The following is a 57671-nucleotide window of genomic DNA, read 5'->3' as shown; positions in this document are numbered from 1 at the left end:
CAGGGAATCGGCCGCCAGGACTGGTACCCGGCCGCCAACGCACTGGCCTTCTGGGGTCCCTACGCACGTCCCTACGCCACCTACCTCCCCAAGAACTTCCACACGCAGATCTGGTCGGAGGAGAATCCGAACTCCTATTTCCCCCGTCCGCGCGGCTACACGGCCCTGCAGGGAACCAACCGCGAGCTGACGGCCGTCAACGACCGCTACCTGCAAAACATCGGCTACTGCCGTCTGAAAAACCTCACGGTGGGCTACACGCTGCCCAGGCAATGGACCCGCAAGGCGCTGATCGAGAGCCTGCGCATCTACTTCACGGGCGAAAACCTCTTTACCTGGTCGGGCATCCGCTCGGATTACATCGACCCTGAAATGGCCGCCACGAACGGCAACCTGCGTCTCTACCCCTGGCAGCGGACCTACATGTTCGGCGTGGACGTCACCTTCTAACCGCTTAAATGAGAAAAGTTATGAAAAAGATTCTATCGATACTGACCGTAGGCTGCGCCCTGACGCTTTCGTCGTGCGAGGACTGGCTCGACAAATATCCGCTGGCGCAGATGTCGCCCGAGACCTTCTTCTCGAACGAAAACGAGTTGCAGGCCTTCAGCAACACCTTCTACACGATCTTCCCCGGCGACGGCCTTTACAACGAAGGCTACGACAACATCGTGAAGAACGAAATCGCCGCCGAAATGCGCGACGGCCGCACGATTCCCGCCTCGGGCGGCGGCTGGACGTGGACCGACCTGCGCAAGTTCAACACCCTGCTCGAATACTCGGGCAACTGCAAGGACACCGACATCCGCAACCGCTACGACGCCGTGGCCCGTTTCTTCCGCGCCTACTTCTATTTCGAGAAGGTGAAGCGCTTCGGCGACGTGCCCTGGTATGCCAAGCCCCTCGGTTCGGCCGACCCCGAGCTGAAGCGTCCCCGCGACTCGCGCGAATTCGTCATGCAGCGCATGATCGAGGACATCGACTTCGCCATCCGCTATCTGCCGGCCGAACGCGATCTCTACCGCGTGACGAAATGGACGGCGCTGGCGCTCAAGTCGCGCTTCTGCCTCTTCGAAGGCACGTTCCGCAAGTACCACGGCATCGACGGCTACGAACACGACTGGAAATGGTATCTCGAACAGGCCGCCGACGCAGCCGAGGAATTCATCACCAACAGCGGCTATTCGCTCTACACCGCGACCGGACCGGCCACCAGCTACCGCGACCTGTTCGCCTCGGAGAACGCGCAGAGCGTCGAGGTCATCCTCGCTCGCGACTATAATTCGGCGCTGGGCGTCTTCCACAACGCCAATTTCTACACCATCAGCGCCTCGTACGGCAAACCGGGCATGACGCGCAAGATCGTCGACAGCTACCTGATGGCCGACGGTTCGCGATTCACGGACAAGGCCGGCTGGGAAACCATGGAGTTCAAGCAGCAGTGTTCGAACCGCGACCCGCGCCTGGCCCAGACCATCCGCACGCCGGGATACACGCGTATCGGAGCCACGACCAAGCTAGCGCCGGACCTGGCGAACTCGATCACCGGCTACCACGTCGTGAAGTTCGTCACCGGAACGGCGCAGGACGCCTACAACAAGTCGTTCAACGACCTGCCGATCTTCCGCTCGGCGGAGGTCTACCTCAATTTCGCCGAGGCCAAGGCCGAGCTGGGAACCCTCACGCAGGAGGACATCAACCTCTCGGTCAAACGGCTGCGCGACCGTGTGGGCATGTCCAACCTGATCCTCGACGACGCCAACAAAAACCCCGACCCCTACCTGTCGGATGCGAAGACCGGCTATCCCAACGTCACGGGTGCGAACAAGGGGGTGATCCTCGAAATCCGCCGCGAACGCACCATCGAGCTGGCGATGGAGGGATTCCGCTACTACGACATCATGCGCTGGAAGGAGGGCAAGACCTTCGAACAACCGCTGCTGGGCCTCTACATCCCCGCCAAGGGCGAGTACGACATCGACGGCGACGGAACGCCCGACGTCTATTTCGCCACCAAGGGCGAAACGCCCTCGACCACGGCCAAACTGACACTGGTGATCGACCAGGACATTCTCTTCTCCGACGGCGACCACGGCTACATCTCGCCACACAAGAACAACCCCGGCATCTGGGACGAAACCCGCGACTATTTCTATCCGATTCCGACCGACGACCGCTCGCTGACGGGCGGCGCCCTGACCCAGAACCCCGGATGGAACGACGGACTGAATTTTTAACCGCAAAACAAACCGAAAAATGTTGGAACTCATGAAAAAATACCTGATGACCCTGCTGATGCTCGGCCTGGCCTGCAATGCCGCAGCCTGCATGGAGGACGAACCGTTTTACGACACCGAAATTCCGCCCCACGTCTCGATCGACAACTCCAAGGGCGAGGGTGTGACACGTCTGGTGACCTACAATGTCGGAATCTTCAACAAATACATCAAGGACGACTACCAGCTCATCGCCGACATGATGAAGGAGATCGACGCCGACGCCATCTGCATGAACGAGCTCGACAACAACACCAACCGCACGCGCCACGTCTACCAGCTCAAGCATTTCGCATCCCTGATGGGCAGCTGGGACTTCGAATACGGTGCGGCCATGCCCTACGACGGAGGCGAATACGGCGAGGGCGTGACAACCCGCAAGAAGGCCGTGAATAAGTTTTCGGTGGCCCTGCCCAAGGGCGTGGGCGCCGAGCCGCGCGTACTGGTCGTCATGGAGATGGAGGATTACGTGATCTGCACCTCGCACCTCGACCATGTCTCTTCCGAGGCGCAGCTGGGACAGGTGGAACTGATCACCAAAACGATGAAGGAACGTTACGGCGACTCCGGGAAGCCCGTTTTCCTGGGCGGCGACATGAACGCCACACCCTCGTCGGAGACGGGCAAACTGCTCCAGAAGGACTGGGAGATCCTGACCATCACCGGATTCGGGACCTTCCCGTCGGACAATCCCTCGAAATGCATCGACTACATCATGCAGCTCAAGGGCACGCCGAAGTGCGAAGTCGTAGGCTCGCAGATCCTGCGCTGGTTCAAGTCGGGCGACGTGACGAAAGCCTCGGACCACCTGCCGGTGATGCTCGACATCAAACTCCCGGCCAAAAACAAGTAGAACCCAAAACGAACACGACCATGAAACGATATGCTTCCATCCGTCTCGTTGCGGCCGCCGCGCTGTTGATTGCGTCGGGAGGCTGCAAGGACGACGATCCGGGAACGGGGCTGAACGGGCCCGCGGTGCTGGCGATCCAGAACGCCGGGGCCGAGCCGCTCCAAATCTCGCTGCTCGAACCCAAAACCCAGACGATCGACATCCGGGCCGTCGCCCGGTCGGTCAGTGCGGAGAACCTCACCGTGACCTTCAAGGTCGACCGCACGCTGGTCGACGCCTACAACAAGGCCCACGACACGTCGTACGAACTCGTACCGGCCGAGGCCTACGAATTTTCGAAGAAGGAGGTGATCCTGCCCCGCTACAACGAGGTTTCGTCGACGGCGCAGGTGACGCTGAACAGCGAGAAGATGCCCGACGGCGAGCAGTACCTGCTGCCGATCACCATCGAACAGATCAAGGGCGACGACGCTGCGCAGACCTCCGACGAGGGCAACGTCTACTACATCCTCTTCAACAAGCGCGTGCTGCCGCCCGCCCAGCTGCTCGACCGCGAAGGCTGGAAAGTGGTCCACTGCACCTCGGAATACACCCCGGGCGAAGGCAATCCCAAGACCGGGTGGGCCAAGGACGTGCTCGACGGCAACCCGGCGAGCTATTGGACCTACAATTTCAAGGCATCCGTCGGTCCGGTGGTCTACGTTCCGTTCTATTTCGTCTTCGACATGGGCAAGGAGGTGACCGTGCGCGGCGTCCGCATCACGGCCCGCACCAAAGCCGACGGCGCCCTGAACAATCCTCCGGGCGACATCACGATCGAAACGGCCAAGACCATCACGGGCGACGGCATGGAGAACGACGCGGACTGGACATACAGCGAACGGTTCACCGGGACGAAGCCCGACGAGGGAATCATGTCCCACTCGCTCCATAACTCGGTCTATCTGGGTGAAATACAGCGGGCGCGCTACATCCGCTTCACGCTCCACATGTCGTGGAACAGCGGGTCGAGCGTAAAACCGACGCCGATGACCTACAAAGGCGGCACATTCGCCGAATTCGAAGTCTGGGGCAATCTCGAAGAACTGGACCTCGACTGATCCCTTATCACCCGCCTGCGGGAGCGTTCCCGCAGGCGGCTTTTTCAACCACCACCCTTCCCCAATCCAATGAGAAAGAGCATTTTACTAATCTTCGCCACACTTCTCGCGGCAGCCGGCTCCGCCCGGAGCATCGACATCATCCCGCGCCCCGCGGAAATCACCGAAGCCAGGGGAGAGTTTCGGATCACGGCCCAGACCGCCATCGCCGCCGAAGGAGAACTCCGGCGTCCCGCCGAAATCTTCGCAACGGACATCGAACCCGTCATCGGGCGCGAAATACCCATGGCCGCGAAGGGCGAAATCCGTCTCCGGACATCCCCGTCCCTCGCCGCCGAGGAGTACACTCTTGCCGTGACGCCCCGTACCGTCGAAATTCTCGGAGGCTCCCCGCAAGCCGTGTTCTACGCCTTGCAGACACTCCGCCAACTCGTCGCTACCGACGGAACAGTACCCGCGGTCGTCGTCCGCGACAAACCCTGCTTCGCACACCGCGGCGGAATGCTCGACTCCGGGCGTCATTTCTGGACCGTAGACGAGGTGAAGCGTTTCATCGACATCCTCGCCATGCACAAGCTGAACGTATTTCACTGGCATCTCTCCGAAGATCAGGGATGGCGCATCGAGATCAAACACTATCCCCTGCTGACCGAGATCGGGTCCGTACGCAGGGAGACCGTCATCGGCCGATACGACAAGACCGACGAAAGCCGCAACCGATACGATGGAAAACCCTACGGCGGTTTTTACACCCAGGACGACGTACGCGCCATCGTGGCCTACGCCGCAGAGCGCTACATCGAGGTCATTCCCGAGATCGACATGCCCGGGCATATGCTCGGGGCGCTGGCTTCCTATCCCCAGCTGGGATGCCGGGGCAAGGGCTACGAGGTATGGACCCACTGGGGGATTTCCAAGGACGTGCTCTGCGCCGGAAAGGAGGAGACCTTCGAATTCGTGGAAAACGTGCTCGCAGAGGTGCTCGACCTGTTCCCCTCGAAATTCATACACGTCGGGGGCGACGAATGTCCCAAGGAGCGCTGGAAGGAGTGCCCCGCCTGCCAGAGGCGCATCCGGGAGGAGGGACTGGCAAACGAAAACGAACTTCAGAGTTATTTCATGCACCGCGTCGAAAAGTGGCTCCACGAGCACGGACGCGAGTTGATCGGATGGGACGAGATCATGCAGGGCGGAATATCGAAGTCAGCGGTAATCATGGCCTGGACGGATCAGTTCCGGGGAACGGACGCCGCGAGGAAGGGAAACCGAGTCATCATGACACCCAAGTGGAACTGCTACCTCGACTACTCGCAGACTTCCGATCCCGAGAAGTACGAGCCGATAGGACCCACACGGTACCTCTCCATGAGGCAGGTTTACCGACTCGATCCCTACGACCGCCTGAAACCCGCCGAGTACAGGAATATCCTCGGCATTCAGGGAAACGTATGGACCGAATATATCGCCGATTTCGGCCATGTGCAGCGAATGACGCTCCCCAGGATGGCCGCCATCGCAGAAATCGCCTGGGCATACGACCGGAAGGATTACGACGATTTCGAAAAACGGGCCAAAAGGCTCCTGCCGGAACTTTACGGAAACGCAAAACTAAAATTCTCGGAATTCTTCTTCGAGGACATCGAGTGAACAAAGCCGCGGAAAAGCGGGTCGCCTCCCCACCCTGCGGCCTGCTTTTCCGCAACGGCTTTTCGGGGAATCCCGATTTTTAGTACTTTTACACAGTCTTACGACACGCCATGTCAGATAACGAATACGACGTTCACCTGTGGTTGAGAATCGAACGGGGGGGGGAAATCGCCGCCTTCCGGGAGTTGTTCGACCGTTACTATGCGCCGTTGTGCCGCTTCGCCGAGTTCTGGCTCCGCGACCGCGCTTCGGCCGAAGAGGTCGTACTCGACGTCTACACCCATGTCTGGCAGCACGCCGCCGAGCTGCGGATCACCGTCTCGGTACGCGCCTATCTGTTCCGCGCCGTGCGCAACCGGGCGCTCAACCGCCTGCGCGACGACCGTTTTTCCTACATTCCGTTCGAAGAGTTAGGCGAGGTTTTCGCCAGCCCCGAGTCGTTGCAGATCGAGACCGACGAGATCACGCAGCTCGTGGCCGAGGCCGTCTCGCAGCTGCCCGGCCGCTGCCGCGACATCTTCCTCAAAAGCCGCAACGAGCAGCTCTCGAACGCCGAAATAGCCGCCGAAATGCATATTTCCGTCAAGACCGTCGAAGCGCAGATGAGCAAGGCGCTGCGTCGCCTGCGCGGTCTGCTCCACAAGGAGTGACCCGCCGCGGCTGCAATGAATAAAAACGGGAAAACGTGCTGTTTTTCCGTTTTTTTTCTACCTTTGTCCGATATGGAACGCACTGCAATCTTCCCCGGGTCGTTCGACCCCTTCACGCGCGGCCATGCGGCTCTGGTCGACGAAGCGCTGAACCTGTTCGACCGCGTGATCATCGGCATCGGCAACAACACCTCCAAGCAGGGGCTGCTGACGGTCGAGAACCGCAAGCGGCTCATCGACGACATCTACCGCGGCGATGAGCGCGTCGAGGCGTGCATCTACACCGGGCTGACGGGCGAATTCGCCGAGGCGGCAGGAGCCTGCGCCATCATCCGCGGCGTGAGGAACACCACCGACTTCGAGTACGAACGCACGATGGAGGCCACCAACCACCGCATCTACCCCGACATCACGACCGTCATGCTGTTCACCCCCTCGCCCGTGGCCGACATCTCGTCGTCGACCGTGCGCGAGGTGCTTTCGTTCGGCCGCACCGTGGAAGAGTTCATGCCCATAGGAATAGATATTAACAAATACCTGTAACATATGAAACATATGATGGAATTTACAGCCGAAATGATCGCCGGATTCCTGGGCGGCGACATCGTCGGCAACAAGGACGCCAAGGTACACACCGTTTCGTCGATCGAGGAGGGCAGGGCCGGATCGCTGGCCTACCTCACGAACCCCAAATACGAACCGTTTCTCTACACCACGGGCGCGTCAATCGTGCTGGTCGACCGTGCGTTCGAGCCTTCGCAGCCGGTAGCCGCGACGCTCGTCAAGGTGGACGACGCGGGCGCCTGCGTCCTGAAACTGCTCGAAATGTACAACGCCGCCAAACCCCGCCGCAAGGGGATCAGCGGCCGCGCATCGGTCTCGGAACGGGCGCAGGTCGGTCAGGAGTGCTACATCGGCGATTTCGCGGTCGTCGAGGAGGAGGCCGTCATCGGCGAGGGTTGCCAGATCTACCCCCAGGTCTACGTGGGCCGCGGCGTCCGGATCGGCGACAACACCACGCTCTACCCCGGAGTCAAAATCTACGAAGGCTGCATCGTGGGTGCGAACTGCATCCTCCACGCAGGGGCGGTGATCGGCGCCGACGGATTCGGGTTCATGCCCAACGCCGCGGGCGGATTCGACAAGATTCCCCAGCTGGGCAACGTGGTGATCGAGGACGACGTGGAGATCGGCGCCAACACCTGCATCGACCGCGCCAAGACCGACTCGACCGTCATCCGCCGGGGCGTGAAACTCGACAACCTGATCCAGATCGGCCATAACGTGCAGATCGGCGAGAACACCGTGTCGTCGGCCCAGACCGGCATCGCGGGAACTTCGAAGGTCGGCCGCAACTGCTTCCTCGCGGGTCAGGTGGGCATCGCCGACCACGTCACCATCGGCGACCGCGTGAAGGTCGGCTCGAAGAGCGGACTCGACAAGAACGTTCCCGACGACGAAATCCGCTTCGGATACCCCGCCCTCCCGGGCATGCAGTACCACCGTTCGGCAGCCGTGTTCAAACGCCTGCCCGAACTGGCGCAGCAGGTCCGCGCGCTGGAAAAACAACTTGCAGAACTCACAAAAAAATAATTCGATGAAAAAAATCCTGATCCTCGCAGCGGCGGCAGCCGTGTTGTGCAGCTGCGCCAACAAAAACAAGTACGTCGTCGACGGCAAGGTCGAAGGAGCCAACAGCATGGTTTACCTCTTCGACGAGAAGGACAACATCCTCGATTCGGCGGCCGTGACCAACGGGGTGTTCCGCTTCGAGGGCGTAGCCGAGAAACCGCAGACGGCCATTCTGCGCGACGCACGCGACGACGGGGCGACGTTCGGCGCCATGCTGATCCTCGAACCGGGCACGATCAACGTGACCGACGACGCACAGAACCCCTACCGCAAGAAGGTGACGGGCACGCCGGCCAACGACGCCAGCGACGCCTACGCCACGGCCGGAAGCGCCCTCGTGCAGGAGTTCCGCAATCCGGAAACCACCGCCGAGCGTCGCGAGGCCATCGAACAGGAGTACGAACAGCTGACCCGCACGGTCCTGGACCAGAACCGCGACAACCTCTTCGGCGTGATGCTGCTGTCCCAGCAGCTCGGCTACGAGCTTTCGGGGCAGGAACTGCTCGACGAGATCGCCAAATTCCCGGCCGAGATGCAGCAGACCGACGCACTGGTGCGGCTCAAGGAGAACGCCGAGCAGATGATCAAGACCGACATCGGCCAGCCGTTCATCGACATCGCACAGCCCAATGCCGACGGCGAGCAGGTATCGCTCGAATCGGTGGTCAGGAATCCGGCGAACAAATATGTCCTGCTCGACTTCTGGGCTTCGTGGTGCGGTCCCTGCATGGGCGAAGTTCCCCACCTGAAGAAGACCTACGACGAGTTCCGCAAGAAGGGTTTCGAAATCTACGGCGTATCGTTCGACGAGGACCGCGGCGACTGGCTCGGCGCCGTCGAGCAGAACGGCATGAACTGGCTGCACGTCAGCGAGGTGAAAGGCTTCGACAACCAAGCCGCCAAGGATTACGCCATCCAGGGCATTCCGTCGAACTTCCTGATCGACGGTCAGGGCACGATCGTCGCCAGGAACCTGCGCGGCGAGGCGCTCTACGAAAAGATCTCGGAACTGCTGGCCCAGTAATTCCCCAACGACATTCCGGCCCCTCCGTTCCGTACAGCCGGAAGGAGGGGCTTTTTCCATAAAATGCAGATGAAATCCGTCGAGAAATACAGAATCATGGGCATCGACCCCGGCACGAACTACATGGGTTACGGCGTGCTGGAGATCGAGGGGCGCACGGTGCGCTCGGTGGTGCTGGGCGACATCGACCTGCATAAGCTCCCCGACCCCTACGCCAAACTGCGTTACATTTTCGAGCGCGTGGGAGCGCTGGTCGACGAGTACGCCCCGCGCGAAGTGGCGCTGGAGTCGCCGTTCTTCGGCGAGAACGTGCAGTCGATGCTCAAGCTGGGACGGGCGCAGGGCGTGGCCATGGCCGCAGCGTTGAGCCGCGGCATCGACGTTTTCGAATATGCCCCGATGCGCATCAAACAGTCGATCACGGGCCGCGGATCGGCCGCCAAGGAGCAGGTGGCCTCCATCGTCTGCCGCACGCTCGCCATCGACCGCCCTCCCAAGCGGCTCGACGCCACGGACGGCATGGCCGTCGCCCTGTGCCACTACTTCACCTCGGCCAGTCCGCTCAACGCCGCGCTGGGCGACGAACGCGTCAAGGGGCTCGGAGGCGGCAAAAAAGCCGCCTCCAAGGGCGGCTCGCAGAGCTGGGAGCAATTCCTGAAAAAGAATCCCGACCGGGAGATCAAATAAAACCAACACCAAACTACCCACCGCCATGAAAAACCTTCTGACCACCGCCCTCGCCGCCCTGCTATGCAGTTGCGGAGGCGCAAACTACACCATCACAGGCCGCTACGAACTGCCTCCGGGCGACTCGGTCTATCTGCTGGCTTCCGACAACACGGTGCTCGCCGCCGGTGTCGTGAACGCCGACACGACCGTTTCGCTGCAAGGGACCGTTACGACTCCCGACCTGGTTTTCCTGGCCAACGCGAAGCGAACCAACCACCCCGCCTGGCTTTTCCTCGAACCCGGAAAAATCCGAATCGAGAAATACGATCCCGCATTCGGCTATGTCGTCTGCGGAACACCGCTCAACGACCGGAAAAAAGCATTCGACGAAGCGATGTACGCCTTCGGAGACAAACTCCGCAAAGGCTCCCCGGGGCAGTCGCTCCAAGCGATCCTGGCCGAAATGAATGCACTCTATACCCGAACCGTAGACGCCAACCTCGACAATGTTTTCGGAGCCTGGGTCTTCAACAGCTACGAATTCCAGAACATCAAGGACAATCCCGAAAAAGTCAAAGCCCGGCTGGCGCAATTCACCCCCGGAATACAAGCGCATCCGATGTTGAAAAAGTCGCAGGATGCCTCCCAGGCCACCGCACGGAGCGCTGTCGGCCAACCCTATACCGATTTTTCCTGTAAAAACGCCGCCGGAGAGACCATTGCGCTCTCGTCACTCACAGGTCCCGGCCGCTGGGTGCTGCTCGACTTCTGGGCCACATGGTGTACGCCCTGCATGAACGAAGTGCCCCATTTGAAGAAAGCCTACGAAACCTTTCACGCCAAAGGCTTTGAAATCTACGGCGTATCGCTCGACACGGACCTGACCCGTTGGGAAAACATCATCGGCGAACAAGGCATGAACTGGATCAATGTGGCACAGAAAAAAGGCGGAGGATTCGATCCAACAGCGCTCTATGCCGTCAGTTCCATCCCCGCAAACTTCCTGATCTCACCCGAAGGTAAAATCGTAGCGAAGAACCTGCGCGGCGAACACCTCGAAGAAAAACTCGCAGAAGTACTCAAATAAAGACTTTCCGATGAACAGAATTTGCCCGACAATCCTCGCCGCCGTGGCGCTATCCGGCTGCGGAGGCCCCAATTACACCCTTTCGGGCAGGGCAGACCTCGCTCCGGGCGACACGCTCCGCCTGTGCTCGCCCTACGAGAACGACTCGGTGCTGGCCACGACGGTCATACGCCGCGACAGTTCGTTCCGCATCCGCGGACACGTCTCCGAACCGACGATCGCCAACCTGACGCACAACGACCGCCGTATCGGGGCGCCGATCCTGCTCGAAGCGGCCGACATCCGGCTCGAGCCCACGGGCGACGTACGCGGCTTCCAGTTCACCGGAACGCCGCTCAACGATGCATTCAACGCCATGAATGCCGCGCAGGTATCGCTCGGCAACGTCCTGCAGGCACTGGAAAACGAACCGGACACACCCGAGCGCAGGCGGAAACTCGACTCGCTGGGACGGATTTACCGGCAGATTCCCGGCGACGCGCTGGAAGCCAACCGCGACAACCTGCTGGGCGCATTCCTCTACGCCCGCCGCACCGATGCGGACCCGGCGAAGCCCCGCGAACGGCTCGCGCAGTTCCCCGCCCAATTGCAGAACCACCCCGTGCTGGCGAGCGTACGGCGCGAGATCGAAGCCGTCGAACGCTCGTCCGTCGGCCGACCCTACATGGACCTCACGCTGAAAGACGCCGACGGAGAGACCGTCGCCCTCTCGTCGCTCGCAGGACCCGGCCGCTGGGTGCTGCTCGACTTCTGGGCCACGTGGTGCGGTCCCTGCTGCCGGGAAATCCCCTACCTGAAAGAAGCCTATGCCGCATTCAGCGGACGCGGATTTTCGATCTACGCGGTGTCGATCGACCACGATGCGGCACGCTGGCAGCGGTTTCTCGCCGAAAACGACCTGCCGTGGACGAACGTGCTGTCCTCCGGCTGCGGCAGGCAAAGCCCTGCCGCAGCAATGTACGGCATCCGCTTCATTCCGTCGAATTTCCTGATCTCGCCCGACGGCGTGATCGTCGCCCGCAACCTTCCCGGCAGGCAATTGCAGTCCCGGCTGGAGGAATTGATGAAATAGCGTCATTTTTTAAACGACTGATAATCCGAACGATGGCACAACACCCGTCGTCCGGATCATCTTTTTTACTAAATTTTTTAAGCAATTATTTGCGTGTTTCGGATTTTTGCCCTACATTTGCATTCGCAATTCGGCACCGTAGCTTAATTGAATAGAGCATCTGACTACGGATCAGAAGGTTACAGGTTTGAGTCCTGTCGGTGTCACTCTCAAAATCAACCACTTACAGCAATGTAGGTGGTTTTTTCGTGTCTTGTTTTCAGCCCGTTTTCCGTCGGTTTACGCAGTTTGTGTAAACCAATGTGTAAACCGAATTTTCCCGATGAACACGACAATCGAGGCGGTACTCTACACATCCAAAACATTATCCAACGGTCAGCATCCCATTATGTTACGGCTGACGAAAAACCGAAAACGAAAGTACATCAGTCTGCACATTTCCCTCGCTCCGCAATACTGGGATGCAGAAAAGTGTAAACCGCGCCGTAACTGTCCCGACAAAGAACGCATCGAAGCCCTTATCCAACAGAAAACGCAGGAACTCCAAAGTCAGGTCATGGATTTCAAGACCAGCGATAAGGAATACACGCTGAACACACTCGTTGAAAAGGCATCCCGCAAGGTCGTGCGCCGAACCGTCGGCGACTATCTGAACGACTACATCGACCGCCTGCTGGCCGAGAAACGTGTAGGCAACGCCAAAACCTTTCAGGAACTCCGCACCTCGCTGACGAAATTCTGCCGTTCGCTGGACTTTTATTTTATAGACATCGACGCCGAGTGGCTGAAACGATACGAACAATGGCTGCGGGTGGAACGGCATTATTCCGACAACTCCATCGGCATCCGTTTCCGTTCGTTGCGGGTGCTCTACAACAGCGCAATCACCGACGGGCTAATCAAGAAAACGGACTACCCTTTCGACACGTTCAAAGTGAGCCGATTCAAGGAAGCCACGGCCAAACGGTCGCTGACAAAAGAGGACATAAGGCGGATTATGGATTGCGAGGTGCGGACGCTGACCAAGTACCCCAAACCGTTCCTGCAACTGGCAAAGGACTTGTTCCTGTTCAGCTATCTGTCGTGCGGCATCAATCTGACAGACATTCTGCACATCCGTTATACCGACATCGTGGACGGGAGGCTGGTTTTCAACCGTCAGAAAACGGGTAAACTCCTGTCGTTCCAACTCCAACCCGCCGCCCTCGACATTCTCGACAAGTACCGTCAACCGAACGCACATCCGCAGGATTACATTTTCCCTGTTTTAAGGCGTTCTGTTCACGTTACGGCACAACAGCAGTACGGACGGGTGCAACGGACGAACAAGCGGATAAATCGCTATCTGAAACTAATCGGCGAGCATCTACACCTGCCTATCACGCTCACGACATACGTTGCTCGGCACTCGTTCGCCACCGTGCTCAAAAGGTCGGGAGTTTCGACATCCATCATCAGCGAATCGCTGGGGCACAGTTCGGAAAAGATTACGCAAATCTACCTCGATTCGTTCGAGAACTCGCAGATAGATGCGGCCATGCAGAATTTATTGTGAGGAGGTGACAAGGTTTGAAAAAAGGTCTATCTTATAGCCCCCGCAACCGAGTTTGTCACTACCTTTTAAGGGATTATCCGATTTAATCGGGTAGTCCCTTTTCTTTTTTCTGCGGTCGTCAGTTGCGTCAGAAAGCGGAATTTTGTAAATTCGTTGAAACAATTACCGCTTATGAACGAACTTACAGGCTCGAAAGGCTGTTTGGCTACCGATACCCGCTCCTTACGGGAAATCGCCCCGTTGCTGGAAAACTATTTCGGCATTACGCTGGGTTACTTTGAAAATGAAATCGAATTGAGTACAGGCAAACATGCCGCCAAAGCGATCCAAGAGGATCACGAGATATATTTGCCTATTAACCGTTTCGATTATGACGCTTATATGGAACTGTTCGGAGAAACGCCCCTTTTGACCGATCGATTGCGTGAAGCCCTTTTATTCGTGGCTTACATCATCACCGACCGCAAATTCAACGAGGAGGAGTTATACGAACGCGGATATTGGGAAGATTGGAACACCTATAAGGGCGAGTGGGCGAAACTGATGCTTTTTATGGAAGAAACCGAACAACGGCATCGGAACCTGTACGAACGTGTCGGAGAACAGGAAATGCCCGTGACCCTGCGCACCAACAGCCGCAAGCAGGAACCGCAGACGATTCCCAATACGAATAACTGGCTGTTCCGTCTGATCCGAAAGGAACTCGCCGATTATTTCCCCGACATTCAGACCGCCGAAGATGCACGGCAGGAATTGGAACGACGCAAACCGTCGGCAGGAGCCAAACCGATGAATACGCGCTATCCGATTGTCGCATACGGGATTTATCGGATGCTCCATGAAGAAAACGCAATGTCCGAGAATCCCGACACGCCGAACGAACTTTGCAGGTTGATCTACGATTACACCCGCTTCGTCGGGTGCTATCCCTCCTATAAAGGCTATGACGGTTCTTTCAACCCCAAAAACATACGCGCCGACATCGGCTATATAAAGAAGAACGTACAGAAATACGGCGGGGAAAAGATACCGAAATTCCCGTCTGTCGAGTTCGAGCGAATACACATCGTAACGGACAATATCGTTCATAAGGATTTATTCTGAATAACCGACATATTTCAGGTAGAGAATGGGTGCAGAAATGCACCCTTTTTCTTTACCTGTTCCGCCGAAACCCAAGAGCGTTTTTTGCGTTATCGTAACAGAGTAGAAGAACCCGATATGAAACTGACGAGCAGGTAAATAATAGGCATGAAAACAGCCGACATTGTTTACCTCGAAAGGCTCGGAAAACGCGAAAAAATGGCTGATATTTGCCAGCGTAATCAATAACGACAAGACAATGTACCGAACGAAAAAACGACTGAAAACGGCTCTTTGCAACGGAGTGAAGAACAGAGGTAAAGAACAGGCTGAAAACAAGCCGATATTCTCTACCCCGAGCCGATTAGCGAAAGGGCGTGTTCAAGTGTTTTATATACTGCAAGCGGAGGAAATCGGAGCGTACGGCCGATGAATCCGCAGGGAGAAACCGAAAGCCCGAAAGTGGAGGTTGAACTAAAAAAACGACCGATGAAACGCAAAATGTAACCAATTAAAAGACAGAGGTAAAGAATAGGTCTGAATATAGCCTGCAACCTCTACCTCGAAAGGCTCGGAGAAGCAAAAAAAATCGACCACTTTTGCAGTCGTAAACGAGGTCGGAGCGTACGGCCGACCAAGGTTGCAGGGAGTAGCCGACAGCCCGAAAGAGGCGGCAACAAAACTTAATAAAAAAGATAACGATTATGAAAACGCTTACAAACATCGATGACAACATGAACATTAAATTTAATAACATTAAAGCTATGAACGTAATTTCAGAAAATGCGGCATCACAGCAGGTAGCTGGGAACCGCGCAGAAGAACAGGAGGAGAAAACGAACCTCCGAGTAATTAAAATCAGGCCCGCAGGGAACGCCAAAATGTTCCGCACGCTGACGAAAGCGATTGCGGCAGGGGCTACCACCCTGATCGTGACCACCCGTGTAGACGTGGCTGGATGCGGATATGTTTGGTTCGGAATCCGTAAGGGGTACACCGAACTGGATGGCAAACTCCTGCTGAACGCCCAAATCTGGAACTACCTGCTGGCGTTCCTGATGGGTAAGGAGTTGCCCGAAGTGACGGAGTTCGAACCCGACCGTGAAATCTGCTGTCAGTCCGAGTGGCTGGCAGAGGTGGCCGCCGAGGTGGAGAAACTGACCCCGATCACCTCCGAGGAGTACAACGAGAGCGAGGAGGGCATCGGCTACCTCGCCAAAAAGTACCACTTTCCCAACGGCAAAGTCGTAATGCCTGCCGAGGCAATGGAGGACATCACCGACCTGCTGAACTAAACTGCGGAACGAGGGGAGCGGGTTTCGCCGCTCGCTCCCCAAGTTTTTTTAACTCACTAAAATTAAAAAACATAGATGAACATTGAATATATCACAATAGATGCAGGCCAACGGTTCGACGCCGTGATGCCCGAAATACCGACCAACTCGATCATCAACAAGACCGTCACGGGATGCGGTGCGACCTATGCCGAAATCAATGCGCCCCGACACTCCGTCATCATCGAGCCGAATGTTCCCGTTATCGAGGGCAAGATGAAAAAACACCCGCAGATACTCGGCGTGTTCGAGGGCGTAACGACCGAGGACATCATCGACTTTCTGAACACGAACTACAACGACGGCTACCTGAAAATCATGACCACGCCCGAAAGTTTCCCCAAAGTCCGCTCGGCGATGGTGCAGACGCATACGGATATGCACGGTGAATGGTTCATGCTGTTCGACGAGTGCGAACGCACGATACAGGATGCAGGCTACCGCGGCTCGATTACGCTCCCGATGGATGATTTTTTCCGATGCAAACAAAAGGCGATGGTTTCCGCGACGCCGATCATCCCGTCCGATCCCCGTTTCGAGCAGCAGGGCTTTACGATGAAGATACTCCGCCCGACCTACGACCACAAGCCGAAAATGTTGCTCATACACACGAACAACACCGTCGGCTGGGTGCGTACCCTTATGGGACAGGTAAAAGGCAAAGGGCATCCGCTCTGCATCTTTCTAAACTCGACCGATACGATCCACCGCATGATCTGCACCTATAAGATCGAGAAACGGTGCAAGGTCTTTTGCAGTTACGAGAGTGTGAAGAAACTCCGCAAGCGGGATTTTTCGCGGGCTTACTCCTCGCTCGAAGAACTGGATGAAATCAACTTTTTCACGAGCCGTTTCTTTTCGGCGGTAGACATCGAGCTGCCGACAACAGCCTGCGTGCTGATCGTGACCGACCTTTCGTTTGCGGCGCACACCGTCATCGACCCTACGACCGAAGCCGTGCAGATCGTCGGACGCTTCCGCAACGGCGTGGAGGATGCCGCGCATATTTTCAGCACCAATAAGGAGATGCCCTGCAAATCGCGGGAGGAGATCGCCGCGAGATTGGAGGAGTGCGAAGCGGTCTACAAACAAGTCCTGCAAATCGAAGCGTCGGGGGCGGGTTGCGATACCCGTGCGCAGGCATTGGAGGGGATGGACTACAAACGGTTCATGAACGCCGACGGAACGCGCAACTGGTTCATGTGGGATAACGCCTACGACGACGAGCGGATAAAGCAATACTACACCGATGCCGAACTGGTGCGGGAGGAGTGCGCGAAAGCATTTCACACGGATTGCGCCGAACATATCTATCCGTTGTCGGACTGCGACCGACTGCAACGCATAAATCCCCGACTGAAAATGAAAGAGCTGTTCCGCGAAATCGTGCGGCAGTTGGAGATACTGGAACAAAACCGAACGTGGAATGAATACTACTTTCTGCGCGAAGAGATTCAGAACCAAGTGCCGATGATGGTGGATGCCTACTACGCCCTCGGAGCGGCAGAGATCGAACGGCACAACTACAACATGAATGCAATCGGCAAACAGATACAGGAAAACGAAAGCCAACAACTGCTGACCTCGGAAAAAGTTTGCGGGGAGGTGTACGCCCAGTTGAAAACGGGCGACAAGTTACCAGTGTGCGCCGTCAATCGTTTTATGAACGATCTGATTATGCGGTTCGGCATCCCCTACCGCAAAAAAGTGACAGCAAAGATGATCGGAATATATTTCGAGTACAGGGATGTGCGCACCAACAAACAACGGTTCATCGAATTGGGAAAGCGGATCATATAGCCCGTAACGGGTAAAAACAGGTCGGTGACAAACTTTTGAAAAGGGGCTATAAAAGTACCTTTTTCGGAATTCCTGTCACTCGATCACCCACTCTCCGCGACGTGTAGACCCCACCCGTTTGAGCCTGCCCGACTTGGTGAGTTTCTGCAAATGATATTTCACGCCGTCGGGTGAGATTCCGACAACCTCGGCCAGCTCCGCCCGTGTAATGCTGGGATTGCGGGCGATGGCTTCCAAAATAATTTCTTGGGTAGTCTTTCGGGTAATTTCTTGGGTAGTGAGCGTTTCGGCGATTACCCCCAAAATAAACTCGACGAAAGGCGTGCAACCTGCCTTACCGCCACTTACGGCAATCGCCTTATAATACTCCTTTTGATACTTATATACAATGTTTTCGATCGGCAGGTTTTTGAAGATAGGCCGCCACCTGCTCAAAATCAATGTCTGCCACAATCGCCCCGTGCGACCGTTACCGTCCGCGAACGGATGGATAAACTCGAATTCATAATGAAAGACACAACTTGCGATCAACGGGTGTTCATCCGTGGTGCGCAGCCACTCGAACAGATCGTTTACGAGAAACGGCACACGTTCGGCATCGGGCGCATAATGGATAACCGTTTTCCCCGACACCACACCCGCACCGCCTTTGCGGAAACAACCGATTTCGTCGATCAATCCCGCCTCCATCGTGGCGTGAGCCTTTAACAGATCATCGACTTTACAGGGGTCGAGCGTGTCGAGCAATTCATACGCTTTAAGGGCGTTGCGCACCTCCTGCACCTCGTTAATAGGAGCAACGACGGGTTTCCCCTCCAATACCGCCGTGACCTGCTCCGTCGAAAGCGTGTTGCCCTCGATAGCCAGCGTCCCGTGAATCGTCTTGATCCGATTGACCCGATGCAGGCGAAGATTTTCGTGCGCATAATAACCGCCGATTGCTTCGCTGATTTGTGCAACCAAATTCGTGATCTTCGGCGTAATGGTGTAAGGCGGTTTATAAGACATGGTACACTTGCTTTTCGGCAAAGATAGCGATTCTTTCTTTTATAGGGTAGTTTTGGGTAAATCTATTTATCATCCATTCCCCACATCGTGCGATTTATGCCGAAACTGCCCCGCAACAAAAGGTGACAAACTTTGTGAAAGGGTCTATAAAATATCCTTTTTCGAAAAGGTTGTCACGCGCAAACAAACAAACCGAGATACCCCGACCGAGCGGACAATCCCTATTTTTCACCCCTCCCCATTTTCAGATGGGAAATTGAATTTTTATCCATTACATATAATAGGATTCCACATAAAACAAGCCGCCCCTATCTGCGTCCGAAACCATATAACAGAATAGGATTATTGATATTACATGAAGTTGGATTACTACTGATAAGCGATAAACAAAAACTTAATCGCTATGTACGAAACACAAGAGAGAGCCAAACAGATTACGGACATTCATGTTTTATGGGGACAAAGCACGGTTATCGAGGAGCTAATCCAAGCAGGAAAAATCGACGAGGAATACATCTATCCCTTTAACGGGGACGAGGTGTTGGAATGGTGGCTTGTTACCCCGTGGCTGGCTGAACGACTGAAAGAGCAGGGCGAGGTTATCATCGACGAATTAGGGTGTCGCTGGTGGGGCAGACAATCCAGCGGGCAGGCGATTTACATGGACGGCGTAATACAAGAAATTTGCGGGGAAAATTAACCCAACTTACAACTAACAAAGTTTCGATTCCATAGCGTAACCTATTGGATAGAAACTTTATTTTTCAGAAATTTGATACAGCAACAATCCCGAAAAGCGGGATAAGGTCATTGCGTTTTCAGAATATGTTTTTTACCTTTGTGGATGACATATTGAAATTTACGGAAGCGTAAGTTTATTCTCGGATAGTGAACGTAGGAAATTCATTGAACATGAGAATAGGCAGACCTTATCTCCCGTCATATCCTTTACGGATACGGCGCGGGGTTGTTGCTTATTTGAATGTTCGGGCAATCCTACGGCCTACTATCCTCAAATGAGCTTTCAGCCCTGCGCTTTCTTATTTATTGAATCCACTATTGAGGGGCGGATAGTAAGATTTGAAACACTTGTTCAATTTAAATAAATCTTACTATGAAAAAACTATTGGCCTTTGCCGCATTATTTGCGGTGGTTGCGCTCACATCGTGTAAATACGATGATGATGACCTTTGGAACAGCGTTCACGGATTGGAAAACCGTGTCGCAAAATTAGAGGAACTCTGCAAGCAGATGAACACAAATATTTCATCGTTGCAGACTATCGTAACAGCATTACAAAACAACGTTTATGTTACGGGGACTACACCCCTTATGAAAGACGGTAAAGAAATCGGCTATACAATTACTTTCAGCAAAGGCAATCCTATTACCATCTATCACGGTAAAGACGGACAAGACGGTGAAGACGGGACAACACCCACCATCGGCGTCAAGAAAGATACTGATGGTGTCTATTATTGGACGTTGAACGGTGAATTTATCGTGGTCGATGGTGGAAAAATCCAAGCCGAGGGTAAAGACGGCACAAACGGAACCAACGGCACGACCCCGCAATTCAAAATCGAAAATGATTATTGGTTTGTTTCCTATGATAACGGAGCAAATTGGACGCAGTTAGGTAAAGCAACAGGTGAAGATGGCGTTGGTAGCGATTCTATGTTTTCGGGCGTGGATTATGAAACCAGCACGGACTATGTAATTTTCACCTTATCAAACGGTACGCAAATCAAACTGCCTACATGGTCTGCTTTTGAAGCCTTACAGCGTCTTTGCAACGAAACGAATACCAATCTTTCGGCATTACAGACAATTGTAACAGCACTCCAAAACAACGATTATATTACGAGTGTAGACCCGCTGACCGAGAACGGCAAGGTAGTAGGCTATACGATTAAGTTTGCCAAGAGCAACCCGATTGTGATTTACAACGGCAAGGATGGTGCGGATGGTGTCGATGGCAACACACCCGTTATCGGAGTGAAGAAAGACACGGACGGCATCTATTATTGGACGCTGGACGGTGAGTTTATCGTTGTAGATGGTCAGAAGATAAAAGCACAAGGGACAGACGGTAATAATGGCACGGATGGTTCAGATGGTGTTACGCCTAAACTCGAAATTCGAGAGGGATATTGGTGGATTTCCTATGACAACGGAACGAATTGGACGCAATTAGGCAAAGCTACGGGAGAGGACGGCAAGGATGCAGACAGCATCAAAATCACGCAGGACGAAAACAATGTTTACTTTGAATTGGCAGATGGAACGGTAATAACTATGCCTCAGAATAATGATACGACAACACAAAACATTCAATTTGCTGATCCCATTACGAAATATTTGTGTTCTAGTCAATGGCTTAACAGTAGTAATATAGATAATCTCAATTCGTGGGATAAAAATCTTGATGGTGAACTATCGTATCAGGAGGCAGCAAATGTAAAATATATTGGGTATTACCATTACTTTCATGGTAGTGCGATTTCGTCATTCAATGAATTACGATATTTTATCGGGGTAACCTATATTGGAAAAGAGGCATTTAAAGACTGCTCTAAATTATATACTATCGTTATTCCAGATAATGTAAAAACTATTGAGCAAAATGCATTCTCGGGATGCTCAGATTTACAGTTTGTTACTTGGGGAAATAATATTACAGATATTCAAGATAGAGCATTCTATGGATGTACCTCACTCCGATTTATAATATTAGGGGATTATGTAGAAACTATTGGAGCATATGCATTTTATGGAGCATCTAGTATCAATATCTCAACTTTACGTGTTACGCTACCCGCAAGTGTCAAATCTATTGGAGACTATGCATTTCACAATCGCAATGTAGAATTTGTCTATTGCAAATCTCTTACACCGCCTTTTTTAGGAGGTGCCAACGTTTTTGGAAATGATTGGGGAACTTCATGGAAATGTAAATACTATGTTCCGATGTCAGCTGTTGATGATTATAAAAAAGCTCCATATTGGAAAGATTTAGGCGATAATATTGTTGGATACGATTTTACAGAGTAAGCCCAATGGAGTACAAAAATATTTTTGAAATAGAGTTTATCCAACGGACACAAGAAATTGTTAACGGATACCAAATACCGTTTGAAAATACATTGTTCATCAATGCATGTGTTGGATTATTGATAATTCCACAACAAAGCCTATTCAATCATCTTCCGACAGAGGTTGTTTCAGCGGACAAATGGGGAATTGCCGATACAGACATTAGCTGCATAAAAGAACCCAATAAGAGCGTGAAGAACGTGGCTCGGCATATCCGAAATGCCATTGCACATGATGGAATCCGATTCGGGAGCGATAACGGAAAAGACATTACACATATTAAAATCACAGATTGGAAAGACGAAAGACACAAAACAGAAACATTTAAGGCGGTAATAGAGGTGACGAAATTTAAAACGTTTGTTTGGGCATTCGCTCAATTTGCCTTAACTCAACAATCACTATTCAAAAGCCAAAACTGATTGGCAAAATTCCGAGTGACAGACTTTGTGAAAAGGTTAATCCATAAGACCCTTTTGCAGAGTTTGTCACTTTCTTATTTTGTTTATTCCACTAATAATCTTATCTTTATAAAGATAAAATAACAATTAAATTTTAGCTAAAATGAACAGATACAAACAACCGAAAACAGAATGAATGACCAAAGCATGGGAGGATAAACAAGCTATTTGCAAGTTGGTCGAATGGAGCAAGACAGAGGGAATAGGCTTAATTGTCATAAAGCCTCAAAATGAGATTTATCCCGAAATGTTTTACTATGTTTTCTCGCCCGAAACAGCGGACATAAATAAACCCGTTGAAATCGCACTTGTAAAGAACAAACAATGAATAATCGGGTGAAAAAGCGACCTCAAAGAGATAGACGATACAATAGGAATAATAATCGCTAACGAGGTGAAGATGGAAGGCATGAGCGAAACGGTAAATTTATTCGACTGCCTTGTCAAAGCGAACGCTATATTATTTCATTACACCACACCCGACGGACAGGAGGAAACAAAGAAATTCCCGTTAGCGGGATTCTGCGAAAACTATTTACAATTATTTATTTCAATGTAAGTTGTCTTCAAATATATTTGCTAATTTTGGAGAAAAAAATATGGCACAAGATGAAATCGAAAAAGCTCTCCAAGAAGCCGAAGAAACTTTGAAAAGAATAGAAGCGAAAACTGAAAAAATGAGATATGATTCTCAACGCGATGTCCTAAAGCATTTTGATAGAATACACGATCATCTTTTTTTGCTAAACACTGTCTTCATCACAGGTTATATAGCATTGTTACAGATTGGAACACATTTCAGTAGATTTATACTTATTCTTCCATTTATCTGTTTAGCTATTCTAATTTATGTAGAACACTACATGAAAGAAAGTGCCCGAAAATATAAGGACATAAATAATATCAATTTGACAATATTTTTTGCAGAATGTAATCGCCGTGATAGTAGAGCTACAATTATTTCATTTTTTGTCATTATACTGACATCTTTTGAATTGTTATATACAATATACATTTGCATATTCAAACTACAACCAATTTGGAGTTGAATTGCATCGTATCTATAAAGGTTAAGGAGAGAGGGCCGAAAAAATGCGGTGTTTTCCTTTGACAACGACAAGTGACAGACTAAAAACAAGGGGCTATATAATTACCCTTTCGACATAGTTTGTCACTTTTTCTATTTATCAAACAATCAATTAATTCACCTATTGTTTAACCAGCATTGAGTTTGCCCTATTGTGTAAACCAACGTGTAAACCGCGCCGAATAACAGCATGAAAAAGAGAAATTCATCGACAAAATTCACGACCGTAACTATCTGTTAATCAACGTTGCCCTACATTTGCAATCGCAATTCGGCACCGTAGCTTAATTGAATAGAGCATCTGACTACGGATCAGAAGGTTACAGGTTTGAGTCCTGTCGGTGTCACAAAGAGGGAAAGGCAAATGCTTTTCCCTCTGTTGTTTACAGCCGCTTGCAACTTGCAGGCGGTTTTTTCGCATCTTGTTTCCTGTGGTTTTCACGGCGAAATCGGGAATTTGTTTAAACCAATGCGTAAACCGAAAAATCCCGATGAACACGGCCTTCGAGACGATCGAAAAATGCAGAGACGCGTAAAGCCGGCATTATTTCACCTCCGAATTTTTCCGTTTCACCCGTCCGAAACCGGACAATCGGACAAAGTTTTCTAATTCTATATTTCAGCAACCGGCTCGTTTCGCTGTCAAAAGCCGACGGTCAACACGCTTTTTAGGCATTTTCGGCATCGTTACGACACTTTTATTCGTCGGAAAGGGCACCAGAACCGGACGCCCATTCGGTTTTGCATCCATCCGCCTTTTTCGTATCTTTGCATACAATACCCTACGCAAAACCGGACTCTCGCAATGAATAAGAAAAAGAAATGGATCATCACAGCCATCGTTCTCGTGGTATTCTGCCTGATCCTGAGCCTCTACAATCTATTGAACGACAAAGCTCCGGCATCGGATGACGCCGCCAAAGCGCCGATCGCGCCCCGCAGACAGAGCACCCTCAACGTCAACGGACGCATCGTCCGTCCGCAGCGGCTCACCGACGGCATCACCACGGTGGGCAACCTGCTGCCGGACGAGGAGGTGGACCTCTCGTTCGAAACCTCGGGCAAAATCGTGGCGATCAACTTCCAGGAGGGCACCGTCGTCCGCAAGGGCGAGCTGCTGGCCAAGGTCAACGACCTGCCGCTCGTGGCCCAGCTCTCGCGTTACGAGGCGCAGCTCAAACTGGCCGAAGACCGCGTTTACCGCCAGAGCGCCCTACTCAAAAAAGACGCCGTGAGCCAGGAGGCCTACGAACAGGCCCGCACAGAACTGGCGATGCTCAACGCCGACATCGACATCGTGAAGTCGAACATCGCGCTCACGGAGCTGCGGGCGCCGTTCGACGGCGTGATCGGCCTGCGCAACGTCAGCGAAGGCGCCTACGCCTCGCCCAGCGTCGTGGTGGCCAAGCTCACGAAGATTTCGCCCCTGAAGATCGACTTTTTCGTCCCCGAACGCTATGCCAACCAGATCAAGCCCGGCACGCGCCTCTCGTTCACCATCGAGGGACGGCAGGAGCGTTTCGAAGCCGCGGTTTACGCCACCGAATCGAAGGTCGACATCGCCACCCGCACGCTGGCCGTCCGGGCGAAGTATCCCAATACGCGGGGCAAACTGCTGCCGGGACGCTTTGCGACGGTGCAGATCCGCATGCACGAAATTCCCGACGCCATCGCCATCCCGACCGAGGCCCTCGTGCCGGAGATGGGCGTCGACAAGGTATTCCTCTACAAGGGAGGCAAGGCGCACGCCGCGGAGGTGAAAACCGGACTGCGGACCGATTCGAGCATCCAGATCATCGACGGGCTTAACGTCGGCGACACGCTCATCACCTCCGGCACGTTGCAGCTGCGCGAGGGGCTTCCCGTGAAACTCGACACCGTCGAATAAACCCTCCGCCGCATGAACATTTCCGAACTGAGCATCCGGAGGCCCGTCCTGGCGTCGGTGCTGACGATCATCATCCTGCTATTCGGTCTGATCGGATACAGTTACCTCGGCGTGCGCGAATTCCCGAGCGTCGACAACCCGATCATCTCGGTCTCGTGCTCCTACCCGGGCGCCAACGCCGACGTGATCGAAAACCAGATCACCGAGCCGCTCGAACAGAACATCAACGGCATCCCGGGCATCCGCTCGCTGTCGAGCGTCAGCAGCCAGGGCCAGAGCCGCATCACCGTCGAGTTCGAACTCTCGGTGGACCTTGAAACCGCCGCCAACGACGTTCGCGACAAGGTTTCGCGCGCCCAGCGCTACCTGCCGCGCGACTGCGACCCCCCGACCGTGACCAAGGCCGACGCCGACGCCTCGCCGATTCTGATGGTCACGATCCAGAGCGACAAGCGGTCGCTGCTCGAATTGAGCGAGATCGCCGACCTGACGGTCAAGGAGCAGTTGCAGACCATCAGCGACGTGAGCGGCGTGCAGATCTGGGGCGAAAAACGCTACTCGATGCGCCTGTGGCTCGACCCCGCGAAGATGGCCGGCTACGGCATCACCCCGACCGACATCAAGACGGCCCTCGACCGCGAGAACGTCGAACTGCCTTCGGGCAGCATCGAGGGCAACACCACGGAGCTGACGATCCGCACGATGGGACTGATGCACACCACGCGGGAGTTCAACGACCTGGTGGTGCGCGAAGACGCCGACCGCATCATCCGCATGAGCGACGTGGGACGCGCCGAACTGGGTCCGCAGGACACGCGCAGCTACATGAAAATGAACGGCATTCCGATGGTGGGCGTCGTCGTGATCCCCCAGCCGGGCGCCAACCACATCGAGATCGCCGATGCCGTGTACGCACGCATGGAGAGCATGAAGAAGGACCTCCCGGACGACGTGGTCACCTCCTACGGATTCGACAACACGCGCTTCATCCGCGCCTCGATCGACGAGGTGAGGACCACCGTCTACGAGGCTTTCATCCTGGTCATCATCATCATCTTCCTCTTCCTGCGCAACTGGCGCGTGACGCTGATCCCCTGCATCGTGATCCCCGTGTCGCTGATCGGCACGTTCTTCGTGATGTATGCCGCGGGATTCTCGATCAACGTGCTGTCGATGCTGGCCGTGGTGCTCTCGGTGGGACTGGTCGTCGACGACGCCATCGTGATGACCGAAAACATCTACATCCGCATCGAACGGGGCATGACGCCCTTCGACGCCGGCATCGAAGGGGCCAAGGAGATCTTCTTCGCCGTAATTTCGACCTCGATCACGCTGATCGCCGTCTTCTTCCCGATCGTCTTCATGGAGGGCATGACGGGCCGCCTGTTCCGCGAATTCAGCATGGTGATCTCGGGCGCGGTGGTCATCTCGACCTTCGCCGCGCTGACGATCACCCCGATGCTCGCGACCAAGCTGCTCGTGCGGCAGGAGAAGAAGAGCTGGTTTTACAGCAAGACCGAACCGTTCTTTGTCTGGCTCAACGACTTTTACAGCCGCACGCTGGCCTCGTTCCTGCGCCGCCGGTGGCTGGCCCTGCCGCTGGTCCTGCTGACGATGGGACTCATCGGCTGGCTGTGGAGCGCCATCCCGGCCGAGATGGCCCCGCTGGAGGACCGTTCGCAGATTTCGATCAACACGCGCGGCTCGGAGGGCGCCACCTACGAATACATCCGCGACTACACCGAGGACATCAACCGCCTGGTCGACTCGCTCGTGCCGGAAGCCTCGTCGGTGACAGCCCGCGTGTCGAGCGGCTCGGGCAACGTCCGCATCGCCCTGACGGACATCGCTACCCGCAAACGCTCGCAGATGGAGATCGCCGAGCAGATCTCGGCCGCCGTGCGCTCGAAGACCAAGGCCCGCGCCTTCGTGCAGCAGCAGAGCACCTTCGGCGGACGCCGCGGGCGCATGCCCGTGCAGTACGTGCTCCAGGCCACCAGCCTCGAACGGTTGCAGGAGGTGCTGCCCGAATTCATGCGCAAGGTTTACGAAAGCCCCGTGTTCCAGATGGCCGACGTGGACCTGAAGTTCAGCAAGCCCGAGGTGCGCATCGAGGTCAACCGCGACAAGGCCAACCTGCTGGGCGTCTCGACGCGCAACATCGCCCAGACGCTCCAGTACGGATTGAGCGGCCAGCGTCTCGGCTACTTCTACATGAACGGCAAGCAATACGAAATCCTGGCCGAAATCAACCGCCAGCAGCGCAACAAGCCCGCCGACCTGCGTTCGATCTACGTGCGCAGCGACAAGGGCGAGATGATCCAGATGGACAACCTCATTTCGCTCGCGGAGAACGTCGCGCCGCCGCAGCTCTACCACTACAACCGCTTCCTGTCGGCCACCGTGTCGGCCGGACTGGCCAAGGGCAAGACCATCGGGCAGGGACTCGACGAAATGGACCGCATCGCCGACGAGACGCTCGGCGACGACTTCCGCACGGCGCTGGCCGGCGACTCGAAGGAGTTCCGCGAAAGCTCGTCGAGCCTGATGTTCGCCTTCATCCTGGCCGTCATGCTGATCTACCTGATCCTCGCCGCGCAGTTCGAGAGCTTCAAGGACCCGCTGGTGATCATGCTCACCGTGCCGCTGGCCATCGCCGGCGCGCTGGTCTTCATGTGGGGCGCGGACCAGACGATGAACATCTTCAGCCAGATCGGCATCATCATGCTGATCGGACTGGTGGCCAAGAACGGCATTCTGATCGTCGAGTTCGCCAACCAGAAACAGGAGGCCGGGCTGGACAAGATGCGAGCCATCGAGGAGGCCTCGCTGCAACGCCTGCGCCCGATCCTGATGACCTCGGCCTCGACCATCCTGGGCCTGCTGCCGCTGACCGTCGCCACGGGGGAAGGCGCCAACGGACGTATCGCCATGGGTATCGCCGTGGTGGGCGGCATGGTGGTCTCGACGCTGCTGACGCTCTACATCGTTCCGGCCATTTACAGCTACGTATCGACGAACCGAATCAAGAAATCGAAACACAACGACGCATGAAAATAGCATTTTTAGCGGCCCTGCTGCTGGGAATCGGCAGCGCCGCCGGAGCGCAGGAGGCGCCGCCGGCTCGGGAGGCGTCCGCTCCGCTGACCCTGCGCAAATGTCTGGAGATCGGGCTTGAACAGAATTACGACGTGCGCATCGTGCGCAACGAGGAGCGCGTCAGCGACAACAACGCCACGGCGGGAAACGCCGGGATGCTCCCCACGGTCGACCTCTCGGCCGGGTACACGGGCACGCTGGACAACGACCGCACCGTCACCCCGCGCAACGGGGACGCCACGACCGAGACCGGCGTCTACGACCAGACGGCCAACGTCGGGCTGGCGGTGAACTGGACGCTGTTCGACGGACTGCGCATCCGCACCAACTACAAACGCCTGAAGGAGATGCAGCAGATGGGCGCGCTGAAGACGCGCATCACCATCGAGGACTTCATGGCCAGCCTCACGGCCGAATATTACAACTACATCCAGCAGACGCTGCGCCTGGAGAACTTCCGCTATGCGGTCTCGCTTTCGCGCGAGCGGCTGCGCATCACTGAAGCGCGCGTCCAGGTGGGCAACTTCTCGCGCCTCGACCTGCTGCAAGCCCGCGTCGACTTCAACGCCGACAGTTCGAAATACATGTCCCAGCACGAACTGGTGACCGCCTCGCGCATCCGCATCAACGAACTGCTGGCCAACGAGAACCTCGACGAGAGGTTCAGCATCCCCGACTCGGTGATCCGGGTCAACGCCACGCTCGACTGGAACGACCTGCTGGCCAAAACCCTTTCGGCGAACGCCTCGCTGCTGATGGCCGAGCACGACAGTTCGCTGGCCGAACTGGACCTGAAGACCGTTCTGGCCCGGAACTATCCCTATGTGAACCTCACGACGGGCTACGGATACACCTACAACCGCTACGGCACGGGAGGGAACCTTTCGCGGGGAACGCTCGGGCTGAACGCCGGGGTGAAGGTGGGCTTCACGATCTTCGACGGCAACCGCCGCCGCGAACAGCGCAACGCCCGCATCGGCGTCGAGAACGCGCAGCTGACGCAGCAACGGCTGGAACAGTCGCTGCGCGCCGACCTGTCGAATTTCTGGCAGGCTTACCGCAACAACCTCGAAGTGATCCTGCTCGAGGAGGAGAACCTGATCGCCGCCAAGGAGAATTACGAAATCGCCATGGAACGCTACCTGCTGGGCGACCTGCCGGGCATCGAGATGCGCGAGGCGCAGAAGAGCCTGCTGGACGCCGAGGAGCGCATCCTCACGGCGCAGTACAACACCAAACTGTGCGAAATCTCGTTGCAGCAGATCAGCGGCAACGTGATGGTCTACCTGGAATAATCCGCGAGAGTTCGCATTCCTTCGCCATCAAAACATTTCGCACGCTTCGCCTGCTGTTCTTTGCCGCTTTTTGGTCGGCGGTTAACCGCGGTCTCCGCCCGCGGAAGCTTATGTACTTTTTGACCGCAAAAAGTACCAAAAACTCTCTGACAGATGCCTTCGCCTACTTCGCTCCGTCTAACGTTCGCTCGCCTAAGAGGCGGGTTTTAGGGGGCTGCGCGAACATTCATAAAACAGGCGCATTATCGCTTGGAGCGGAACAAGAACAACCGACAGCCTGCGTGCCCGGAGCGGGAGGCTGGCAAAGGCGTCCGCAGGCGAGGGCAGACAGCGTGCTGTTTGCCGAGCCGCCACAGCCTTTACGGCGCGTGTTTTTGCGCCGTAAAGGCCTGATCTTACTGCGCCCGCTCAGCACGGGACGGAGAAGACTCCCGCAAAGAACGACATGCGGATGGTTCTGGCGCTTTTAACTTCGCTACGCTCGTTTTCCTCCTTCTGGCACGGCATAGCCCGCAAGCGGTCTCTGCTCGCGCTGCGTGTGTCGGTTGACATCAAAAGTACATAAAATTCCCGCGGGCGAAACCCGCCGTTTTCAAATCAGTGAATCATTAGATCACAATATTTTCCATTGGAAATTTGTTTTATCGGAAAATAAATTCTATCTTTGCATCGTTATTGATAGAGAACAATAAAAAACAAGATGAAAAAACTGCTCATAACCGCTTTCGCGCTGCTGGCCTTCGCCGCCGGAAGCCAGGCACAGACAAACAACAAAAACGCAAAGAATATGAAAACGATCGCATTGACCAAAGCCGACTTTCTGAAGAAGGTCGCCGACTATGAAAAAAATCCCGAGGAGTGGAAATACCTCGGTGACAAACCCGCCCTGATCGACTTCTACGCCTCGTGGTGCGGTCCCTGCAAGGCCCTCGCACCGGTGCTCGAAGAACTGGCCGCCGAATACGGGGACCGGATCTACATCTACAAGATCAACACCGAGGAGGAGCAGGAGCTTGCCGCGGCGTTCGGCATCCGCTCGATCCCCACGCTGCTGTTCATCCCGATGGAAGGCAAACCCCAGATGGCCCAGGGCGCCCTGCCCAAGGCTTCGCTCAAGGAGGCCATCGACAAAGTGATGCTGGGTAAATAATGGCGCTGACGGTCGACGCCCTGCTATGCCCGCAGAACCACCGCTGTCCGCTGATCCCGATCTGCCCCGCGGGCGCGATCTCGCAGGAGGGGAACTCCCTTCCGCGGATCGACCCCGGAAAATGCATCGAATGCGGCAAATGCGTGAAACGCTGCGGCATGCAGGCGGTATATAAAGCGAAGGAACATGGACAAACTTTGTAAGATCCGCGACCTTCAGCGCGCCGTGCACCAGTTCGAAAGCGCGTTCGAAAAACGCTACGGCATCTGCCTGAACGAGGGCATGACGCTGTGCAGCCTCTCGAAAACCGGGCGTCTCTGCCCGGGAGAGCTGGGAGAACTGCTGGGACTCACGCCGTCGAACACCTCGAAAGTGCTCCGCTCGGTGGAACAGAAAGGACTGGTGACCCGCGAACTCTGCAACGAGGACCGGCGCCAGATGTACTACTCACTCACGCAACAAGGACGCGAACTGCTCGCTTCGGTCAGCTGCCGGGAGGTGGAAACACCCGAAATCCTGCGCGACTGGCTCTGCGGGTAGCACGTGACGCAACCAAACACAGCAACGGCTGTCCTTCCGGGGACAGCCGTTTGTCGTTTCGGGACGGCAGGAGCGCTATTCGAGAAAATGGTTCTCGTCGTTGAAGGCCGCAGCGAATTCGCTCAACGACTTGAGGTGGCGGCGCTGCATCGCGACGGCCCCCTCCTCGTCCTTCTCGCGGACGCAGCGCAGCAGTTCGCGATGCTCGAAATAGACCTCCTCCTGCGGAACCGTGCAGACACGGTAACGCTGGTAATAACGCAGCACGTCGGGCGTGATGACCAGCAGCATCGACGCGATCACCGGATTGTGCGCCCCGCGGGCCAGCGCCTGGTGGTAGGCGAAGTCCTTCGAGACACGCTCCTCGGTATAGAATTTCGCCTCGCACTCCTCCAGCGCCCGTTCGATGTTCTCCAGATCCTCCGCCGTACGGTTGCGGGCGCAGAGCTTGATGGCCTCGATTTCGAGCAGCACACGCACGTAGACCAGCGACGCGAAGTCGTACTGTCTGATCTGAAGCGCGTCGGTGATCATGCGTTCGAGCACCTGCATCTTCTCCTGGGCGACCACCGTGCCGCTCTGGGGAAAGGTCTGGACGATGCCGTAAAATTCGAGTTTCTGAAACGCCGCACGCACATGGGCGCGGCCGACGCCCAACATGTCGGCCAGCCGCCGCTCGGCCGGGAGGCGTTCGCCCGGCTGCAAACGTCCGGAATAAAGCTCATTCTTGATGTATTTCAGGACGGTTTCCACCTGTTTGATGTTCGGCGAGTTGTTCATGGGTTATTCTTTTGCAGCACAAAGATCGCAAAAAAACCAATCAAACCAAACAATTCCGGCGATTTCGTGAACGCCCCGCAGATTCCGCTCCGCAAAGTCCCCGCCTCCGGGAAAAGCCGAAAGGCCGGATACGGGCCGCACGGCGTCCCGGAGCGCATTTTACATTTTTCAACCAGAAACCGGGTCGAGACCTATATTTTTTCCGATTCCAGCCGAATGTCTGATAAATTATCGCCAAATATTGGATTTTAATTAAATTTTCCTAAATTTGTAAAAAGTGAACCAGACCGTAAGCTCATGGCAAAACGAGAACTCTTACTCGGAGACGAAGCCCTCGCACTGGGGGCGCTCCACGCGGGACTGTCGGGTGTCTATGCCTATCCGGGCACACCCTCGACCGAAATCACGGAATACATCCAGCAGCATCCCCTGGCTGCGCAGCGCAACGTGCACCGCACGTGGTCGTCGAACGAAAAGACGGCCATGGAGGAGGCGCTCGGCATGTCGTTCGCCGGCAAGCGCGCGCTGGTCTGCATGAAACACGTGGGGCTGAACGTGGCAGCCGACGCCTTCGTCAACTCGGCGATGACCGGAGCCAACGGCGGGCTGGTGGTCGTGGCAGCCGACGACCCCTCGATGCACTCGTCGCAGAACGAACAGGATTCGCGCTTCTACGGGAAATTCGCCCTCGTGCCGACCTTCGAGCCTGCGGACCAGCAGGAGGCATACGACATGGCGAAGGCCGCCTTCGACCTCTCGGAACGGTTCCGGATTCCGGTGCTGATGCGCCTGACGACCCGCATGGCCCATTCGCGGGCCGTCGTCGAGACGGGCGAGGCGCGCGCCGAAAACCCGTTGAGCCATCCCGAACAGCCCCGCCAGTGGGTGCTGATGCCGGGAAACTCGCGCGTGCGATACCAGACGCTGCTGGAGGATTACGCCCGGCTGGAAGAGGAGTCCGCCGCCAGCCCGTTCAACGCCTATACGGAGGGTCCGGACAAACGGCTGGGCATCGTCGCCTGCGGCATCGCACACAACTACCTGATGGAGAACTACCCCGACGGATGTCCGCACCCGGTGCTGAAAATCGCGCAGTACCCGCTGCCCCGCACGCTGGTGCGCCGTATCGCCGCCGAGTGCGGCACGCTGCTGATCCTCGAAGAGGGCCAGCCCGTCGTGGAAGAGATCGTCCGGGGCGTGCTGCCCAATCCCGTGGCGATCCGCGGACGCCTGACCGGCGAACTGCCCCGCACCGGGGAGCTGACGCCCGACAGCGTGCGCGCGGCCCTCGGCATGGCGCCCCGCCGGACGCACGCCGCAAACGGAATCGTCGTACCCCGCCCGCCCGCGCTCTGCCAGGGATGCGGACACCGCGACATGTACACGGCCCTGACGGAGGTGATCCGCGAGGAATACCCCGCGGGCAAGGTTTTCAGCGACATCGGCTGCTACACGCTGGGGTGGCTGGCGCCGCTGCACGCCATCGACACATGCGTCGACATGGGGGCCTCGATCACCATGGCCAAAGGCGCGGCCGACGCGGGCCAGCACCCTTCGGTGGCCGTGATCGGCGACTCGACCTTCACCCATTCGGGCATGACGGGCCTGCTGGACGCCGTGAACGAGCGCGCGGACATCACGGTCATCATCTCGGACAACCTCACGACGGGCATGACCGGCGGACAGGATTCGGCCGGAACGGGCCGTCTGGAACAGATCTGCGCCGGCATCGGCGTCGATCCCGCACATATCCGCACGGTCGTGCCCCTGCCCAAGAACCGCGAGGAGATGAAGGCCGTGATCCGCGAGGAGATCGCCCACCGGGGCGTCTCGGTGATCATCCCGCGAAGAGAATGTATCCAGACCGCAAAGCGACACAACGCTGCTAAAAAGTAAAGGCTTATGAAACGCGACATCATACTCTCGGGCGTAGGAGGCCAGGGAATCCTCTCGATCGCCGCCGTCATCGGACGGGCCGCCCTCGAAGACGGGCTTCACATCAAGCAGGCCGAGGTCCACGGCATGAGCCAGCGCGGCGGCGACGTGCAGTCGAACCTGCGCATCTCGTCGTCGGCCATCCGTTCGGATCTCATTCCGCGCGGCGCGGCCGATCTCATCGTCTCGATGGAGCCGATGGAGGCGCTGCGCTACCTGCCGTGGCTCGCCGACGACGGATGGGTAATCACCGGCATCACGCCGCTGATCAACATCCCGAACTACCCGGAGGGCGAGACCCTGCGGCGCGAACTGGAAAAACTCCCGCACGCCGTAGTCCTCGACGCCGACGCCGTCGCCAAAGCCGCCATGGCGCCCCGCTCGGCCAACATGGCGCTGCTGGGAGCCGCCGCGCCGCTGCTCGGAATCGACGCCGCGAAACTGGAGTCCGGCATCCGCGCCATCTTCGCCCGCAAGGGCGGGCAGGTCGTCGAAACGAATCTCGCGGCGTTCCGCGCCGGCTACGAAGCGGCCCAAAAACAGACAAAGCCATGAAAATACCGTTCGACAGGTCCTGCCTGCGCTCCGCGCTGGAGCGGATGGACATAGCCGACATCGCGCAGGCCACGATCCGCCAGTCGGGCGACATCGCCCGCACGATGGAGCGCGACACGGGCGTGGAGTTCCTCCACCTCGAAATGGGCGTGCCGGGGCTGCCGCCCGAACGGGCGGGCGTCGAGGCCGAATGCGCGGCCCTGCAGGCGGGCGTCGCGTCGCAGTATCCCAACATGTTCGGCATTCCGGAACTCAAGACGCAGGCGTCGCGCTTCCTGAAAGCCTTCCTCGACGTGGAGGTGGCCCCCCGGGGCTGCATCCCCACCGTCGGGTCGATGCAGGGCAGCTTCACCACATTCCTGCTCTGCTCGCAGCTCGACCCGCAGCGGCGCAAAATCCTCTTCATCGACCCCGGATTCCCCGTGCAGCGCAGTCAGGTACGCATTCTCGGCATTCCCTCGGAGTCGTTCGACATCTACGATTACAGGGGCGAAAAGCTGGGGCCGAAGATCGAGAGCGTCCTCGCCGCAGGCGACGTGGCGGCCATCGTCTACTCGAACCCCAACAACCCGGCGTGGATCTGCCTCACGGAGGACGAGCTGCGCACGATCGGCGAGCTGGCCACGCGGTACGACGCCATCGTCATCGAGGACCTCGCCTACCTCTGCATGGATTTCCGCAAACCGCTGGGACGGCCTTTCGAAGCCCCCTACCAGGCTTCGGTGGCCCGCTACACGGACAATTACATCCTGCTGGTCTCCGGGTCGAAGATATTCAGCTACGCCGGACAGCGAATCGCCGTGGCGGCGATCTCCGATGCGCTTTTCCGCCGCGAGTACCCCGCCCTGCGCCGGCGTTACAACATCGGACGGCTGGGCGACGCCTACGTACTGGTCTTTCTCTATGCGGCCTCATCCGGCACGAGCCATTCGGCGCAGCACGCCCTAGCGGCAATGTTCCGCGCGGCGGCCGACGGCGAACTGGACTTCGTGGGCGAAGCCTCGGAGTACGCCCGGCGCGCCCGGCTGACCAAGGAGACGTTCCTCCGCCACGGATTCCGCATCGTCTACGACAAGGACCGCGACGAGCCGGTCAGCGACGGATTCTTCTACACGGTCGGCTACGGCGCGATGACCAGCGCCGAACTGTTGAGCGAGCTGCTGCTCTACGGCATCTGCGCCATCTCGCTCACCTCGACCGGCAGCCGCCAGAGCGGCATCCGCGTCTGCGTCTCGCAGATGAACCGCCCCGAACAGTTCGAAATGCTCGAAGAACGTTTAACCGCTTTTGCAGAAAATAACCGCTGACAACATGCACTACACGACTGCCGCGGAGGCGGTAAAACTCATCCGATCCAACGACAGCGTCTACATTCAGGGCAGCACCTCGATCCCCGAAGCGCTCGTGGCCGCAATGGCCGAACGGGGCGGCGAACTGGAGCATGTGACGGTCTATTCGGCCTTCGCCGTGGGAGCCTTCGACGCCCCCTACTGCCGCCCCGAATACAAGGAGTCGTTCCTCGTCAACAGCCTGTTCGTCGCCAACAACATCCGCAGGTGGCTGGCCGACGGCTACGGACAGACCATTCCGGCCTTCCTGGGCGAAATCCCCGCGCTGTTCCGCGACGGCACGCTGCCTCTCGACGTCGCACTCATCAACGTCTCGCCGCCCGACGCCGAAGGCTACTGCTCGTTCGGCGTCTCGGCCGATCTGGCGGTTTCCGCCGTGGAGTGCGCCAAGACCATCATCGCGCAGGTCAACCGGGCGATGCCCTACTCCTACGGCGACGCCGTGATCCACACCTCGCGCCTGGCGGCGGCCGTGGAGGTCGATTCTCCGCTGGTGGAGGTCCCGACGGCCGTGCCGAGCGAAACGGAACGGAAAATCGGCAGCTACATCGCCGAACTGATTCCCGACGGGGCGACGTTGCAGATCGGCGTGGGCGGCATTCCGAACGCCGTACTGGCGGCCCTCGGCGGCCACCGGCATCTGGGACTGCACACCGAGGCGATGACCGACGGCGTGCTGCCGCTGCTGGAAAGCGGCGTGATCGACAACTCGCAGAAAGCGGTGATGCCCGGCGTGACGGTGGCCTCGCTGGCCCTCGGCTCGCGCCGGCTGTACGACTACATGGACTACCGCAAAGACCTCGTGATGAAGGACGTGGCATGGACCAACGACCCGTTCCGCATCCGGCAAAACCCGAAGGTCATGGCCATCAATTCGGCCGTGGAGGTGGACCTCACGGGGCAGGTGTGCGCCGACTCGGTCGGAATGCGCATCATCTCGGGCGTGGGCGGCCAGCACGATTTCATGTACGGCGGGGCGCTGTCCGAAGGCGGCAAGACCTTCATCGCCATCCCCTCGACCACACCCAAGGGCGAATCGAAGATCAGGGCGCTGCTGTCGCCCGGCGCGGGCGTCGTCACGACGCGCCACATGGTCCAGCACGTCGTCACCGAATACGGCGTGGCGCACCTGCGGGGCCGCAACCTCGCAGAACGCGCCCGGGCGCTGATAGCCGTGGCGCACCCCTCGGTCCGCGAGGAGCTGGAACGCGCCGCAGCCGAACGCTTCGGCTATTCGTTCCTGCGCCTCAAAGCATAAACCCCCGCCCGGTCCCCGAAAAGACCGGGCGGGCCTTTTTACCGATAGGCAGATATTCCGCAATCACCTCTTTTTCGCCCCCGACGGCCGCCGCACGACCGGCGTGATCCGTCATGCGCCCGGGGAACCGGGAACCGCCCCCGCGAAGCGGCTGCGGCCCGAAGGCTCGGAACACGCGGTGGCCGTCCGGGACACAGATGCGCCATAACAGCCGCGAATACGCCGGCGTCCCGCTCGACAACCCGATCTTCAACCGCCGGGCCGCGCGCAACGACATCAGCAAGGCGCAGCTCGCCGTGCGCAGCCAGCAGCTCGCCGTCACCCAAACCGTGCAGGCCAAATACGAGTTCGTTTTCCGTTCGAAGATTCTCTATTTCTACCGCGGGAAGCCGTTGCAACTCTGAAAACGGGAGATTCTGATAAACGAATTCAAACAAAAAGGGTGACCTAAAACGGTCACCCTCGCTGCTACCCGGAACATCAAGTTCCTGAATAATCCGGGCGGCTGCCGGATTGGATCCCGGACCTTCTCCGGCAGAAAAGTCCTTCGTGCGTCACTGATGATCTGTGTTTATCCCAGCAATACAAAAGTAGACAAATTATCCCAACCCACAATAGGTAGAGCGTTTTTGTAATAAGGCTCGACCAAAATGTCATACCCCGAAAAGGCAAAATAATACGCCCGGACGCATACGGACCACTTTTCGTTCTGCAAAAAAGCGGCAATCCGGAAAATTTGACCTACTTTTGCAACGGTTTCAACAGTTGAAGGAATGGAATGGCTTAAAGAATTGTTCGTCGAGCACTCGGCTTTGCAGGCCGTCGTGGTGGTTTCGCTCATCTCGACGATCGGTATCGGACTGGGAAAGATCCGCTTTTTCGGAATCTCGCTCGGAACGGCCTTCATCTTCTTCGTGGGCATTCTGGCCGGGCATTTCGGGCTCTCGCTCGACCCGGCGATGCTGACCTATGCCGAGAGTTTCGGACTGGTGATCTTCGTCTACGCCCTCGGCCTTCAGGTGGGGCCGGGCTTCTTCAGTTCGATGCGCGCCGACGGACTGCGGCTCGTCTCGCCCGCCATCGCCATCGTGCTGCTCGGAACGGCCCTGGCCATGGCGATGAGCTACGCCTTCGGAGTCTCGATGCCCGACATGTCGGGCATTCTGTGCGGCGCGACGACCAACACCCCGGCGCTGGGCGCCGCACAGCAGACGCTGCAACAAATGGGCATCGACGCAAACGGAGCGGCGTTGAGCTGCGCCGTGGCCTACCCGCTGGGCGTCGTGGGCGTAATTCTGGCCGTGGTCTTCCTGCGCAAGCTCTTCGTGCGTCCCTGCGACATGCCGGGACCCGACGCCGAACACCGCAAGAACGTCTTCATCGCCAGCTACCGCCTCACCAATCCCGCGGTCTTCGGCAAGAGCGTCCACGAAATCGCGACGCAGAGCCACCACCATTTCGTCATTTCGCGCCTGTGGCGCGACGGGCGGGTTTCGATCCCCACCTCGGACAAGACCCTACAGGAGAACGACCTGATCCTGGTCATCACCACGCCCGGCGAGGCCGACGCCCTGCGGCTGATCTTCGGCGAGCAGGAGACCAAGGACTGGAACACGGAAAACATCGACTGGAACTCCGTCGACAGCCAGCTCATCTCGCAGCGCATCCTCGTGACACGCCCCGAAATCAACGGCAAGAAACTCTCGCAGTTGCGCCTGCGGAACACCTACGGCATCAACATCAGCCGCGTGTACCGCTCGGGCGTGCAACTGCTGGCCACCCCCGACCTGCGTTTGCAGCTGGGCGACCGTCTGACCGTGGTGGGCGAAGCGGAGGCGATCCGCAACGTCGAGAAAATCCTCGGCAACGCCGTCAAGAGCCTCAACGAACCCAACCTCGCGGCGGTGTTCATCGGCCTGATCCTCGGCCTCACGCTGGGAAGCATTCCCGTGGCGATCCCCGGGATTTCGATTCCCGTGAAACTGGGCCTCGCGGGCGGCCCGATCATCGTCGGCATCCTGATCGGCACGTTCGGCCCCCGGCTCCACATGATCACCTACACCACCCAGAGCGCCAACCTGATGCTGCGCGCGCTGGGCCTTTCGATGTACCTCGCATGCCTCGGGCTGGATGCCGGAACCCACTTCTTCGAGACCGTCATGCGCCCCGAGGGGGCCTTGTGGCTCGGCATCGGATTCGCCCTGACGTTCGTGCCGGTGGTGCTGGTGGGGCTGTTCGCCCTGCGGGTGCTGAAGGTCGACTTCGGATCGGTCTCGGGACTGCTGTGCGGCAGCATGGCCAACCCGATGGCGCTCAACTACGTGAACGACACGATCGAAGGCGACAACCCCTCCGTATCCTACGCCACGGTCTATCCCGTGTGCATGTTCCTGCGCGTGATCATCATTCAGGTGATGCTGATGCTGGTGCTTTAGCCTCCTCCGGGGCGGGCTGTTCCGCCTGCGGCCTTTGCGGGGCGGCCGGCCGGGATGCATGCAGGGGCGGCGCATTTTGCGGGGCGGCCTGTGAGGAGGCCGGCGGAGGTGTCTGCGGGGATGTCTGCGGGGGTGTCTGCGGGGATGTCTGCGGAGGTGTCTGCGCGTTTAGAGAAAACGCATTGCGCAGCGAGGCGACGTCCTCCCCCGACGGATTCTGAAAGACCCGCAACCCGAATTCGGGAATCACGGCCAGCACATGATCGAAGACATCCGACTGAATCCCCTCGTAATCCACCCACACGACCGTATCGGTAAAGAAATAGAGCTGCATCGGAAGTCCCGTTTCGGTGGGCTGCAACTGCCGCACCATCAGCGTCATATCCTTGTTCACCGGAACCTCGTTCCGAAGGTAGCGGACCAGATAGGCCCGGAAAACCCCGAGGTTGGTCTGATGCAGGCCGTTGATCCGCCGTTCCCCGGAGCCGATGCCGTGCGCGGCGTTGTACTCCTCGACGCGGCGTTCGGTCTGATCGACGTAGTCGCGGATCAGGTCGATCGTACGGTAGTGGTCCAGCATCTCGGGGGTGCAGAAACGCACGCTCGTCATGTCGATCGCCACGGAGCGCATCACGCGCCGCCCGCCCGAAAGCTGCATGGCGTGCCAGTTGGTGAACGAATCGGTCGTCAGCAGGTAGGGCGGCAGCATGACGAGCGTGTTGTCCCAGTTGCGGATCTTGACCGTCGTGAGCGACACCTCCTCGACGTTGCCGTCGGCCCCGTACTTGGGGACCGAAATCCAGTCCCCGACCTTGAGCATATCGTTAGCCGCGAGCTGGAGGCCCGAAACGAAGCCGAGGATGCTGTCACGGAAAATCAGCATCAGCACGGCCGCCGAGGCGCCCAGTCCCGTCAGCAGGATGGCGGGCGACTTGTCGAGCAGGATCGAAACGATCAGAATCGTGCAGATCAGCAGCGCAATGCCCTGCGCCGTCTGCCGCAGGCCCTTGATGGGTTTGTTCTGCCAGGCGGGACGCGCCGCAGCGATGTGGAAGGCGGCATAGAGCAGGGCGTTGACGAAGCGGAAAACCGAAAAGACGATATAGGCCTCCATGAACCGCAGGACGATGACGCGCCCGGTGGATTTCTCCTCGAAGACCACCGGGAGCACGACGGCCAGCAGAATGGCGCTCAAAATATGACACATGCGCCGGAGAACCGGAACGCTGAAAAGCGTGTCGTCCCACTTGGCCCGGGTGCGCTCCACGAGTTTCCGCACCCCGTGTACGATGCCCAGTTGCAGCAGCAGGTCGAAAACCACGGCGGCCAGCACCACGAGCACGAAAGCCGCCCAGCGGTCGAGCGCATCGCCGGTGGCCGAAGTCAGGCCCAGCCATTCGAGCAGGGCGTGCGTCCAACGTTTCAGAAGTGTCTGCATACCCGTACCCGCATCAACTTTCGGGCCTCAACCGCAGCGGCGGCCGAAAAACCGGAAACGACGCCGGCGCGGACAACGGAATCACCCGAGAATCAATCCGGCTTCGCCTTCGAAGTTGGGTGTGAAAACACCCTGTCCGAGGTTTTCGCGGATTTCGTCCGGGGACCAGAAACGCCCGCCGTCAAGCTCCCCGCTCGGACGGATCTCGCCGTCGTAGACCGTACGGAAGACATGGACCAGTTCGTATTCGCGTTCCGAGCGGAACGGATAGACCGCAACCGCCCCGGGCACGAAATCCGTGATGCCCAGCTCCTCGCGCACCTCGCGCCGCAGGGCTTCGGCGATCGTCTCGCCGTAGTCCACATGGCCGCCCACGGCCGTGTCCCACCGTCCGGGCTGAATGTCCTTCCAGGCGGGGCGTTTCTGCAAATAGAGTTCGCCGCGCGAATTGAAAACATGGAGGTGCACCACCGGGTGCAGGAGCATCGACCCGCCGTGGCACTCGCCGCGCGTGGCTTTGCCGACGACGTTCCCCGCCGCGTCGACCACGGGAAAGATCTCTTCGCTGTTATCGCTGTTCATGCCGGGGATATTTACGGATGTAGATCATGGCAGCCGTCATCCCCAGCAGCACGAAAGCCGCGCCGGGAAGCGCCGTATATTCATAGCCAAGCCCGTGCCCGATCGGCAGGCCGCCGACGTAGGCCCCCAGGGCGTTGCCCAGGTTGAAAGCCACCTGCACGAGCGCCGCGCCGAGCATCTCGCCGCCGCGCGAATTTTCGAGGATCAGCAGTTGCTGGGGCGACGATACGCAGAAGAGGCAGGCCGTAGTCAGACACATCAGCGCTAGCGAAAGATAGCGGACATGCGCCCCGAAAAAGATGCCGACGAGCGCCAGACAGGCCGTGCCGAGCGTGAAACGCACAACCCGCTCGGGCGTGAACCGGTCGGCATAGTGACCGCCGACGATATTGCCCGCAAACATGCCGAAACCGGCCAGCATGACGATCAGCGTCAGGTCCTCGGAACGGAACCCCGAGGTGTGGACCATCAGCGGGCTGACGTAGCTGTACCAACAGAAGATGCCGCCGTTGCCCAGCATCACCGACGCCAGCACCAGCCACGGAGCGGCGCTTTTCAGAAACCGGAACTGCCCCTTCATCCCCATATCGGGCAGCGCGGGCAGAGCCGGAACCCACAATTTCACGAGCAGCATGGCCACGGCTCCCCACACGGCGACGATCCCGAACGTGGCGCGCCATGTCACGACGCCGCTGATATAGGTTCCCAGCGGCACGCCGAAGAGGTTGGCGACGGTCATGCCCACGACCATGATCGACACGGCCTCGGCCCGCCGGCCCTTGTCGGCGACGCGCTCGGCGACGATCGACCCCACGCCGAAGAAGGCCCCGTGGGGAAGCCCCGAGACGAAACGCATGGCCAGCAGGGTCCAGTAGTTCGGCGAAAGCGCCGCACAGGCGTTACCGAGAATGATCAGGCCCGTGAGGGCCAGCAGGATGTGTTTCAGCGGCCGCGTGCGGGCCACCAGCACCGTGAGGGGCGCCCCGAAGCAGACGCCCAGCGCATAGGCGGAGATCAGGTGCCCCGCTTCGGGGATCGAGACGCCGAGGCTGCGGGCGATGTCGGGCAGAATGCCCATCATCACGAACTCCGCCATACCGAGCGCCAACGTCCCGAATGCCAGGGCGATCAGACTTTTCTTCATGGGAAAACAGACATTAACGGCTAACCGGCTGCAAAAATAGCACAAAAAAGGTGAAAAGTTTTTGCGTCTTTTCACCTTTTTCCAATTTTTCAGAGCTTGGGTCCCGATTCCCGAGGCTGGCCCACCTCGAAGCCCAGCGCCCGCATCCACTCCACGGTGGCGGCATCGACCTGATCGTTGCGGTCGGCCCAGCGGCGCTCCTCGATCAGCCGCTTCTTGCGCTCCTCGAGGGCTTTCAGAAGCGGGAAATCCGGATGTGCGAGATGCGACTTCTCCTCGCGCTGCGAGGGCCGGACCCTGCGGTCGAAAACCGCCCCCTGCGTCGGACGCCGCGCGCCCTCCCACTTGAACCCCTTGAGGTAAAGCTCCTGATCGGCGGGAATCTTGTCCATCGGATAGATGTTCCAGTCGGGGTCCTTGCGGTAGACGATCGTCACGACCTGTTTGTCCTCGATATAGAACGAACAGTCGCCGCTCTCGATGACGCCCATGCCCGTGATCTGGGGCGGCTCGCCGTCCTGCATGTAGTAGATCGTCTGGGCATTGCCGTTCACGTCGTTGCGGTAGATCTGATTGTCGCGGAACCACGCCGTCATCTGCTTGCCCGCCACCTGGTTGTAATGGACCGTGTCGAGCTGGGAGACCATCATCGGAGTGCCGATGAACTCGGCGCGCGTGATCTGCTGGTTCTCGGTGAATATGTCCATCACGTCGGAGGTGATCTGGTTGCCCTGGTTCCACAGCACGGGATTGATGTAGAGGTGGATCGTCGAATCGGTGCTGATGGCCGTCATCGAATCGCATACGGCCTGGAAATCGGAACGGAAAATGCGCACATTGCGGAAACCCTTCATCAGGCGGTAAACCGAGTCGGCAGAGTCGGTGAGCGAATCGACCGAGTCGGCCGGAATCCGCATCGCCAGCGAGTCGGCGGCCAGCGAATCGGCCATCTGCAACAGCAGCGAATCCATCTCCCGGTCGTTGCGGGCGATCAGCGAGTCGATCTCGCGCAGGGCCGTGGAATCGACCGGAATCACCTTGCCTTTGCGGGCGGCGCGGGCCTGACGGGCGCGGAGTTTCGACTCGGCCTTGAGTTTGCGCGCAGCGAGACGCCGCTCCTCCCGCTCCTTCTGGGCCAGCAGTTTGGCCGTCGTCTTATCCTGGCGTTTTTGGGCGATCTCCTCCAGTTTTTCCTTCCTGGCCTTGGCCGCAGCGGCTTTTTGGGCCGCCTTCAACTTGGCGGCCTGCTCCTTGAGGTAGGCTTTCCGGGCATCGCCGACCAGCGTGTCGAGCGGATCGACGGCCGGAACGGCCAGCGAATCCGGGACGGAAACGCCCAGCAGCGAATCGGGAACCTCCCGCCGGGCCAGCGAATCCGGCCCTGCGGCGTCTTCCGGCGAACCGGGACCGACGGCCGGAACGCGGGGACTTCCGAGCGAATCCGCCGCAGGACGGCCTTCGGGAAGCTCCCCGGCCGGGTGGTGCGGCGTCCCGAGAAGGGCGGAATCGGTTTTCAGACGCGCCAGCGAATCGGCTTTGGCCGCAGCGGCGGCCCGGCGCAGTGCGTTTTCATTGATCGTGAAGAGGTACATCGAATCGGCGCGCATGAAAAGCGAGTCGCCCTGCGAAAGGTCGTAACTCACCACCGCGGGCCGGCGCGTGAGGAACGCATTTCCCGGCTCCTTCCAGTACTCGCCGTAGTCGCCGAAGGCGATCACCTTGTGTTCGGCGTCGTCCAGCTGCAAATCACGCCGCAGGATCACATGGTCCTCGGCGCGGTAGTAATGGAGGCTGTCGCTCCAGATCTCCTGCTTTTCGGTCAGGATATAGCCGTTGCGCGTCACGATGTAGAGCGTATCGGCCTTGTCGTAGGAACCGCGGTCGGCATAGAGGTAGTCGCCGTCCTTGTTCCAGATGTTGGTGCGGTCGAAGAAAAAGGCGTTGTCGGTAGCCATGTTGTAAACCACCGAATCGCCCTTGAGTTCGTATTCGTCGTTGCGCATTTCGACGCGGTCGACGGCGATCAGCTCCTTCGTGTCGGCATAGTAGTAGCCGCGGACCGATTCGAGCAGGTTCTCGCGGTTGAGCATCACCCCGCCGTCGGCGAATTCGCCGATGTTCTTCTTCGTGTTGAACAGGAATTTATAGGTGTAGAGCGTGGCGTCGCCGTCGACGACCTTGACGATGTCGGAGTAGACCCGCGCCTCGTTCAGCTCGCCGTCGTACTCGGCCCGGTCACCGTAAATGTAGGTCGTATTCTTGTTGATGAGCACGTTGCCGAAGAACTCGATGCGCATGTCCGAGTAACGCACGGCCGAGTCGCACGTGATGACGGCGCCGTTGTGCTGTGCGGCGAAGTTCCCCACCAGGAAAACCACCGAATCGCCCGGGGCGATGGGGCCCATCAGGTCCGACTTGAGGTCGATGAGCTTTTTCTCGCCCTCCGGCTCCGGCGCCTGCATGCCGCTGCGCGCCGCGACCACGGCGGCGGCCAGCACCACTACGGCTATGGACAAGAGCCTGCGCACGGCCTATTTCACCCAGTGTTTGTTCTCGAACTCCCCGTTGCGGAATTCGGGCGAGATGTAGACGTACATGCCGTCGATCTTCTTCGAAAGCCACTCCTTGAAGACCCGCTCCTGCTTGTCCTGCAAGGCCATCTCTTCGAGCCGCAGGTAGTCCTCGTTGAGCGAAGCCGTATGCGTGGGGATCACCTCAACCAGCTTGACGATCTTGGCCATCTGGTTGCCGAGCATGTCTTCGGTGAGGTAGGCCTCCGAAATCTCGCCGGGTTTGAGCCGGTTCAGGGCGTTGTAATCATCGAGGCTCTTGAAGCGGCCAAAGTCCTCCTTGAGGAATTTCGTGACGGTCAGCTTGGCGTCGAAGGCGTTGAAACGCTCCAGGATGTCGTGGTTCGAGACGATGCCGCCGTTCATCTTCGACTGCGCGTCGTCCGAATAGAGCAGCGCAGCCCTCTCGAAGGTGATCGAATCCTTGCGGATCACCTTCACCAGACTGTCGAGCGTATTGAGCGAACCGCCCAGCTCCTCGGTCGTGTAGACCGGACGCAGCAGGATGTGGCGGAAATGATAGAGCCGGCCGCGCTTGTCCAGAAGCTGGATGATGTGGAAGCCGAACTGCGACTCGACCACCTCGGAAATCTGGCCGGGGCGCATCTTCTCCAGCGCCGCGCCGAATGCGGGGTCGAGCTGTTCGAGCGTCGAGGGGTCCATCTCGCCGCCGCGCATCATCGTGCCGGGGTCCTGCGAATACATGCGGGCGAGGTTTTCGAACTTGGCCTTGCCCGTGATCACGCGTTCGCGCATGTCGATCAGCCGTTCGCGCGTACGCTGCTTGGCGGCGGTCATCGACTTGGGAAACTTGGTGATCTGCGCATAGACATACTGGTCGGCGACGAGCGGCAGGCTGTCCTTCGAGATCGACTTGTAGAAACGCTCCACCTCGCCCGGAATCACCGACACCTTGTCGACCACCTCGGTCTGCATGGAGTTGGCATAGGCCTGCTCCTCGTAACGCTGGCGCATGATCTCGCGGATGTTGAAGATCGGCATGTGGTGCTTGGCTTCGAGCTGGGGGATCGAGCCTTCGGCCTCGACCATCTGCTGCACCTGCTCCTCGACGCGCGCCATGATGTCGGCGTCGTTGACCTTCACCGAGTCGATCTGGGCCTGGTTGTAGAGCAGCTTCTGGGTCATCAGCGCTTCGAGCGCCTCGTTCATCGGGTCGCGGTCGGAAGTGTAACCCTCCTGACGGCGCTGTTCCGTCAGCTGGCGCGCATAGTCGTCCACCTCGGAGTAGAGGATCGACGATCCGCCCACCACGGCCACCACCTTGTCGAGCATCACCTGTCGTTTCTGCGCAAGGGCGCCTGCGAACAACAGGGCGAGCGCCGCGGCCATCATAGCTTTTTTCAACATCTTGGTTTCGTTTATCGTTTTATTTTTATTCGTCTTTCTTCGGTTTCTCGTCGGCGAAAATCTTCACCTCGCCCATCTCCGAGGCCCGGGCGCAAAGCTCCTCCTCATGCGCGCGGATGATCTCGCCCTTGCGCTGGTTGAACAGGATGCGGCGAATCGTTCCGCGCAGCCGTTCGAGCGGAATCGGCTCGCCCTCGCGCAGCACCGCATCAATCTGGAAATAATAGTGCGCATGGCTGTCGCGCATCTCCTGCACGGCAGCAGTCGCCAGCACCGAATCGTAGCTCTGCGAACGCAGCGTCGGGAGGTAGCTCAAGAACTCCGGGAAATCAATCCACTGGTCGCGGAAATCGTCCACCGTGAAATCGTTCTTCTCGCAGATGTCCCTGAAATCCTGCTGCTGCGCCTCCGACCTGGCCCCCATCAGCGTCTTGAGCTTCGCGGCCTGCCGGTACCCCTCGCCGAAACGGACGATGCGCCCCTTGACGATCGTGCGGTCGAGTTTGAAATCGGCCTTGTGAGCGTTGTAATAGGCCGCGATCTCGTCGGCGGTGAACACCGTGTCGATCGAACGGTCGACGTAATGCTGGTCCAGCTGGCGGATCAGCAGCGCCTGGCGGTACTCCTCCACCATCTTGTCGATGTCGCCCGCCGAAGAGGAAAAGAGCGTCTCCGCCTCCTGGAGCTTGAGCTGCTTGAGCACCCAGCGGTCGATGTAAACCTTCATAAAGGCCGCGCTGTCGTCGCCCGAAAGCCCCTGCGGGACCACCGACCGCACGTCGCCCAGCCGCAGGTCCTTGCCGCCGGCCCGCGCAATGGTCGTGTCGCCGGCAAAATAACGCGGCAGCTCCCGGCATCCCGCCAGCAGCAGCACACCCGCCGCGACCGCTATTTTCGCTCGCAAATTCATATTCCGAAGGGCAAAGATACGTTTTTTACTTGTAAGTAACGCAGTGCGGAGCCGGATTATTACGCCGCGGACGGATTTTTCTCCGCCTCCTTCATGCGCCGCAGCGTGCGCAGCATCATATAGCCCGACACGGCGGAGAGCGCCAGCGCCGCGATGTAAATCAGCACGTAAAGCGTCCGGCTGCCCACCAGGTCGATCAGCAGCGCATTGCCGTGCCCGGTGGCCAGCGCCAGATAGGCCACGGCGTTGTTCAGCGCATGGAGGATCATCACCGACCACAGCGAATCGGTCGCCAGGTAAACGTAGCCGAGCACCAGGCCGATGACCGTGGCGTTGATCACCTGCACGGGCTGGCCGTGGAGCACGCCGAAGAAGAGCGACGAGACGAGCCATGCGGTCGTCACGCCGAACTTGCCGCGCAGCGACCCCAGCACGACGCCGCGGCAGATCAGCTCCTCGAAGATCGGAGCGAAGATCACCAGCGAGAGGATGGTCCAGAATCCGCGGCCCACTTCGAGCGACAGTTCGGGCATCAGCCGCAGCAGCGGTTCGAGCACCACGCCGACGGCGAACATCAGCACGAAGGCCCACAGCAACAGCGCGGGATTCAGCCCCCGGGCCGAGAAACGCGCCCACGGACCGCTGCCGCCGCGCGCGCGGCGGTAGTAGAGGATGCCGGCAAGCGTGATCGACATCGAGCAGAAATAGAGCGCCGCCATCACCTTGCCCAGCGCAGCCGGCTCCAGCGATTTGAAATCGAGCCCGTGCCCGGCGAAAAGCAGGAAGACCATCGCTGCGGTCCCCACGACGATCTGCGCCCCGAAGGCGATACCCAGCATGGCGAACAGGTCGCCCACGGTCGGGAATTTCCGGCGGCCCGGACGCAGCTCCGCCGCCGGGACTGCGGCCGGCTGTCCCGAAGCTGCGGACTCCGCCGCGGAAGCCGGCGATTTTTTTTCTTCCATAGTATCGTATAGCTATCAATTCATTCCGACCGTAAAGATAAGCATTTTTCCGCTACGGTTATGGATTTCCATTTAATTTCACTAAATTTGCCTGCTTATAAACCGAATTCAAACATGGCAAAGGTAATCGCATTGGCCAATCAGAAAGGCGGCGTGGGCAAGACCACGACAGCTATCAATTTAGCGGCTTCGCTGGCCCTGCTGGGCAAGAAAGTCCTGTTGCTGGACGCCGATCCGCAGGCGAACGCCACCTCGGGGCTGGGCTTCGACATCAACCTCGAAGGCATCTACGAGTGCATCGCCGGACAGAAACAGGCCGACGAAGTGCTTCTCCAAAGTCCCGACGTGAAAAACCTCTGGGTGCTGCCCTCGTCGATCGACCTGGTGGCCGCCGACACCGAACTGCCGAAGATGGAAAACGCCCACCACGTGATGAAACGCATCGTCGACTCGGTGCGCGGAAAGTTCGACTACATCTTCATCGACTGCTCGCCGTCGCTGGGCTACACCACGGTCAACATCCTCACGGCCGCCGACACGGTGCTGATCCCCGTGCAGTGCGAATACCTCGCCCTGGAAGGGCTTTCCAAACTGCTCAACACCATCCGCAAGGTCAAGGGCGGACTGAACCCCGGCCTCGACATCGAGGGCTTCCTGCTGACGATGTACATGCGCAACCGCCTGAACAACCAGGTGGTGAGCGAGGTCCGCGAGCACTTCGGCCCCCTGGCCTACGACACAATAATCCAGCGCAATATCCGTTTGGGAGAAGCGCCCTCGCACGGAAAACCCGTGATGCTCTACGACGCCGGGGCCGTCGGCTCGGAAAACTACCTGGCCCTGGCCCGGGAATTTCTGAAACGCAACCGCAAACGCAGCAAATAAACGAATACCGATATGAAACAGAAGGGATTAGGACGCGGACTCGACGCCATTTTCGGCAGCGATCCCGTGGATGCCAAGCTCAAACCGATGAGTCAGATGGCAGAAATCGAAATCGCCGACATCATACCCAACCCCACGCAGCCGCGCACGCAGTTCGACGAGGAGGCTCTGGACGAACTGGCCGACTCGATCCGCCAGCTGGGCGTCATCCAGCCCGTGACGGTGAAAAAGGGCGACGGAGGCAAATACGTCATCATCAGCGGCGAACGCCGCTGGCGGGCCGCGCAGCGGGCCGACCTGAAGACCCTCCCGGCCTATATCCGCGAGGTGGACGACGAGAACCTGCACGCCATGGCCCTCGTGGAGAACATCCAGCGACAGGACCTCAACGCCATCGAAATCGCGCTGGGCATGCAGCGCCTGATCGACGAGTGCAACCTCACGCAGGACGCCCTGTCGGAGAAGGTGGGCAAGAAGCGTTCGTCGGTGTCGAACTACCTGCGCCTGCTGAAACTCCCCGACGAGGTGCAGCTCGCCCTCAAGGAGGGGCTGATCTCGATGGGACACGCCAAAGCCATCGCCGGGGCGCCCGCCGACCAGCAGCTGCGCGTGCTGAAAAGGTGCATCAAGAAAGGCCTCTCGGTCCGCCAGGTCGAGGAGCTGGTCCGCTCTCTCTCCGAAGCCCCGGGCAAAGAGGCACAGAATGTGGAGGACGAAGAGTATCCCGAAAGCTACCTGAAACTGGTCGAGCAGCTCGAAAAGTTCTTTTCGCAGGAAATTTCGATCAAACGCGCGAAAAACGGCGGCGGCAAAATCGTCATCGGCTTCACGGACGACAGGGACATCGAACAGTTCATCGAACGTTTCGCTAAACGCTCCTAATTAATATATGGAGACAATCCGGTTCAGACTCCTGCTCCTGGTCGCAGCCCTTTCGCTGGGACTGCCCGCCGGGGCGCAGCTCCACCGCGGCGCACGCACGGTCGTCCGCGGCGGACTGCTCGAAAAACCGGATTCGCTCAAGGGCCGGCGCGATTCGCTGCGCCTGGCGGGCCTCGTACGGCAGATCGACTCGATCGCCGCCGCCGAATACGCCGCCGACTCGGCGGCCGTCGCGGACCTGCGCTCCGACGACCTGCATTACCTCGACTCGCTGGCCCTGGCGCGCTTCGACGCCGCACAGCGGGGCGTGGACACCACGACCAAACGCAAGGTCTACAAAAAAGGCTGGTTTATGAGCGACTCGATGTCGCTCTCGAAGGTGTGCTGGATTTCGACCGTGGTCCCCGGCTACGGACAGATTTACAACAAACAGTACTGGAAACTGCCGATCCTCTACGGACTGGTGGGAACCGGACTGGGACTGTACATCCACGAAAACAAGACCTACAAGCCGCTCAAGCGCCAGTTCGAATCCTATACCGACGTGAACCTCTCGCGCACGCCCGAGCTGGACGCCCTCCAGTCCAAGATGATCCGCAGCAACACGCGGCGTCAGGTTTACCTGGGGATCACGATCGCCTCGTACATCTACTTCATCGGCGACGCGGCCGTGAGCTACTCGACCAACGACGTGTCGAGCGTCAAGAAGGCCACCACGCTGGCCTGCATCTTCCCCGGAGCGGGACAGATCTACAACAAAAGCTACTGGAAAGTGCCTTTCGTCATCGGCGGATTCGCCTCGATGATCTACTGCATCGACTGGAACAACCGCGGCTACCAACGTTTCAAAAAGGCCTACAATCTGTTGAGCGACTACGACCGCAATCCCGACAAATACCCCGACGGGCCGACCGACGAGTTCCACGGACGCTATTCGGCCTCGTTCATCCGCAACCTGCGCAACAACTACCGGCGCAACCGCGACCTCTGCATCATCCTCTCGGGTGCGCTGTACGTCCTGCAGATCGTCGATGCGCATGTCGACGCCCACCTCAAGGACTACGACATTTCGGACGACCTCTCGATGAACCTCGAACCGCTGGTCGACTACACCTACGTCCCCACCCTCGGGGGTAACCGCCCGGTGTTCGGCTTCAATTTGAGCCTGAAATTTTAGACGATGAAGAAACTCCTTACCATAGCGCTGCTCCTGGCCGTCGCCGCTCCGGCGTCGGCCCTCGACCGCAGCCCCCGCAAGAAGAAACGCGACAAGAAAGCCAAAACCGAAACCGTCGTCCCGGCGCCCGTTCCCGAGGCCGAACCGGTTCCCGTCCCCGAGCCGGAACCCGCCCCGGCAGAAGAACCCGTCGTCAACGACATGACGCTGGGATTCTCCCCCGAACAGACCGACTCGCTGCTGGCCGCATGGCGCGAACGCCAGCGGCAGGACGCGTTCAGCGAATTTTTCAAACAGTACATTCTGGAGGACTCCACCGAGGTGGCCGACAGCACGCCCGACTCGGTCTACTCCCGGCGGCTGCTCGACCTCGCGTCGCCGATCCAGTTCCCCTACAACAGCATCGTAAAGGGCTACATCAACCGCTACACCAACTCGCGCTACGGCACGATCAGCCGCATCCTCGGCATGTCGCAGTACTACTTCCCGATCATCGAGGAGGAGCTGCTCCGCGAAGGCCTTCCCGTCGAGCTGCGCGCGCTGCCGATCATCGAATCGGCGCTCTCCCCCACGGCGGTGTCGCCGATGGGCGCCGTCGGGCTGTGGCAGTTCATGCCCACGACCGGCAAGAGCTACGGACTCGAAATCAACTCGCTGGTCGACGAACGCCGCGACCCCTACCGCGCCACGCAGGCCGCCTGCCGCTACCTGAAAGACCTCTTCGCCATTTATAACGACTGGTCGCTGGCCATCGCCGCCTACAACTGCGGCCCGGGCAACGTCAACAAAGCGATCGCCCGCTCGGGAGGCAAGAACTTCTGGGAGATTTACGACTACCTGCCCCGCGAGACGCGCGGCTACGTGCCGGCCTTCATCGGTGCGTCGTACGCCTACGCCTACCACCGCCAGCACGGCATCGAGCCGACCGAAGCCCCGATTCCCCTTTCGGTGGACACCGTCCGGATCAACAAACTGATGCACCTGGGGCAGATCTCCTCGACGATCGACCTGCCGATCGAGACCCTGCGCCAGCTCAATCCGCAGTACAAACTCGACATCATCCCGGCCACGACCAAGCCCTACACGCTGGTCCTGCCGCAGCGGTATGTCATGCAATACATCGCTCACGAACCTGAAATCCAAGCCAAAGACTCGATGTACCTCAAGGAGTACATCAACCCGGCCAACATCGACAAGAAACGCCAGGAGCGCAGCGGATCGGTCTACGTGGTCAAAAAGGGCGACACGCTGGGGGCCATCGCCCGCCGTTACCGCGTGACCACGGCGCAGATCATGCGCTGGAACAAGCTCAAGAGCGCCCACAAACTCCGCATCGGACAACGGCTCCGCATCGAAGGCAGGTAATGAACACCGATCACGATACCATCGTCGCCCCTGCAACCGCCGCCGGAGGGGCTATCGCCGTCATCCGCATCAGCGGCGGCGAAGCTTTCGCCGTCTGCGACCGGATATTCCGGGGCCGGCGGCCGCTCGCCGAGGCAGACGGCTACACGGTACATTACGGTACGATAGCCGAGGGCGACCGCGTGATCGACGACGTGCTGGCGGCCGTTTTCCGCGCCCCGCACTCCTACACGGGCGAAAACTCGGTCGAAATCTCGTGCCACGGCTCCTCCTACATCGTCTCGGAAATCCTCCGGCTGCTGATTGCCGCGGGAGGACGCATGGCCCAGCCGGGCGAATTCACCATCCGCGCCTACCTGGCCGGGAAACTCGACCTCTCGCAGGCCGAGGCCGTGGCCGACATGATCGCCTCGTCGTCACGCGCCGCACACGCGCTGGCCTCGACGCAGATGCGCGGCGGATACTCCGAAGAGCTCGAATCGCTGCGCGAAAAACTGCTGAACCTCACCTCGCTGCTGGAACTGGAACTCGACTTCTCGGAGGAGGATGTGGAGTTCGCCGACCGTACGGCGCTGCGCGCGACGATGCAGCGCATCGCTGCGGAGATCGACCGCCTGCGCAGTTCGTTCGCACTGGGCAACGCCATCCGGGAGGGCGTCGCCGTGGCTATCGCCGGAGCGCCGAACGTCGGCAAATCGACGCTGCTCAACCGACTTCTGAACGAGGAGCGGGCCATGGTCTCGGAGATCGCCGGAACCACGCGCGACGTGATCGAGGAGTGCGCCAACATCGGCGGCGTGCTTTTCCGGTTCCTCGACACGGCCGGCATCCGCCCGACCGACGACCGGCTCGAACAAATGGGCATCCAGCGCACGATGTCGAGCATCGAACGGGCGCGGATCGTCATTCATATGGTCGACGCCTCGACGCTCACGGGTCCGGTTCCCGCCCCGGATTTTCCGCTCCGTCCCGGGCAGAAACTCCTGACCGTCGTCAACAAGACCGACAAGGCTCCGGCCGCATGGCGGCTTCCCGAAGGCGTTGTCGGCATTTCTGCCAAACACGGCGAGGGTATCGACGCCCTGTGCGACGCCCTGCGGGAGTCCGTCGACACCGAAGCGCTCTACCACGGTGATCCGGTCGTCTCGAACAGCCGCCATTACGAAGCGCTTTCGGCGGCCCGCGAAGCACTCGGCCAAGCCCTCGACGGTCTCGCCCACGGCCTTCCGACCGACCTTTTGAGCGAAGAAATCCGCCAGGTCATCACCCACCTCAGCGCCATCACGGGCCGCGGTGCCATCGCCCCCGACGAAATCCTGCAAAACATCTTCTCGAAATTCTGCATCGGGAAATGATGGCTTGTAAGCATCCATAAACAACCATAGTCAATTAGAAGAAAGCCGCTGATAACCAGCGGCTTTTCTTTTTATACTGTTTTCAGTAAAATCTGACTGGTTGCGGATTTCCAGCATCATTTTGTACCATAATTCTACCGCCGAACAAATAAGCGGACACTTCGCACTCATCATAGCGACATCTTAGGCACGATGTGAGACGCAATGAGAATGTGCCAAACCGCTATAGAAGACACGGTGTGAGACGCTGTGAGAAATTGTGAGACGCGTTGAGACAGAATAGACGAAATTAAAGGCGACCAATATATGGAAATCCAGAGAAAATGCCAGTGGTGCGGCAAACCATTTATAGCACACACGATGGTAACACGCTATTGCAGCAAATCGTGCAATGAAAAAGCGTACAAGGAGAAGAAGCGGAAGCAACGATTGCAGGCTTACGAGGAACGGCAAAATGAGCAGCCCATGCAGGAAGTCGGCATCGTGGGAAGCAAGTTGTATCTCTCCCCTGCCGAAACCGCAACCCTTTTAGGTATCAGCCGTGCGACCATCTATCGCCACATGGCTGTCGGAATCATCCGGGCCTTACAACTTCGTGGGCGTACCATTATCCGCAAGTCGGACATTGAAAAGATGTTCGACAACGCACCCGATTACAAAAAACGTAATTATGGAAGGAAGCAGACTGCACTCTATTACACCACGAATGAGGTATTGGAGAAGTACCAAATCCAAAAGAAAACCCTGTATCGTCGTTGCAAACTATACAACATCCCAAAGGTTGAAGAAGGTAGCCGTGTATTCTACAACCGCAGTCTTATAGACAAATACTTTGCAGACCTTGCCGAGGATATCAATCCAGCAAGCTATTATACGCCGGAGCAGGTCATGGAGAAATACAATATGAGCCGCAATGCGGTAATCACTTTTGCCCTTCGTCATAATATACCGAGAATCAACCGCCATCACGAGGTGTATTATTCCCGTGCCCATATAGACGCGATCAAGGAAAAGCAGGAGAAGCTGAATCCCGACTATTATACCTACGATGAAATCACCAAGAAATACGGACTTACCAAGATTAATATCAGCTACTATGTCAACAAGTACGACATCAAGCGGTTCAAGCAAGGAAGCCGGACAATGGTGTTGCGTTCGGAGTTTGACAAAGTCTATACTGAGCATCGTGATGGAACATATACACCCAAGAAACGGGAAAAGAAAAGCGACATGGCGAAAGAGACTTTTGTAATCCCTGAAGGTTATTACTCATCCGAGCAAATTTCAACGACCTATCAGATGAACAGGAAAACCATTTGCAGGCTGTGCCGTGAAAACGACATCCCGAAAATCAGTCATGGTGGGTTCAACTATTACGAGCAACTGTCAGTTGACCGATTCTTCGCCAAATACAAAGCGGCTGACAATATCAAGGAATGGATTGGTGCGGAGCAAATGGAAGAAATCTACGGCATGAGCAAAGATGCCCGATGTTCGTTTGTGCATCGCCATAAAATCCCGTCCCGTGTTGTTTATGGCAAAGTCCAGTATTCCAAAGACCATATAGACATCATCAGAAACGGAGGCTTTGACCAACGGGAAAAGTATTACAGCGTAACCGAAGCAATGGAAAAATACGGCATTCGCAGGGATGATGTTTATAATTATGCGAGGTACAACAGCATACGGAAGATGCATCACGGCAAGTCGATGTTCCTGCTGAAAGAGGATTTTGACAAGGTTATGGCTGAAAAATCCGGCATCTGAGAATTATTCCATACAGACAAGAATCATTTTCAGTAATGGCAGTCATCAGCATTGTTTCATTGTATTGGTTTGCAACAGATTATTCACCAAATATAATATTTATCATTATGCACGAATGTAAAACTGTAACATTGAGGACAAGACCTCTAAAGAAAAACATGTTGTCGTTCTATCTGGATTATTATCCCGGTTATCGCGACAAAGAAAGTATGAAGATAATCCGTCATGAATCTTTGGGCATCTACATTTATGCCAATCCAAAGAACCAACGGGAACAGAACTTTAATGCCGTCATGTCGGAAAAGGCGGAAGCTATCCGATGCCGACGTTTTGAATCCATCGTCAATGAACGGTATGATTTCTTTGACAAGAGCAAGATGAAAGGAGATTTCCTTGCCTATTATAAAAAGACACTCCGCAAACACGACCAGAAATGGGAGTTTGTCTATCTGCATTTCTGCAATTTCGTGGGTGGTAAATGCTCATTCGAGGAGATTGATGTGGACTTATGCAACAAGTTCAGGGAGTATCTGCTCAATGCGAAGCAACTGAGACGTCCGGAGCGTCCCATATCACGCAATTCAGCCGTGGGCTATTGGTCCACATTCAGAGGATTCCTCAAAATACTCTATCGCAATAAACTGATTCATTCCAATGTAAACGATTTCTTGGAGAAAATAGAACCGGAAGATGTGGTCAAAGACTATCTCAGCGTAGAAGAACTGTACAGATTGGCAGAAATGCCTTGCAAGATACCGATACTGAAAACCGCCTCGTTGTTCTCTTGTCTGACAAGTTTGAGAATAAGCGATATTCTCACATTGCGATGGGAAGAAATCGTTGACTTTGCTGCCGGAGGGAAATGCGTATATACTGTCACTCAAAAGACAAAGACAGAAGATATTATCCCTATAAGTGACGAGGCCTTGCAATTAATCGGCTATTCCCCGGAAAAGACAGGACTGGTATTCAAGGGACTGAAAAGGTGCTGGACACAGTACCCCATGAAAGAGTGGATTCGAACTGCCGGTATCACCAAAAATATCACGTTCCACTCGTACCGGAGAACATTTGCCACTTTGCAAGCTGCTGCCGGAACGGACATCCGGACCATCCAAAGTATCATGGCGCACAAGAGCATCACCACGACCCAACGATACATGAAAGTAGTGGATAGCAACAAGCGAAAAGCCAGCAATAAAATCTCCCTGATTCGTAAGAGCTAACGGGCATAAACACCGTTTTTTATATGGTTAGAGTATGATTTCTGAGTATGATTCATATTCTAACCATAATTATTTATAAATATCTGTCCAACAACCATTAGTATTTATGGTTATATGGAAATTAGTGCTGAACTTTGTGGCATAGAATTGTAAACAATCACAACTATATGGAGAATAATGTACAAGTTCAGAAAACTGCGGACATCAGTAGTCTGGTATGCGTGGTAATCGTTTCACTCTCGGCACTCACCGCATACAATCTTGGAGAAAAGTTCAATCACTATATCCTGTTTGATGTCACCATTTTTATTATCTCTT

50 protein-coding genes and 2 tRNA genes (2 of these 52 cut by a window edge) are annotated in these 57671 nt (G+C 57.4%); 43 read left to right on the top strand and 9 right to left on the bottom strand.

The features are described from left to right. From NQ492_RS10730 to NQ492_RS10650, 17 genes are all read left to right on the top strand, one after another. Positions 1-450, top strand: the end of a protein-coding gene (locus NQ492_RS10730) for a TonB-dependent receptor (protein WP_259872907.1). The gene continues 3060 nt to the left of window position 1, outside the view; only the last 450 of its 3510 coding nucleotides appear in the window; its start codon lies beyond the left edge, outside the window; its stop codon occupies positions 448-450. A gap of 20 nt (positions 451-470) precedes the next feature. Further along, positions 471-2237: a RagB/SusD family nutrient uptake outer membrane protein gene (locus tag NQ492_RS10725; RefSeq protein ID WP_015547537.1), complete on the top strand. Its 1767-nt coding sequence runs from the start codon at positions 471-473 to the stop codon at positions 2235-2237. 31 nt (positions 2238-2268) lie between these two features. Then, positions 2269-3129 (top strand): endonuclease/exonuclease/phosphatase family protein, encoded by an 861-nt coding sequence (locus NQ492_RS10720; RefSeq protein ID WP_229104312.1) that lies wholly within the window; start codon positions 2269-2271, stop codon positions 3127-3129. A gap of 20 nt (positions 3130-3149) precedes the next feature. Next, on the top strand, positions 3150-4229 hold the full coding sequence (locus NQ492_RS10715) for a BT_3987 domain-containing protein (RefSeq protein WP_015547535.1): 1080 nt from the start codon (positions 3150-3152) through the stop codon (positions 4227-4229). Positions 4230-4298: 69 nt separating this feature from the next. Continuing rightward, on the top strand, positions 4299-5876 hold the full coding sequence (locus NQ492_RS10710) for a beta-N-acetylhexosaminidase (protein ID WP_259872906.1): 1578 nt from the start codon (positions 4299-4301) through the stop codon (positions 5874-5876). Between the two features lie 110 nt (positions 5877-5986). After that, positions 5987-6526 (top strand): RNA polymerase sigma-70 factor, encoded by a 540-nt coding sequence (locus tag NQ492_RS10705; RefSeq protein WP_229028749.1) that lies wholly within the window; start codon positions 5987-5989, stop codon positions 6524-6526. A gap of 72 nt (positions 6527-6598) precedes the next feature. Next, positions 6599-7069, top strand: coding sequence for a pantetheine-phosphate adenylyltransferase (coaD, locus tag NQ492_RS10700; RefSeq protein ID WP_015547533.1), 471 nt, complete (start codon positions 6599-6601; stop codon positions 7067-7069). A gap of 12 nt (positions 7070-7081) precedes the next feature. Beyond that, positions 7082-8119: a UDP-3-O-(3-hydroxymyristoyl)glucosamine N-acyltransferase gene (lpxD, locus tag NQ492_RS10695; protein WP_044054509.1), complete on the top strand. Its 1038-nt coding sequence runs from the start codon at positions 7082-7084 to the stop codon at positions 8117-8119. Between the two features lie 4 nt (positions 8120-8123). Beyond that, on the top strand, positions 8124-9182 hold the full coding sequence (locus NQ492_RS10690; protein ID WP_015547531.1) for a TlpA disulfide reductase family protein: 1059 nt from the start codon (positions 8124-8126) through the stop codon (positions 9180-9182). Positions 9183-9251: 69 nt separating this feature from the next. Then, positions 9252-9869 carry a crossover junction endodeoxyribonuclease RuvC gene (gene ruvC, locus NQ492_RS10685; RefSeq protein ID WP_022062499.1) on the top strand — a complete coding sequence of 206 codons (618 nt, stop codon included), beginning with the start codon at positions 9252-9254 and terminating at the stop codon, positions 9867-9869. A 25-nt stretch (positions 9870-9894) separates the two neighbouring features. After that, positions 9895-10938: a TlpA disulfide reductase family protein gene (locus NQ492_RS10680; RefSeq protein ID WP_015547529.1), complete on the top strand. Its 1044-nt coding sequence runs from the start codon at positions 9895-9897 to the stop codon at positions 10936-10938. Between the two features lie 10 nt (positions 10939-10948). Beyond that, positions 10949-12010, top strand: a complete 1062-nt coding sequence (locus NQ492_RS10675) for a TlpA disulfide reductase family protein (RefSeq protein WP_044054508.1) — start codon at positions 10949-10951, stop codon at positions 12008-12010. 132 nt (positions 12011-12142) lie between these two features. Beyond that, positions 12143-12216, top strand: a tRNA-Arg gene (locus NQ492_RS10670). 116 nt (positions 12217-12332) lie between these two features. Continuing rightward, the gene (locus tag NQ492_RS10665; RefSeq protein WP_044054507.1) at positions 12333-13565 is read left to right on the top strand and encodes a site-specific integrase; all 1233 of its coding nucleotides are present in this window, start codon (positions 12333-12335) and stop codon (positions 13563-13565) included. Between the two features lie 171 nt (positions 13566-13736). After that, entirely contained in the window at positions 13737-14669 is a 933-nt protein-coding gene (locus tag NQ492_RS10660; protein WP_015547527.1) for a hypothetical protein, read from the top strand. A gap of 743 nt (positions 14670-15412) precedes the next feature. Beyond that, the gene (locus NQ492_RS10655) at positions 15413-15943 is read left to right on the top strand and encodes a hypothetical protein (RefSeq protein ID WP_231839919.1); all 531 of its coding nucleotides are present in this window, start codon (positions 15413-15415) and stop codon (positions 15941-15943) included. A gap of 75 nt (positions 15944-16018) precedes the next feature. Beyond that, entirely contained in the window at positions 16019-17782 is a 1764-nt protein-coding gene (locus NQ492_RS10650) for a hypothetical protein (protein WP_044054505.1), read from the top strand. Positions 17783-17857: 75 nt separating this feature from the next. On the opposite strand, the gene NQ492_RS10645 is transcribed toward NQ492_RS10650, so the two are convergent. Continuing rightward, entirely contained in the window at positions 17858-18790 is a 933-nt protein-coding gene (locus NQ492_RS10645) for a Fic family protein (RefSeq protein WP_015547524.1), read from the bottom strand. A 403-nt stretch (positions 18791-19193) separates the two neighbouring features. Between NQ492_RS10645 and NQ492_RS10640 the strand changes: the two genes are divergently transcribed. From NQ492_RS10640 to NQ492_RS10585, 12 genes are all read left to right on the top strand, one after another. Beyond that, entirely contained in the window at positions 19194-19490 is a 297-nt protein-coding gene (locus NQ492_RS10640; RefSeq protein ID WP_015547523.1) for a hypothetical protein, read from the top strand. A 414-nt stretch (positions 19491-19904) separates the two neighbouring features. Next, entirely contained in the window at positions 19905-21845 is a 1941-nt protein-coding gene (locus NQ492_RS10635) for a PL29 family lyase N-terminal domain-containing protein (RefSeq protein ID WP_015547522.1), read from the top strand. A 5-nt stretch (positions 21846-21850) separates the two neighbouring features. Next, positions 21851-22309 carry a HEPN family nuclease gene (locus NQ492_RS10630; RefSeq protein WP_004328099.1) on the top strand — a complete coding sequence of 153 codons (459 nt, stop codon included), beginning with the start codon at positions 21851-21853 and terminating at the stop codon, positions 22307-22309. 175 nt (positions 22310-22484) lie between these two features. Further along, positions 22485-22676 carry a hypothetical protein gene (locus tag NQ492_RS10625; protein ID WP_015547521.1) on the top strand — a complete coding sequence of 64 codons (192 nt, stop codon included), beginning with the start codon at positions 22485-22487 and terminating at the stop codon, positions 22674-22676. A 271-nt stretch (positions 22677-22947) separates the two neighbouring features. Continuing rightward, complete coding sequence (locus tag NQ492_RS10620) at positions 22948-23397, top strand: hypothetical protein (RefSeq protein ID WP_015547519.1); 450 nt, start codon at positions 22948-22950, stop codon at positions 23395-23397. Between the two features lie 311 nt (positions 23398-23708). After that, positions 23709-23782: transfer RNA gene (locus NQ492_RS10615), tRNA-Arg, on the top strand. A gap of 458 nt (positions 23783-24240) precedes the next feature. After that, positions 24241-25323, top strand: a complete 1083-nt coding sequence (locus NQ492_RS10610; protein WP_015547518.1) for an efflux RND transporter periplasmic adaptor subunit — start codon at positions 24241-24243, stop codon at positions 25321-25323. A gap of 12 nt (positions 25324-25335) precedes the next feature. After that, entirely contained in the window at positions 25336-28377 is a 3042-nt protein-coding gene (locus NQ492_RS10605; protein WP_015547517.1) for an efflux RND transporter permease subunit, read from the top strand. Then, complete coding sequence (locus NQ492_RS10600) at positions 28374-29717, top strand: TolC family protein (RefSeq protein WP_015547516.1); 1344 nt, start codon at positions 28374-28376, stop codon at positions 29715-29717. Before NQ492_RS10605 ends, NQ492_RS10600 begins: the two co-directional genes overlap by 4 nt. A gap of 700 nt (positions 29718-30417) precedes the next feature. Further along, positions 30418-30867 (top strand): thioredoxin, encoded by a 450-nt coding sequence (gene trxA, locus NQ492_RS10595; protein WP_015547515.1) that lies wholly within the window; start codon positions 30418-30420, stop codon positions 30865-30867. Next, positions 30867-31070 carry a 4Fe-4S dicluster domain-containing protein gene (locus NQ492_RS10590; RefSeq protein ID WP_015547514.1) on the top strand — a complete coding sequence of 68 codons (204 nt, stop codon included), beginning with the start codon at positions 30867-30869 and terminating at the stop codon, positions 31068-31070. Before trxA ends, NQ492_RS10590 begins: the two co-directional genes overlap by 1 nt. Then, complete coding sequence (locus NQ492_RS10585) at positions 31054-31407, top strand: MarR family winged helix-turn-helix transcriptional regulator (protein ID WP_015547513.1); 354 nt, start codon at positions 31054-31056, stop codon at positions 31405-31407. Before NQ492_RS10590 ends, NQ492_RS10585 begins: the two co-directional genes overlap by 17 nt. Before the next feature lie 75 nt (positions 31408-31482). Here the strand turns inward: NQ492_RS10585 and NQ492_RS10580 are convergent, their stop codons facing one another. After that, on the bottom strand, positions 31483-32187 hold the full coding sequence (locus NQ492_RS10580; protein WP_015547512.1) for a FadR/GntR family transcriptional regulator: 705 nt from the start codon (positions 32185-32187) through the stop codon (positions 31483-31485). 297 nt (positions 32188-32484) lie between these two features. Between NQ492_RS10580 and NQ492_RS10575 the strand changes: the two genes are divergently transcribed. The 6 genes from NQ492_RS10575 to NQ492_RS10550 all read left to right on the top strand — a co-directional run bounded on the left by NQ492_RS10575 (position 32485) and on the right by NQ492_RS10550 (position 39719). Further along, positions 32485-34083: a thiamine pyrophosphate-dependent enzyme gene (locus NQ492_RS10575; RefSeq protein WP_259872905.1), complete on the top strand. Its 1599-nt coding sequence runs from the start codon at positions 32485-32487 to the stop codon at positions 34081-34083. A 6-nt stretch (positions 34084-34089) separates the two neighbouring features. Continuing rightward, positions 34090-34677 (top strand): indolepyruvate oxidoreductase subunit beta, encoded by a 588-nt coding sequence (locus tag NQ492_RS10570; protein WP_015547511.1) that lies wholly within the window; start codon positions 34090-34092, stop codon positions 34675-34677. Then, positions 34674-35984, top strand: coding sequence for an aminotransferase class I/II-fold pyridoxal phosphate-dependent enzyme (locus NQ492_RS10565; protein ID WP_015547510.1), 1311 nt, complete (start codon positions 34674-34676; stop codon positions 35982-35984). The genes NQ492_RS10570 and NQ492_RS10565 overlap by 4 nt, the downstream gene beginning before the upstream one ends. Positions 35985-35988: 4 nt before the next feature. Further along, a complete protein-coding gene (locus NQ492_RS10560) occupies positions 35989-37284 on the top strand; it encodes an acetyl-CoA hydrolase/transferase family protein (protein WP_015547509.1) in 1296 nt (431 codons plus the stop codon). Between the two features lie 197 nt (positions 37285-37481). Beyond that, positions 37482-37688: a hypothetical protein gene (locus NQ492_RS10555; protein ID WP_015547507.1), complete on the top strand. Its 207-nt coding sequence runs from the start codon at positions 37482-37484 to the stop codon at positions 37686-37688. Positions 37689-38057: 369 nt separating this feature from the next. After that, positions 38058-39719, top strand: a complete 1662-nt coding sequence (locus NQ492_RS10550) for a putative transporter (protein ID WP_015547506.1) — start codon at positions 38058-38060, stop codon at positions 39717-39719. On the opposite strand, the gene NQ492_RS10545 is transcribed toward NQ492_RS10550, so the two are convergent. The 7 genes from NQ492_RS10545 to NQ492_RS10515 all read right to left on the bottom strand — a co-directional run bounded on the left by NQ492_RS10545 (position 39688) and on the right by NQ492_RS10515 (position 48696). Then, complete coding sequence (locus NQ492_RS10545) at positions 39688-41157, bottom strand: mechanosensitive ion channel family protein (protein ID WP_015547505.1); 1470 nt, start codon at positions 41155-41157, stop codon at positions 39688-39690. The genes NQ492_RS10550 and NQ492_RS10545 overlap by 32 nt on opposite strands. Before the next feature lie 81 nt (positions 41158-41238). Beyond that, positions 41239-41739: an NUDIX hydrolase gene (locus NQ492_RS10540; RefSeq protein WP_015547504.1), complete on the bottom strand. Its 501-nt coding sequence runs from the start codon at positions 41737-41739 to the stop codon at positions 41239-41241. Next, positions 41726-42883, bottom strand: a complete 1158-nt coding sequence (araJ, locus tag NQ492_RS10535) for an MFS transporter AraJ (RefSeq protein ID WP_015547503.1) — start codon at positions 42881-42883, stop codon at positions 41726-41728. The genes NQ492_RS10540 and araJ overlap by 14 nt, the downstream gene beginning before the upstream one ends. 89 nt (positions 42884-42972) lie before the next feature. Beyond that, entirely contained in the window at positions 42973-45411 is a 2439-nt protein-coding gene (locus NQ492_RS10530) for an OstA-like protein (RefSeq protein WP_044054504.1), read from the bottom strand. 3 nt (positions 45412-45414) lie between these two features. After that, entirely contained in the window at positions 45415-46821 is a 1407-nt protein-coding gene (locus tag NQ492_RS10525) for a peptidylprolyl isomerase (protein ID WP_044054503.1), read from the bottom strand. A 25-nt stretch (positions 46822-46846) separates the two neighbouring features. Beyond that, positions 46847-47731 carry a hypothetical protein gene (locus tag NQ492_RS10520; RefSeq protein WP_044054502.1) on the bottom strand — a complete coding sequence of 295 codons (885 nt, stop codon included), beginning with the start codon at positions 47729-47731 and terminating at the stop codon, positions 46847-46849. A gap of 59 nt (positions 47732-47790) precedes the next feature. Then, entirely contained in the window at positions 47791-48696 is a 906-nt protein-coding gene (locus NQ492_RS10515) for a CPBP family intramembrane glutamic endopeptidase (protein WP_118406111.1), read from the bottom strand. Between the two features lie 114 nt (positions 48697-48810). On the opposite strand from NQ492_RS10515, the gene NQ492_RS10510 reads away from it, so the two are divergent. The 8 genes from NQ492_RS10510 to NQ492_RS10475 form a co-directional block, all read left to right on the top strand. Further along, positions 48811-49581 (top strand): ParA family protein, encoded by a 771-nt coding sequence (locus NQ492_RS10510; RefSeq protein ID WP_015547501.1) that lies wholly within the window; start codon positions 48811-48813, stop codon positions 49579-49581. Positions 49582-49593: 12 nt separating this feature from the next. Further along, positions 49594-50463, top strand: a complete 870-nt coding sequence (locus NQ492_RS10505; RefSeq protein WP_015547500.1) for a ParB/RepB/Spo0J family partition protein — start codon at positions 49594-49596, stop codon at positions 50461-50463. 7 nt (positions 50464-50470) lie between these two features. After that, positions 50471-51640, top strand: coding sequence for a DUF5683 domain-containing protein (locus NQ492_RS10500; protein WP_015547499.1), 1170 nt, complete (start codon positions 50471-50473; stop codon positions 51638-51640). A gap of 3 nt (positions 51641-51643) precedes the next feature. Continuing rightward, positions 51644-53005 (top strand): lytic transglycosylase domain-containing protein, encoded by a 1362-nt coding sequence (locus tag NQ492_RS10495; RefSeq protein WP_015547498.1) that lies wholly within the window; start codon positions 51644-51646, stop codon positions 53003-53005. Then, a complete protein-coding gene (mnmE, locus tag NQ492_RS10490) occupies positions 53005-54360 on the top strand; it encodes a tRNA uridine-5-carboxymethylaminomethyl(34) synthesis GTPase MnmE (protein WP_015547497.1) in 1356 nt (451 codons plus the stop codon). Before NQ492_RS10495 ends, mnmE begins: the two co-directional genes overlap by 1 nt. 306 nt (positions 54361-54666) lie before the next feature. Then, positions 54667-56127, top strand: a complete 1461-nt coding sequence (locus tag NQ492_RS10485; protein WP_015547496.1) for a helix-turn-helix domain-containing protein — start codon at positions 54667-54669, stop codon at positions 56125-56127. A gap of 107 nt (positions 56128-56234) precedes the next feature. Further along, entirely contained in the window at positions 56235-57353 is a 1119-nt protein-coding gene (locus NQ492_RS10480) for a tyrosine-type recombinase/integrase (protein ID WP_083810237.1), read from the top strand. 167 nt (positions 57354-57520) lie between these two features. Next, positions 57521-57671 carry the start of a hypothetical protein gene (locus NQ492_RS10475; RefSeq protein ID WP_015547494.1) on the top strand. 608 nt of this gene lie beyond the right edge of the window, so the window shows 151 of its 759 coding nt (coding positions 1-151); it begins with the start codon at positions 57521-57523; its stop codon lies beyond the right edge, outside the window.

Origin of the sequence: Alistipes shahii WAL 8301, assembly GCF_025145845.1 — a bacterium.
GTDB lineage: Bacteria > Bacteroidota > Bacteroidia > Bacteroidales > Rikenellaceae > Alistipes > Alistipes shahii.
This window is presented reverse-complemented; position numbering and strand designations above follow the sequence as displayed.

Coding starts and splice junctions, on each gene's coding strand:
- NQ492_RS10665 (WP_044054507.1), top strand. CDS start 12,333: ATGAACACGACAATCGAGGCGGTACTCTACACATCCAAAACATTATCC.
- NQ492_RS10675 (WP_044054508.1), top strand. CDS start 10,949: ATGAACAGAATTTGCCCGACAATCCTCGCCGCCGTGGCGCTATCCGGC.
- NQ492_RS10630 (WP_004328099.1), top strand. CDS start 21,851: ATGGAGTACAAAAATATTTTTGAAATAGAGTTTATCCAACGGACACAA.
- NQ492_RS10565 (WP_015547510.1), top strand. CDS start 34,674: ATGAAAATACCGTTCGACAGGTCCTGCCTGCGCTCCGCGCTGGAGCGG.
- coaD (WP_015547533.1), top strand. CDS start 6,599: ATGGAACGCACTGCAATCTTCCCCGGGTCGTTCGACCCCTTCACGCGC.
- NQ492_RS10650 (WP_044054505.1), top strand. CDS start 16,019: ATGAACATTGAATATATCACAATAGATGCAGGCCAACGGTTCGACGCC.
- NQ492_RS10555 (WP_015547507.1), top strand. CDS start 37,482: ATGCGCCATAACAGCCGCGAATACGCCGGCGTCCCGCTCGACAACCCG.
- NQ492_RS10485 (WP_015547496.1), top strand. CDS start 54,667: ATGGAAATCCAGAGAAAATGCCAGTGGTGCGGCAAACCATTTATAGCA.
- NQ492_RS10495 (WP_015547498.1), top strand. CDS start 51,644: ATGAAGAAACTCCTTACCATAGCGCTGCTCCTGGCCGTCGCCGCTCCG.
- NQ492_RS10550 (WP_015547506.1), top strand. CDS start 38,058: ATGGAATGGCTTAAAGAATTGTTCGTCGAGCACTCGGCTTTGCAGGCC.
- NQ492_RS10680 (WP_015547529.1), top strand. CDS start 9,895: ATGAAAAACCTTCTGACCACCGCCCTCGCCGCCCTGCTATGCAGTTGC.
- NQ492_RS10575 (WP_259872905.1), top strand. CDS start 32,485: ATGGCAAAACGAGAACTCTTACTCGGAGACGAAGCCCTCGCACTGGGG.
- NQ492_RS10655 (WP_231839919.1), top strand. CDS start 15,413: ATGAACGTAATTTCAGAAAATGCGGCATCACAGCAGGTAGCTGGGAAC.
- lpxD (WP_044054509.1), top strand. CDS start 7,082: ATGATGGAATTTACAGCCGAAATGATCGCCGGATTCCTGGGCGGCGAC.
- NQ492_RS10520 (WP_044054502.1), bottom strand. CDS start 47,731: ATGAATTTGCGAGCGAAAATAGCGGTCGCGGCGGGTGTGCTGCTGCTG.
- NQ492_RS10540 (WP_015547504.1), bottom strand. CDS start 41,739: ATGAACAGCGATAACAGCGAAGAGATCTTTCCCGTGGTCGACGCGGCG.
- NQ492_RS10610 (WP_015547518.1), top strand. CDS start 24,241: ATGAATAAGAAAAAGAAATGGATCATCACAGCCATCGTTCTCGTGGTA.
- NQ492_RS10585 (WP_015547513.1), top strand. CDS start 31,054: ATGGACAAACTTTGTAAGATCCGCGACCTTCAGCGCGCCGTGCACCAG.
- NQ492_RS10710 (WP_259872906.1), top strand. CDS start 4,299: ATGAGAAAGAGCATTTTACTAATCTTCGCCACACTTCTCGCGGCAGCC.
- mnmE (WP_015547497.1), top strand. CDS start 53,005: ATGAACACCGATCACGATACCATCGTCGCCCCTGCAACCGCCGCCGGA.
- NQ492_RS10570 (WP_015547511.1), top strand. CDS start 34,090: ATGAAACGCGACATCATACTCTCGGGCGTAGGAGGCCAGGGAATCCTC.
- NQ492_RS10580 (WP_015547512.1), bottom strand. CDS start 32,187: ATGAACAACTCGCCGAACATCAAACAGGTGGAAACCGTCCTGAAATAC.
- NQ492_RS10620 (WP_015547519.1), top strand. CDS start 22,948: ATGGCACAAGATGAAATCGAAAAAGCTCTCCAAGAAGCCGAAGAAACT.
- NQ492_RS10720 (WP_229104312.1), top strand. CDS start 2,269: ATGAAAAAATACCTGATGACCCTGCTGATGCTCGGCCTGGCCTGCAAT.
- NQ492_RS10645 (WP_015547524.1), bottom strand. CDS start 18,790: ATGTCTTATAAACCGCCTTACACCATTACGCCGAAGATCACGAATTTG.
- araJ (WP_015547503.1), bottom strand. CDS start 42,883: ATGAAGAAAAGTCTGATCGCCCTGGCATTCGGGACGTTGGCGCTCGGT.
- NQ492_RS10625 (WP_015547521.1), top strand. CDS start 22,485: ATGACCAAAGCATGGGAGGATAAACAAGCTATTTGCAAGTTGGTCGAA.
- NQ492_RS10690 (WP_015547531.1), top strand. CDS start 8,124: ATGAAAAAAATCCTGATCCTCGCAGCGGCGGCAGCCGTGTTGTGCAGC.
- NQ492_RS10705 (WP_229028749.1), top strand. CDS start 5,987: ATGTCAGATAACGAATACGACGTTCACCTGTGGTTGAGAATCGAACGG.
- NQ492_RS10505 (WP_015547500.1), top strand. CDS start 49,594: ATGAAACAGAAGGGATTAGGACGCGGACTCGACGCCATTTTCGGCAGC.
- NQ492_RS10500 (WP_015547499.1), top strand. CDS start 50,471: ATGGAGACAATCCGGTTCAGACTCCTGCTCCTGGTCGCAGCCCTTTCG.
- NQ492_RS10590 (WP_015547514.1), top strand. CDS start 30,867: ATGGCGCTGACGGTCGACGCCCTGCTATGCCCGCAGAACCACCGCTGT.
- NQ492_RS10635 (WP_015547522.1), top strand. CDS start 19,905: ATGAAAAAACTATTGGCCTTTGCCGCATTATTTGCGGTGGTTGCGCTC.
- NQ492_RS10600 (WP_015547516.1), top strand. CDS start 28,374: ATGAAAATAGCATTTTTAGCGGCCCTGCTGCTGGGAATCGGCAGCGCC.
- NQ492_RS10510 (WP_015547501.1), top strand. CDS start 48,811: ATGGCAAAGGTAATCGCATTGGCCAATCAGAAAGGCGGCGTGGGCAAG.
- NQ492_RS10525 (WP_044054503.1), bottom strand. CDS start 46,821: ATGTTGAAAAAAGCTATGATGGCCGCGGCGCTCGCCCTGTTGTTCGCA.
- NQ492_RS10715 (WP_015547535.1), top strand. CDS start 3,150: ATGAAACGATATGCTTCCATCCGTCTCGTTGCGGCCGCCGCGCTGTTG.
- NQ492_RS10560 (WP_015547509.1), top strand. CDS start 35,989: ATGCACTACACGACTGCCGCGGAGGCGGTAAAACTCATCCGATCCAAC.
- trxA (WP_015547515.1), top strand. CDS start 30,418: ATGAAAAAACTGCTCATAACCGCTTTCGCGCTGCTGGCCTTCGCCGCC.
- NQ492_RS10480 (WP_083810237.1), top strand. CDS start 56,235: ATGCACGAATGTAAAACTGTAACATTGAGGACAAGACCTCTAAAGAAA.
- ruvC (WP_022062499.1), top strand. CDS start 9,252: ATGAAATCCGTCGAGAAATACAGAATCATGGGCATCGACCCCGGCACG.
- NQ492_RS10725 (WP_015547537.1), top strand. CDS start 471: ATGAAAAAGATTCTATCGATACTGACCGTAGGCTGCGCCCTGACGCTT.
- NQ492_RS10660 (WP_015547527.1), top strand. CDS start 13,737: ATGAACGAACTTACAGGCTCGAAAGGCTGTTTGGCTACCGATACCCGC.
- NQ492_RS10515 (WP_118406111.1), bottom strand. CDS start 48,696: ATGGAAGAAAAAAAATCGCCGGCTTCCGCGGCGGAGTCCGCAGCTTCG.
- NQ492_RS10545 (WP_015547505.1), bottom strand. CDS start 41,157: ATGCAGACACTTCTGAAACGTTGGACGCACGCCCTGCTCGAATGGCTG.
- NQ492_RS10605 (WP_015547517.1), top strand. CDS start 25,336: ATGAACATTTCCGAACTGAGCATCCGGAGGCCCGTCCTGGCGTCGGTG.
- NQ492_RS10640 (WP_015547523.1), top strand. CDS start 19,194: ATGTACGAAACACAAGAGAGAGCCAAACAGATTACGGACATTCATGTT.